At 31.5% G+C, this 43,467-nt stretch carries 38 protein-coding genes and 2 pseudogenes; 31 read left to right on the top strand and 9 right to left on the bottom strand.

Annotation, left to right across the window (positions count from 1 at the left end; translation table 11 throughout):
* The 4 genes from ACOMCU_RS24755 to ACOMCU_RS24740 form a co-directional block, all read left to right on the top strand.
* The coding region (locus ACOMCU_RS24755; protein WP_421051760.1) for a hypothetical protein at positions 1-836 on the top strand (836 nt) is incomplete at its 5' end.
* Complete coding sequence (locus ACOMCU_RS24750) at positions 837-3,521, top strand: hypothetical protein (RefSeq protein ID WP_421051759.1); 2,685 nt, start codon at positions 837-839, stop codon at positions 3,519-3,521.
* Positions 3,522-3,524: 3 nt separating this feature from the next.
* Positions 3,525-5,996: a hypothetical protein gene (locus ACOMCU_RS24745; RefSeq protein ID WP_421051758.1), complete on the top strand. Its 2,472-nt coding sequence runs from the start codon at positions 3,525-3,527 to the stop codon at positions 5,994-5,996.
* Complete coding sequence (locus ACOMCU_RS24740) at positions 5,989-6,822, top strand: hypothetical protein (RefSeq protein ID WP_421051757.1); 834 nt, start codon at positions 5,989-5,991, stop codon at positions 6,820-6,822. Before ACOMCU_RS24745 ends, ACOMCU_RS24740 begins: the two co-directional genes overlap by 8 nt.
* A gap of 653 nt (positions 6,823-7,475) precedes the next feature.
* Here the strand turns inward: ACOMCU_RS24740 and ACOMCU_RS24735 are convergent.
* A complete protein-coding gene (locus tag ACOMCU_RS24735) occupies positions 7,476-8,027 on the bottom strand; it encodes a DUF1643 domain-containing protein (protein ID WP_421051756.1) in 552 nt (183 codons plus the stop codon).
* A gap of 554 nt (positions 8,028-8,581) precedes the next feature.
* On the opposite strand from ACOMCU_RS24735, the gene ACOMCU_RS24730 reads away from it, so the two are divergent.
* The 3 genes from ACOMCU_RS24730 to ACOMCU_RS24720 all read left to right on the top strand — a co-directional run bounded on the left by ACOMCU_RS24730 (position 8,582) and on the right by ACOMCU_RS24720 (position 12,026).
* Complete coding sequence (locus ACOMCU_RS24730; protein ID WP_421051755.1) at positions 8,582-9,442, top strand: hypothetical protein; 861 nt, start codon at positions 8,582-8,584, stop codon at positions 9,440-9,442.
* Between the two features lie 49 nt (positions 9,443-9,491).
* Complete coding sequence (locus tag ACOMCU_RS24725) at positions 9,492-11,558, top strand: tetratricopeptide repeat protein (protein ID WP_421051753.1); 2,067 nt, start codon at positions 9,492-9,494, stop codon at positions 11,556-11,558.
* A gap of 183 nt (positions 11,559-11,741) precedes the next feature.
* Positions 11,742-12,026, top strand: a complete 285-nt coding sequence (locus ACOMCU_RS24720; protein WP_421051762.1) for a toll/interleukin-1 receptor domain-containing protein — start codon at positions 11,742-11,744, stop codon at positions 12,024-12,026.
* A gap of 146 nt (positions 12,027-12,172) precedes the next feature.
* On the opposite strand, the gene ACOMCU_RS24715 is transcribed toward ACOMCU_RS24720, so the two are convergent.
* Complete coding sequence (locus ACOMCU_RS24715; protein ID WP_421051752.1) at positions 12,173-12,391, bottom strand: hypothetical protein; 219 nt, start codon at positions 12,389-12,391, stop codon at positions 12,173-12,175.
* A gap of 649 nt (positions 12,392-13,040) precedes the next feature.
* Here ACOMCU_RS24715 and ACOMCU_RS24710 point away from each other — a divergent pair.
* A complete protein-coding gene (locus tag ACOMCU_RS24710; RefSeq protein ID WP_421051750.1) occupies positions 13,041-13,991 on the top strand; it encodes a hypothetical protein in 951 nt (316 codons plus the stop codon).
* Positions 13,992-14,475: 484 nt separating this feature from the next.
* Here ACOMCU_RS24710 and ACOMCU_RS24705 read toward each other — a convergent pair whose 3' ends face one another.
* Positions 14,476-14,832 (bottom strand): helix-turn-helix domain-containing protein, encoded by a 357-nt coding sequence (locus ACOMCU_RS24705; RefSeq protein WP_421051749.1) that lies wholly within the window; start codon positions 14,830-14,832, stop codon positions 14,476-14,478.
* 150 nt (positions 14,833-14,982) lie between these two features.
* Between ACOMCU_RS24705 and ACOMCU_RS24700 the strand changes: the two genes are divergently transcribed.
* The 4 genes and pseudogenes from ACOMCU_RS24700 (at position 14,983) to ACOMCU_RS24685 (ending at position 22,360) form a co-directional block, all read left to right on the top strand.
* A complete protein-coding gene (locus ACOMCU_RS24700; protein WP_421051748.1) occupies positions 14,983-15,978 on the top strand; it encodes a DGQHR domain-containing protein in 996 nt (331 codons plus the stop codon).
* A gap of 1,032 nt (positions 15,979-17,010) precedes the next feature.
* Positions 17,011-17,223 (top strand): annotated as a pseudogene (locus ACOMCU_RS24695) (DnaB-like helicase C-terminal domain-containing protein); the annotation flags it as partial.
* 25 nt (positions 17,224-17,248) lie between these two features.
* Positions 17,249-17,416, top strand: a complete 168-nt coding sequence (locus tag ACOMCU_RS24690; protein WP_421051761.1) for a DnaB-like helicase C-terminal domain-containing protein — start codon at positions 17,249-17,251, stop codon at positions 17,414-17,416.
* 414 nt (positions 17,417-17,830) lie between these two features.
* Positions 17,831-22,360 (top strand): hypothetical protein, encoded by a 4,530-nt coding sequence (locus tag ACOMCU_RS24685; protein ID WP_421051747.1) that lies wholly within the window; start codon positions 17,831-17,833, stop codon positions 22,358-22,360.
* A gap of 523 nt (positions 22,361-22,883) precedes the next feature.
* Here ACOMCU_RS24685 and ACOMCU_RS24680 read toward each other — a convergent pair.
* Positions 22,884-23,786, bottom strand: coding sequence for a hypothetical protein (locus tag ACOMCU_RS24680; RefSeq protein WP_421051746.1), 903 nt, complete (start codon positions 23,784-23,786; stop codon positions 22,884-22,886).
* 282 nt (positions 23,787-24,068) lie between these two features.
* Here ACOMCU_RS24680 and ACOMCU_RS24675 point away from each other — a divergent pair.
* The 4 genes and pseudogenes from ACOMCU_RS24675 (at position 24,069) to ACOMCU_RS24660 (ending at position 27,879) form a co-directional block, all read left to right on the top strand.
* Positions 24,069-24,243 (top strand): annotated as a pseudogene (locus ACOMCU_RS24675) (DUF1413 domain-containing protein).
* Positions 24,244-24,311: 68 nt separating this feature from the next.
* Complete coding sequence (locus ACOMCU_RS24670) at positions 24,312-25,148, top strand: hypothetical protein (RefSeq protein WP_421051745.1); 837 nt, start codon at positions 24,312-24,314, stop codon at positions 25,146-25,148.
* 53 nt (positions 25,149-25,201) lie between these two features.
* Positions 25,202-25,990 carry a DUF2971 domain-containing protein gene (locus ACOMCU_RS24665; protein ID WP_421051744.1) on the top strand — a complete coding sequence of 263 codons (789 nt, stop codon included), beginning with the start codon at positions 25,202-25,204 and terminating at the stop codon, positions 25,988-25,990.
* Between the two features lie 302 nt (positions 25,991-26,292).
* A complete protein-coding gene (locus tag ACOMCU_RS24660) occupies positions 26,293-27,879 on the top strand; it encodes a hypothetical protein (protein ID WP_421051743.1) in 1,587 nt (528 codons plus the stop codon).
* An 818-nt stretch (positions 27,880-28,697) separates the two neighbouring features.
* Here the strand turns inward: ACOMCU_RS24660 and ACOMCU_RS24655 are convergent.
* On the bottom strand, positions 28,698-29,276 hold the full coding sequence (locus tag ACOMCU_RS24655; protein WP_421051742.1) for a hypothetical protein: 579 nt from the start codon (positions 29,274-29,276) through the stop codon (positions 28,698-28,700).
* A gap of 672 nt (positions 29,277-29,948) precedes the next feature.
* Between ACOMCU_RS24655 and ACOMCU_RS24650 the strand changes: the two genes are divergently transcribed.
* From ACOMCU_RS24650 to ACOMCU_RS24630, 5 genes are read left to right on the top strand one after another with little or no spacing between them, the layout of a single operon-like run.
* Positions 29,949-30,281 (top strand): DUF4870 domain-containing protein, encoded by a 333-nt coding sequence (locus ACOMCU_RS24650; protein WP_010859542.1) that lies wholly within the window; start codon positions 29,949-29,951, stop codon positions 30,279-30,281.
* 50 nt (positions 30,282-30,331) lie between these two features.
* Positions 30,332-31,084 (top strand): MerR family transcriptional regulator, encoded by a 753-nt coding sequence (locus ACOMCU_RS24645; RefSeq protein ID WP_421051741.1) that lies wholly within the window; start codon positions 30,332-30,334, stop codon positions 31,082-31,084.
* Positions 31,085-31,100: 16 nt separating this feature from the next.
* Positions 31,101-31,235, top strand: coding sequence for a hypothetical protein (locus ACOMCU_RS24640; protein WP_268891034.1), 135 nt, complete (start codon positions 31,101-31,103; stop codon positions 31,233-31,235).
* Positions 31,236-31,278: 43 nt separating this feature from the next.
* The gene (locus ACOMCU_RS24635; RefSeq protein ID WP_421051740.1) at positions 31,279-31,632 is read left to right on the top strand and encodes a hypothetical protein; all 354 of its coding nucleotides are present in this window, start codon (positions 31,279-31,281) and stop codon (positions 31,630-31,632) included.
* A gap of 13 nt (positions 31,633-31,645) precedes the next feature.
* A complete protein-coding gene (locus ACOMCU_RS24630) occupies positions 31,646-32,188 on the top strand; it encodes a tape measure protein (protein WP_421051739.1) in 543 nt (180 codons plus the stop codon).
* 219 nt (positions 32,189-32,407) lie between these two features.
* Here the strand turns inward: ACOMCU_RS24630 and ACOMCU_RS24625 are convergent, their stop codons facing one another.
* Positions 32,408-32,950, bottom strand: a complete 543-nt coding sequence (locus ACOMCU_RS24625) for a TFIIB-type zinc ribbon-containing protein (RefSeq protein ID WP_421051737.1) — start codon at positions 32,948-32,950, stop codon at positions 32,408-32,410.
* A 115-nt stretch (positions 32,951-33,065) separates the two neighbouring features.
* Here ACOMCU_RS24625 and ACOMCU_RS24620 point away from each other — a divergent pair, with 115 nt between their 5' ends.
* Together ACOMCU_RS24620 and ACOMCU_RS24615 are read left to right on the top strand one after the other, a co-directional pair.
* A complete protein-coding gene (locus tag ACOMCU_RS24620) occupies positions 33,066-33,278 on the top strand; it encodes a hypothetical protein (protein ID WP_010859537.1) in 213 nt (70 codons plus the stop codon).
* On the top strand, positions 33,275-33,568 hold the full coding sequence (locus ACOMCU_RS24615; protein ID WP_421051735.1) for an aconitate hydratase: 294 nt from the start codon (positions 33,275-33,277) through the stop codon (positions 33,566-33,568). The genes ACOMCU_RS24620 and ACOMCU_RS24615 overlap by 4 nt, the downstream gene beginning before the upstream one ends.
* Before the next feature lie 199 nt (positions 33,569-33,767).
* Here ACOMCU_RS24615 and ACOMCU_RS24610 read toward each other — a convergent pair whose 3' ends face one another.
* Entirely contained in the window at positions 33,768-34,109 is a 342-nt protein-coding gene (locus tag ACOMCU_RS24610) for a winged helix-turn-helix transcriptional regulator (RefSeq protein ID WP_421051733.1), read from the bottom strand.
* A gap of 164 nt (positions 34,110-34,273) precedes the next feature.
* Between ACOMCU_RS24610 and ACOMCU_RS24605 the strand changes: the two genes are divergently transcribed.
* The 8 genes from ACOMCU_RS24605 to ACOMCU_RS24570 all read left to right on the top strand — a co-directional run bounded on the left by ACOMCU_RS24605 (position 34,274) and on the right by ACOMCU_RS24570 (position 41,354).
* On the top strand, positions 34,274-34,897 hold the full coding sequence (locus tag ACOMCU_RS24605) for a flavin reductase family protein (RefSeq protein WP_421051732.1): 624 nt from the start codon (positions 34,274-34,276) through the stop codon (positions 34,895-34,897).
* 45 nt (positions 34,898-34,942) lie between these two features.
* Positions 34,943-35,200, top strand: coding sequence for a hypothetical protein (locus tag ACOMCU_RS24600; RefSeq protein ID WP_421051731.1), 258 nt, complete (start codon positions 34,943-34,945; stop codon positions 35,198-35,200).
* Positions 35,201-35,411: 211 nt separating this feature from the next.
* Positions 35,412-35,843 (top strand): BrxA/BrxB family bacilliredoxin, encoded by a 432-nt coding sequence (locus tag ACOMCU_RS24595; protein WP_010859532.1) that lies wholly within the window; start codon positions 35,412-35,414, stop codon positions 35,841-35,843.
* Entirely contained in the window at positions 35,831-36,619 is a 789-nt protein-coding gene (locus ACOMCU_RS24590) for a class I SAM-dependent methyltransferase (RefSeq protein ID WP_421051730.1), read from the top strand. The genes ACOMCU_RS24595 and ACOMCU_RS24590 overlap by 13 nt, the downstream gene beginning before the upstream one ends.
* Positions 36,620-37,743: 1,124 nt before the next feature.
* On the top strand, positions 37,744-38,196 hold the full coding sequence (locus ACOMCU_RS24585; RefSeq protein WP_421051729.1) for a hypothetical protein: 453 nt from the start codon (positions 37,744-37,746) through the stop codon (positions 38,194-38,196).
* A 670-nt stretch (positions 38,197-38,866) separates the two neighbouring features.
* Complete coding sequence (locus tag ACOMCU_RS24580; protein WP_421051728.1) at positions 38,867-39,751, top strand: nucleotidyl transferase AbiEii/AbiGii toxin family protein; 885 nt, start codon at positions 38,867-38,869, stop codon at positions 39,749-39,751.
* Positions 39,752-40,019: 268 nt separating this feature from the next.
* Positions 40,020-40,628: a YpjP family protein gene (locus ACOMCU_RS24575; protein WP_219361834.1), complete on the top strand. Its 609-nt coding sequence runs from the start codon at positions 40,020-40,022 to the stop codon at positions 40,626-40,628.
* 381 nt (positions 40,629-41,009) lie between these two features.
* Positions 41,010-41,354, top strand: coding sequence for a hypothetical protein (locus ACOMCU_RS24570; protein WP_421051727.1), 345 nt, complete (start codon positions 41,010-41,012; stop codon positions 41,352-41,354).
* A 171-nt stretch (positions 41,355-41,525) separates the two neighbouring features.
* On the opposite strand, the gene ACOMCU_RS24565 is transcribed toward ACOMCU_RS24570, so the two are convergent.
* The gene (locus tag ACOMCU_RS24565) at positions 41,526-42,209 is read right to left on the bottom strand and encodes a hypothetical protein (RefSeq protein ID WP_421051725.1); all 684 of its coding nucleotides are present in this window, start codon (positions 42,207-42,209) and stop codon (positions 41,526-41,528) included.
* Between the two features lie 61 nt (positions 42,210-42,270).
* On the bottom strand, positions 42,271-42,924 hold the full coding sequence (locus tag ACOMCU_RS24560) for an S-layer homology domain-containing protein (protein WP_421051724.1): 654 nt from the start codon (positions 42,922-42,924) through the stop codon (positions 42,271-42,273).
* Positions 42,925-43,467 lie beyond the last annotated feature (543 nt).

Genomic DNA, 43,467 nt, shown 5'->3' with positions numbered 1-43,467 from the left:
AACTTGATATTTATATTCGAATAAAGAAAAGAAAAAGTTACGAATCTTCAAAACGAAAAAATAAAAAGAATCAAACGAGATACACAAGGCTTAGGGATTATTTTGACATTCTTCAAGTTTTGAATATTCAAGGTTATGAATCTATGTTTGTAAGTCAGAATGATTTTTATAGGATATTTAAAAATGAATTATTACTGCATACTGAAGAGCAGAACATCACAGAATTTTTAGAGCATGTAATCACATATTTTAAAGATATGAAGTTACGTAATATCTCTATTGAGGATTCAAGATTTGATTCACAGTATCGCACATGGTTATTTATGATACGAGAAGTCATTGAAAAAAGTTATTTTGGCAGTATTTTAAAAGAGTATCTCATCCAAAGATACGAGTTAAAAAAAGCTGGTTATTTTAGAAAAGAAGAAGATGCACATCACTTATTTCTTTCCGAAAGACAGTATCAAAAATTCCACAGTCCTATTGAACCGTATATTGTAAATGGTTGGTTAGAAAGAATCTTAGAACAATGTGAAATTGAACGGTATGATGGAACGCTTAACTTATTCACTAAACACAATATAAAAAGGACACTTTCGATTCATACATTTAGACATACGTATATTACATATCGTATTGGGTATGAATCTATGTACGAGTTATTTAACCAATCTTCACTAGCTCAACTAAAGAAAGAGGTGGGACACGTTATAGATTCAGAAGTTACCTTATCTCGTTATTATTTTTTAGATCAAAAAAGAAATGCACGTGCAAATACTGCTATATACAAATTTTTAGTAAAACATATAAAAAAAGACGACGCTGGGGGAGAATAAGTGTTATTACAATCTCAATTACTTCATAGATTGTCAAAAAAACAAAAGCAAAAATGGAATAATGAATTAATGGATGAAGTAGAATTGAAAATTTATAACTATCAAAAATATATACAAGATTATTTAAAAGGTATATGGAACAAGGATGAAAAAGTGTGGGTTTTCCAAGATTACTTATATAATGTTGAGATGCCTGCTAAAACAGTTTTTGAATTTTATACATGTAATCCTCAAGTACCTTCAAATAATTACGAATGGTCATGTGAAAAAGATTTGATACCTCGCGAGGATTTACCACAACTAATACTGAAATGCATGAAGAAAGATAAGAGGGGGAATGGGGTAGGTAGAGCAGAAAAAGTAGTTAGATATGTTTTTGATATTCTAAATCATCCTCTGGATATATTATTTGTAAATCGGCAAATGTTAAAGGAATCTACAAGCGTAAGTAATGATTACGTTTATCCTTTATTAGTAAATGTACAAACATTGTATCTCGCAGCTTGTTTGGAAAATCAAGTAAGAATACCACTTGAGATATCACTTGGTTGTATTAATAATTTCCCGGTATCTATAAATGGTATAAAGGGTTCTATAAAAGGACGTCTTTCTAAGAATTCGGAATATCTTTTGACCTTCATTTTAATGGATCAAGAAAAATTCATTTCGGAACTTCAATATAAACAAGATAATGAATTGAATTCACTACGTCAACCTCATAATTTAATATATTTTTTAACAGCTATACTTTTAGAAGTTGGAACAAATACTTGGGCAGAAATAAATATTAGGAATTTCCCAATAAAAAAGTGGAAGATTCTATTCAATGAAGCTTGGGCTACATTCCATGATAAATCAAAACGTTCTGATAAAAGTGCTAGAACACTCGCTCTGTCTTATTTGTTTGAATTAAAAACAGGGCTAAAATTGAATCAACATACTTTTGGCAATTTTGATGAAAAAAATGAAATTGAGACTATGTTAATTCAATTCAAATTGTATTTAATGCAGAAGAAAGTCTCTTTAATTGAATATAGTGCTTTAAAGTATATTTTAATAAAATGTGACCTCACCAAAATTGAAGAGTTAACGATAAACAATCTAAAAGAAACAGTTGATAAATATTTTGAGTTTTGCAACGGAAATAATCTTCAACGCAATACTACAGTTGCTCCGAGAATACGTAGTTTTTGTAACGGATTGAAAACAATAAAAGAATTGTTTGAACGTGAAAACAGTTTAGGAGTTCGTTATGATTTTCCTTATCATGAGCATGAAATTCAAATAGCTGGTGATACTGAGCATGATACGCTGTTCCGTTATGCCTTTGAAAAACTAGATACATATTCTTTGGCGACCGATGATGGTACTTTTAAGGAAGACATATTGAAAGTTGATGCTATTGCTAGAGCGATAAAGAATTCTAAAATGAAGAATAGAAAAGAAGAAAATATAATTGATTATTTTAATGAATTACAGAAAATTACCATGTTAAGAATTCTTGTTGAATCAGGTATTCGAATATCGGAAGTTATCAATATTCCATATCATTTTATTGGTCGGGTTGATGAAGAAGATATTGATATTCTTGTTTTATCTTTAAATAAATTAGGTGAAGAATTCGGTGTAGTTCCAATTAGTAAAGAAACTGCTGTTATGTTTTATGAATGTATAGAGATTCGTAAAACATATTTTTTAAACACAATACATGATATAGATTTATGGGATGAAAATCACGTGAAACCGGATTTGAAATATGCCCTCCAATTTTTCTATATTTACAATAAAAAAAATAATATTGGAAACTTTAAAGGGAATTATTTTTTACCTATAGTGCTAACTGATTTTCTCGATGAAATATGTGATGAAAATAAAATAGAGCGAACAAAAGGGAAAAGATTTCATATGTTTCGTCATCGGGCAGCAGAATATTTCTTTTTCTGTATGAGTTACTATGATGATTTTGATTTTAAAGATGATGAAGAATATAAAACTGAGGTGATTAAAAAATTGTTACGTCACCTAGATGTAGGAATGACTGAGCGTTATTCTTGGGGATCATTACTAAATAGAATAGCAGAAAAAAGACTTGTTTTTTTGAAAAGCCTTCCTAGTCTAGCTAGTTGGAATAGTCCAGATTCAGAAGTTCATAAACAAAGTGTTATAGATAAAATAAACCAAGATTTAAAGGGTATGTTGACACAAAATTCTATTGATAGAATTGGCAAATTACTTACTGCGCCTGCAGGATTACTTAAAGAATCTGTTATAAATGAACTAAGTAAAAATCAATCGTTTAAGATTATTTTAAATAACCTACGTAAAATAGATGGAAATAAAGGTGCGGTTCCAAATGGGTATGCTTATTTTGGTATGTGTACACAGTTCAACTGTCCAAAATTAAAAAACAGAGAAAAGGTGACTTGTGAATCTTGCGATGAATTACTTCTTGACACAAACCATATTATTCATTTAATTGGTACAATCGTACGATGTCAAGAATCTCTTTATTCATATGGAAAATCATATATTGACGATGTAAATCACTATAATCATGTGCATTCATTACGCGCACGTAGTATCAATGCACAAAACAAATTATTTAACGAATTTAATTTTAGTGTAGATGAATTATTGGAATTAATTGCTCAGTATTATGAAGGAGCATTGAAATTGGAGGTGTAATATATGTTATTAAATCGTCGTAAAGAAGAACTTTTTTTAGAATCTCTCATACGCAAATCAAATTTACTGACTAAAAAAGAATTCGAATTTTTATTAGAAAATGAATGCAACGTGACCTATTCAAAAAAATACTATGAAGAATTTACGACAGCCTATAACAGGTGGATTAACCATAGCAATGATCTAAATCCTACAGTTTTCAATAATCAAATTGAACATTTAGTTTTTGAAGAAAGCAGTAATAATTATGAATTAAAATTAAAATTGAAACTAAAAGATTATCTGGCCCTAAATATTTTGTGTAAAATTATCCCTTATAATGAAATACTTTTAAATGAGTTCATTTTAAAGGGAATTAATAATAAAATGCAATTTATTATTCCTTTCTACCGATCGCTTCAAAAGGATTTTTTGCCCAAATGGGACTCAATTAAGATGAAATCAAATAGGAAATTGGCTTGTATTCTTTTTTTAAAAACTGAGTATGGAAACCAATTTATAAGTGAAGAAAAAATACTAGATTTATTATTTATGTTAGTTAAAAATTCGGGAGATAATTATACTAAAGCTGTTATTGAGTTTTCGATGGAATTCTATCCGCTCTTAGAAAAATATAATTACTTTGGTTCTTATGAAAATATAATTGACTATATTAATCGTTATAAACGTAATTTTACAATAGATCCAGAACTTGAATTGAAAGAACATTTCGAAAAAACGTTGAGTGAATTTAGTGAATTCGAATTTTATTCAGTAGCCAAATCATACATAAATGATCGATGGGCTAAAAAAACTTTGAATTATAATGCTTTAAAAAGAAGTATATCTATATATAATTCATTTTTTAAGCTATGCGTTGAGAATCACCAAGTACCGATTACACATTTTAAAGAATTTACAGGGTTCCATAGAGATTTGTTTATAGAACATATTAAGAACCTTTCAAGGAAGGAATATCTAGCAGCAGTTAGTAATTTAATCCGTCACTATAATTCATTTTTTGTTACTGACGGAAAATTTATAGACCCGTCTTTTTTCTCTTTGCCCAAAAAAATCAAAATTGCTGATAAAACAGCACTAAAGGAAACTGGAATTGGTGCTTTTGCATCAAGTATTTATTTTGAAGTAATATTTAGCAGAAAGAATAGTTTAGAGACGAAATCGCAATACGAACTATATCAATATATAAAAATACGACTCCTCTGGTTAATTTTACTTACTGGAGGACGGTATAAAGAACTGAATAAACTGAAATTAATAGAAGTTCAAGACGCAATTAATTTTAAAAGTCCATATATTTTTTTGCAAACTGTGAAGGGTGGGAATAATAGAACCATTGAGTTTGATAGAGGGGAACTTAGAAATGATGTTTATGAATATGATTGGCTTTCATTAGATATTATTTTGGAGTTAATTGAAGCTGCAAAATATATATATAAGGATTTGCCAATAAAACCAGAACAGAAGTATTTATTTCCTAGTTTTCGAACGATCACAAATCCATGCGGATATCAGTCTATTAATAAATTAAGTAAAAAAATTCAAATTGAGAATAAGATTGTGTATGGCTCAGTATATGATATTTTAAACCGAGAAGCGTATATTTATAATAATAGAATTCGAGGAAGATTAGATAAACCTTTATTTAATATTCATGATTTTCGACATTTTTCAGTTGAAATTTTTAGAAAATATGCTCGATTAACACAAGTTGAAATTCAGAAATTCACAGGACATAGAAACAGAAAATCTGAGGAATATTATGGAGAGCATTTCATGATTGCTGTTGATACATTTAAAGTTATGGAGAAGTATGGTCATACTTATGGTGAAAATAAACTAGTAGTGAATCAACCGGGCTATATTAATCCAAATGTTCAAGATAAAAGTAATCTTGCGTTTATACAAGACATAGATAATTATTTCAATAATACTGATTATTTTAGCTCGAGAAATTTGTCGGCAGCTACAAAAGTCATTGATGAAGATACAGATTGTCAAACCCTAGTGGCTTGTGCTGAAACAGGTATTGGTTGTACAAGTTGTGAGTATTTTCGAGCAGGTGAGGAAACAATTGAGAAAAAAGATGCTATTAAATATCTGCTTGAGTATGAATATAATCAGATTGAATTACTGATTATTGAATTAATGGAAAGTAAAAAAGAATTATTAAAGAAAAATAGGGGTTCAAAAGTATTGTTAGTAAACAAGTTTATTGATATTTGTATAAGATTTGAAAAAATCAATCAAACAAAAAATTTAACTTTAATGTCAGTAAAACAAGGATTTGGTTGGAGTGAGTCTACGGCCAATCGATTTTTAAGTCCGATATACAAGAATATTCGAAAAAATGATTTAGATAAAGAGGTTGTTTCTCGTATCAAAGAAATAGTTAAAGAAGGATTGTTTGAAGAAGAAGTTAATATTTCTTTGTATCGAGATAGTAAAAATAGGGTGGTGTTTAAGAATGGATAAAAATAAGAACACCATAGTACAACAGAGAAAAATTGAAGGAATTAAGATTGCAATAAAACATTTACACGAAATGGGTGTAAAAGACTTAATGAATAAAAAGTTAATCTCCGATACAACTAAACAACTCTTTCCAAATAAACAGGATTACCAGGTTTCAAGAGTTACTTTGTCTAATGATTTTTATAAACAACAGCTGCCAAAACTCGTTAAAGATTTTCTTCACTACAATAATCTTAGTTCCAATAAGGATTTAGAAATGGCCAGACAAATTAAGGATAAAAATTTCCAAAAAAAGATGAAAGAACTCCAGCGTTTCAGTAAAGACTTAGCAATTAAAATTAAAAATGGTGAAGTGAATACAGAAAAAGAAATACCAACTAAATCATTCTTGAGCAATGAAATTAAAAAATATTTTGGTTATTCAATTAACCTGTCGATGAAACAATATAGTTCACTATACTCAGAATTTTTCTTGGAAGAATTACTGAGTGAAGAACTCCACGATGAAGAAAGCAAAAATCAGTCTAAATTTGTTGAAATGAGTAAATATAGAAAATTACTTAGAGAAAAGCAAATTGCAGAAAAAGAATTCAATCGCCTTATATACGAACAATTTCAGAATTACTATACAAAGCAGGAAGATAATTTATTTGCTAAAGGGGATGGATTCTTAGAGCTGCACGAAACAGAAATTGACTTAAATCTATTATTTGATTATATAGAAAAGGAATTAAAAAATATTTATAGCTCTCAGAAGTCAGTAAATGCATTTAAATTGGTCAGAACATTAATAGAGAACTGCTCTATTAATAATCCAAATAAATGAATAAACCACTACATAAATAATTTGGTCTTTATAAAAACGATGGAATCGAAATATCCAATCGTTTTTCATTGAGTTCCCACCAGTCTTATTTTTATTTTCATTTTTGACTGGCTGGGAATTTTTTATACTTTATTTCTCGATATCAAGTTAGCGGGTTTTATTTCTTCTATATCAAGTGATAGTTGATTACCATCAAATTCATTCAATAAATAGTTATTTCTGGTTCAATAATGATTCTTGTTTCACCAGTAATCTTAATTTCGTAATAAATATTTTGTTCCTAGTGGAAGAACAATTTATTAGTAGTTTGAGATATACCAAAGGCTTCATAATGTTCAATGCATTACTGATGCCATTTTGGGGATTGTGGTGTGAACGCTTGTTCCAGAGTTTTTGATTTATGATCAATTAGAAAATACGCATATTAATCAACTGGAAACAATAATAGATTTATCCAATCAAATAGATGGCCAATTAATATTCCCTATATTAAGAGAAAGAATTAGTGCTATAGATGAATAATTCAAGAATCTACTATATTTGAACTTTCACAGAATAGTAAGTTCTTCCACATATAAAAAACTTGAGAATATAGCTAGAAGAAAAAGAACGTCGAACAACGCATGAGATTGTTCGACGTTCTTTCACGGTTCTTATTTCCATTTATTTAGTTGAGGGTTTCTGTTCCACATACGACCATGACGAGGGTTACCATTCTCGGTTTTGTCTCCAACATGATAAACTTTATTTATATCTAGTATGCCCCAAAGCCAATTAGTACGACGTTGAACTAGATTAGGTAGAATTCCGTCACAATCGCCCCAAGCAACAATTACTTTACTTATACTACTGTTGTTACAAGTATCTGTTATTCTAGTATTACATCGTGCTTGATTTCCAATTAAGGTTGTGAATCCGAGAGTAGTTAATTGTAAGGGGTTTGGATCACGATAAGGAAATAAGTTTAAAATATGTACTGTATGATAATTTTGGCGTTCACACCAACAAAGAACTTTTCCTACAGTTGGATCAACTTTTTCAACGCCATTATAAATGCCAGCTTTCGAAGGGTTCATTAAAACAATTACTACTTCTTCACCCTTGTTTCTATTTCTTGATTCGAAGGACAACAAGTATCTATAATTACCGATTGAATCATCATAAGTAATCCGATAGTATCTTAAAGAAAGTGGGATTGATGGCATGGATAAGCTCCTTTCAGGAAGGGATTTCCTTTTTAACCTACTACAATAATAATTAATTCTGTGATTTTAAGTATATCTTTGCCGCGTCGGCAAAGATATACTTATTTTTATTTTAGGTAAGTTTGTAATCAAACCATTTTGACGTACTATAATGATTTTAGTATTATATTACCAAATCTACTAAAATCAATGTGTAAAGGGCTTAATTATATTGGAGGAAATACTTATGGGACTTTAATGCAAGAAAATAATTTATTTGTTAAAGGGGACGGGTTAACGGAACTCCATAATATGGATATTGACTTGAATCTCTTATTTGGATATATAGAAAAAGAGCTAAAAAATGTCTATAGCACTCAAAAGTCGGTTAATGCGTTTAAATTGGTCCAAAAGTTAATGGAAAATTGTTCTGTAAAATAAACCATAAATAATAAAAAATGCTAATAATATATTAGATATTAATAGTAAGCAAACCTAGTATACTAAATGTTATTCGATAATAGGAAAGAGTTACCTTAGCCAAATAATCGTTTAATTAAGAAAGGAAAAGCCAGATGTCAAAAAAAACTTTTGAAGAAGTTGCTAATTATGTTGAATTTCAGAGCCAACATAAATGTAAAGTTCTAAGTGCAAAACCGGAACAAACTTTTAATGACTTAGGTGTTAAGGTTACAGTATGGAATGTAAAAACTGATACTGATGGTTCATGGTGGGTTGTAGAGGGGGACACGGTTCCGATGAATCTGTATTCGCAAGATGCATTTTATTTCGGTACGGATGAAGTCTATTCCTTTCATATGGGAATAATAGAACGGATGAAGGCATCAGCATACAATCCAGAGGATTATGTAAATGCAGTGACGTTAGAAACAGATATTGCTCCTCAATTGTTTAGAAAGCTAAAAAGTATTGCCAAACTAATAGATTCTACAGTCGAAATTGAAGATTTTCAATCAGTTGGTGTACAGTGCAGAGAAGTATTAATAGATTTAGGCAATTCTATTTATTTTGCAGAAATGGCTGGAGAAAATGAGCAGCCACAAGCTTCAAATTTCAAAAGAAAGGCAGAGTTGTTTATACAATTTTACTTAGCTGGCTCAGATAATAGTGATTATCGTAGTATAATAAAAAAATTGACTGAATCAACATGGGATTACTCTAATAAACTTACTCATTCCCACAACGCAACTTTTTATGAAGCATCTACATGCGTTTCATTATGTACTTCATTGGTTGGAGCATATGAAAATATTAGACAAAAAGTTTTTGATCCAATTTCTCAATACAAATGTAAAACTTGTACTAGCAAGAAGTTAGAAATAGTTGATGATGAAGTAGGTGAAGATGGAATAGTCAAAAAACTTTTCTTGCAATGTGAAGAATGCAGTGATATTACAGAGATTATTTTCAAATAGAAAATAATAGCAAAGTTAAGTATAAGAATGTTTACAGTGAGGAGAAATTATGGACACATATTTTAGTAAGAAAAATACAGGTGGAAGTTACGCTTCAAAGGGCTTTGAATATCAGGATTACTGTTGTCTTTCAACGGTGTTTATGAATCTCTCAGAGAATGATTTTAAAAGCGTATCTGTGGAAACAATTAATGATTTTACTATAATGTTTGAAACATATGAAGTTTGTGTACAAGTTAAAAGGCAACATATAAATATCAGTTATGCTAAAACTTTATTAGAAGGTATAGAAATTAAAAAGGATAAAATGTACGAAATTATAGGTACCAGCATAAGCGAAGACCTAAGAAATTTAATGACAAACATTATGTGGCTGAAAAATATTAAAAATTCTAGTCGTAATGATAGTGAAAAAATTGATGCGGAGGAATCTCTGAAAAAGATTTTAGAAAAACAAAAATTAGAAAAGTACTATGAAAAGTTATTAATTACCAGTTTTGCACCTATCCCGGAAGATATGGCCCCAATGGCGTTATATGCCAACTATAGTTATTGGCTAGATACAAATAGCTATAGTTGTAATAAGGAAGACTTGCTAAATAATATGTTACTTAAAATCAGTAAGATGAGAAGTGACAGAGCTTATCTTAATAAGGAAGATTTGGAGGCAACTATAAATCAATATCGAATTGAAACTGCTGTAACCAAAGTTCTTGATGAGTTCTATGATCGCAAATTCAAAACTCCTTCTGAGATATTGAAAATATTAGGCGGAGATAAAGAAGAAATATTAAAGAAATTAGAAGTACATATTATTGAAGCTGATAAATATATTAAATCAAAAGATTTCTCTAAAGCATTAAAAATTTATTCTTCTCTGGCTGTTTTATATCAGGAAGAAGCTGTTTTAATTAATTGTGCGATGTTATATGAAGTTCTAGATAATTATTCTGAAGCAATTAGTTATTGTAATAAGATTTTGCAATTAAATCCAAGAAGTTATGAAGCCTATTTTATATTGGGAACTTCCTCAGGACAATTAAATCAAATTGATAATGCATTGGAATATTTAAATAAAGCAAAAGAATTAAAGGAGACTGCAGAAATATATTATAATCTAGGATTTATATATTATCTTAGAAAAGATAATGATAAAGCTTATTCTTGTTATAGAAAATGCTTAGAATTAGATGATACTTTTGCAGATGCACATTTAAATATTAGTGATTTTACAGAGAAAGAAAATGCGATTTTTCATCTAGACAGAGCAATTGAGTTAAATAGTCATATGTATCAAGCATATGGGAAAAAAGGAGAACTTTTAAGGGATATAGGGCTACATAATCATGCCATAAGATATTTTAAAAAATGTCTAGACTATGATAAAACTAATTTTCAAGCATTAAAGGGTATATCTTTATGTTTGCTAGATTTAGGAAAACCAGAAGAAGCGGCTATTTATTTTGCAGACTGGATAAGTGAATACAAGGAACAATTACTACCTTCTAAAATGAATAATGGTCAGTCAAATATGATTGTTGATATAACTTGGCATAGAACAAGATTTCTGCATTATAAAAAAATAGATGAAAATATAATAAGAGTGGATATGCCATATGGTAGTGTAGAAATTAATATATCAGAAGGTAAATGTTTTATTTTTATAGGCTGTCTTATGAATCTTGATAAAAGTGAGGCTGTTTTACCTATAGTAGGAAAATTGTATGAAAATGAAAAAGAATTTCTTAAGTGCGTTACCAGTATAAAAAATAATTCAATTTTACCAAATGATAATGCAACAATGGCTAAATCAATAAAAGTTCTAGTCCGTGAATATAACGACCGTATTTTTATATCAATAGATGTTGGAAATTATCAGATGTCAGGTTTCACAGATATGATAAGCGATGGTTATAGGAATTTTCTAAATGGTTATAATTCAAAGAAGGAAATAGGAGTTTTAATTAGCTGCCTAGATAGTAAAAAAGATTTCTTAATAGAAGGCATTATTAATGTTACTCTGGAAAAGTTTGAGGAGGAACCATTGAAAAAGTTAAAGAATGATATAACAAAGGAAATGCTTAATAAAGCTATGGAATCAGATAGTAATAATTAATCTTTAATGGTATTAGTCTTGTAACTAGGTTTTATCCAAATACCAACACACTGTAAACGTAAAACTGTTGGTTAGAACTATCCTCTGACTTTCTCACAAGATTAAGTTTTTCCAGCATTATATATTTCGGTATTAAAGGGTAAAAGGAGTAGGTACTATGAGTGAAAATAGTTTTGATTTTTTATTAGCTACAATTACAAAGATGAAGCATACGCAAGTTGGATTGCTTTCCTTTTAGAAGAGGCAGGTTATAAAACATTTTATCAACCTTGGGATTTTAAAGTTGGAAACAACTTTGTCCTTGAAATGCAAAAAGGAGCAAAATTTGCTACCCATACCCTAGCTCTTATTTTCGAAAATTATCTTGCATCTTTGTATATTCAACCTGAATGGGCAGCAGCTTTTGGAGCGGATCCAACAGGGACACAACGAAAGCTAATCCCATTTAGGATTCAAGATATATACTAAAACTAAAAGCTCCCTTTTGTAACATTCCTTTTACCTTGAAAGAGGAAGTTAATAAGACTGAAGACTTTATACTGAAATCTATTGGATAAAACCAGTTCAACTTTTTTGCAAAATGGATTCTCTTTAAATCTAGTTATGAGATAGTGTTAGTCTGTTTTAAAAGTATTTTTAATCATAATAAAGCTAAAAAAAAGAATAATCTTTAATATAAGTATTAAAAAGAAAACAGCCTCCAGGAATGAAAGGGGGGCTTCTTTTATAGAATTGAAACTGTTAAGTGCAACCTCAAAAGTAGCATATTTAGCAGGATAGGCTCTTCTTGCATCTTTCTCTCCAGATGAATGCCCAAGAGCATATGTAGCCAATAATCCCCCTATAACAGTTATAAGCGCAACGATTGCATTTCATTGCTACTTGATTAATTTGCATGGAAATTCATTTGTTTTATTATTTTTTTCAGAAGTTTCCTTCCCTTCCTTCGGTTTAAGTCTAGGATGTATAGCAGTCAATTTAGTTCTTATCGGTTAGAAATCTCTTTTGAAATCTTTATTATTCATATATTTTAAACATATCTCGTCGATAGTGTTAATATTGTAATTATCCACCTACCAATATTTATTAATTACATTAACCATTACAATTTATTTATTGGTAAAAAATGGAACAACAGAGGATGGTGGAGCTAATGAAGAAGGGTGTATTTCATTGAATATATATATTTGGATAAAACCTTATTTGAGAGTAGTTGGGGTCATGTTACGTTATTTTCCCCATGGCTATATACCATCAATAAAGCTGCCAAAGCTTTATTAGATGCCTCCACTTGTGTAGAATCTAATTTAGATACGTTACCAACTGGAAATGAATTAATTAATCTCTATTTAAAACCTTTAGGCTGAGCTAGTAAAAATAAAGCCTAACATGCATCCACACGTCGCATTTTTTTAACTTTTTAAGTTACGTATGCTATCCTAATTAAGGATTGGAGAATAACACGAAAGTAAGGTGTATCTAGTGCAATTAAATGAGGATAATAGAAAGCTTACAATTGAAATCATTGCTAATTTAGTTAATATAAAAAATCAAATGTTTGAACAAATATTAAAGCCTGCTGGAATTAATAAAGAACAATTTGTAAGGCTGAGAGGTTCTAAAAATGCTGTTGGAAAGCTATGGACTAAAAGAGAAATTGGTGCGCAGTTATTAGAAGAATTTGATAATCCAACCGAAGAAAAGAAGTTTATTAAATCTATTATTGAAATTGCTTCTAATTGGAGTAAATTTCATTTAGCTGATAATGAATATACTGCAAGAGCGACAGTTCAAAAAGCAAGGGAAGTTCTAAATACGATTGAAATAAATGAAGCTATTGAATCCGAATTGCTTGAAGAGCAAAAGAAACAGGAGAAGTTAAGGATCGAAGAATTAAAACAAAAAGCAAGAAATGAAAAGAAGTCAGAAATCTTGGAACGTTCCAAGTTATTATTAATGATGTTTGATGAGATGGCTACTATGAAAAATAATCCTCAAAAAAAGGGATATATGTTAGAAGAGTTAGTAAATATGTTATTTCAATTATATGATATTGCGTTATTGGAAAGTTTCAGAAGAAACAATGGGGGAGAACAGATTGATGGGGCATTCAAACTAGATGGATGGCACTATATTGTAGAAATGAAATGGACAAATCAATTAACAGACATGAAGCAATTAGATTCATTAAATGGGAAAATTTCACGTTCGGGAAAACAAACTATGGGGTTATTCATATCAATAAACGGATGGTCATCCAATGTAATTCCACTAATGAAACAACATCCAGATAAAGCAGTTTTTTTACTCGATGGTTATGATCTAAGAGTTGTGTTAACTGGGGAAATAGACTTAATTGAATTGTTACAAAAGAAAATAGCAAAATTAAATTTAATGGCTGAACCTTATGTTGGTGCTACTGCTTTTATATAAGTTGTATTCAAACTGAATAAAGAAAATTTAACCTTTATTTTATTGCCCATGGTATTTAATTGTTCAACATTCGGATTAAAACTTTAGTACACTAATGAAGATTGTGAAGAAGTACACTTAAACTAATGTTAACTATTTTTCGGGTAAATTTTATCGCAGTCGTATTCAAAAGTAGAGGATGAACAATTAAAGAAATTATTGAAAACAATTGCTATGATTTTAATGCTAAGTTTGATAAAAGACATATGAAAAATTTAAAATTAAAAATAATACATTCGATTGGCTAATTAGTGCAGTTTAGAAAAGGAAATATAATTAAATAAGACGGAGATACTACTTGTGATTGAAATGGTATCTCCGTTAATGCAAAAAGCCCATTAAGCCATCAAAGCACTAATGGCATTATAAAGAAGAGAAGCCTTAATTGACTACTTTTTCATTTTAAAAATTTAAGCAGCCTGTGATTATATTCACAAGCTGCTTTTTATTTATTTTTCAAGCGCCCAAAGATTTCATTCGAGATATTTAATAACATCCGTATATCATCCTCATCTTTATCTTCAAGAGTATTGATTAATATTTGTAAAATTTCTTCTTTTATATTTTCTTGTTCTTCCCCTCCCCCTGAATTACTTTCTGGAATAAGTACACTTCCGGCTTCAACTTGTAGAGCATCTAATATTTTAGTTAAAGTCTGTAACGTAATATTTCTCTCTCCACGTTCTACATCGGATAAATATGGAGATTGAAAATCACATTTCTCGGCCAATTCATCAATTGTTAAGTTTTGAGATTTTCTTATAGCTCTAATATTCATTCCTACTCTTTTTGTTAAATCCATAATAAATCACCTCACTTTTAGACTAGGTGAGGTTCAACAAACATCACATACCATTAAAATATAAAAAAAATAACTTTAAAGTTATTTTTAATTGATTTATATTATCTTTTAGTATTAAAATGATATTACTTTTAATGAAAGGAGAAAAAAATGAGTAATAATTTACCATCTAATATTGCAATTGAAAATGTAATCCAATCCAAAATGCGTGGTAGAGTAACCTATCAAGGATTTGTATCATCACAGGTAGCGGTTACTTTTTCGTATTCTAAGTTATATAATGATCCTTCTGGAAAGGGGTATCAACGACCGATTAATAAAAAGCGTTGCTCGGATTTTGCAAATTACTTATCTAAAGGCGAGGATTCACTATATACGCCTATATTATTAAATGCCGCGGGTAATTGGGAATTTCATGCTTATGATAAACATCGCCCAAATCTAGGAAGACTAATTTGCAAGAAGAAGGCTACCTTAATGGATGGTCAACATCGTCTTGGAGGTATAAAAGATTATATTAGCGAGACTGACAGTACGTTAAACGTTCCTTTTCTTGCATTTCATTATTTAGATGACGATGAAGAAATAAAATTATTTGATGTAATTAATACAAAAGCCAAAGGCATAGGGACGTCATTAAGCCGTTATTTAAATCGTGATAATGATGATATTAGTTGGGTTGCAACTAATTTGATTTTAAGTCCTGAAAGCCCATTTTTTAGTAAAGGTACACTCACTGGGAAACGAAGCAAAGAAAAGAATATTACATTGCAAAATTTATATAACATAGTCAAACTATTAACAAAAAAATCACCACTTGAAAAACTTTCAAAAGAGAAAAAGCTCAATTTATGTCTATCTTATTTTAATACAATTAAAGAATTGTTTTCAGATGAGTGGGAAGACAATTCACTTTATCGTATGACACATGTAACTTGTTTAAATGCACTTGCAATAGTAGGTAATCAAGTTGTAAATGACAATTATTTAGTCAAATCTCAACAGCCTGATTCAGTAAAAATAGCTCAGATACTAATGAATTTAAAAGAAGTTGATTGGTTTTCGAACGGAGATTTAAAATATTTAAAAGGTGCTGCTGGATCTAAGGTTTTAGCTAGTGATATCTTTAATTGCATAAAAAATTAGCATTATTGTAACGTTAAACTATAAACAAAAAGAATAGAATACTTCTTAACAGAATCTAATTTCAAATATATTGAATACTATATTTGTTCTTATTTGGAATTGGGTTTTGTTTTTAAAAGTTTAGATTATCTAATCTAATTTAAAATTTAGGATATATGTAATTAGAACTTTTTTTTAATAAGGATATATCTGTTTTGTATAAAAAGACTAATGTATAAATTAGTATAAAAATTTAAAAAGTATTCATTTTAGCAATTGAATAGTGACAATTACTTCGATTAATCTTTACTTAAAACTTTAGTAGACTTTCGTTTGGGGCCAAATAAGATATGGGCAACTGGAGTAGAAAGCTTTATATTTGATTACATTAAAGGACAAGTAGTAGTCTGCCTGGATGTGAAAATTGTACAATGGTTACTAAAGAAGAATTATCTTTGAGAATTCCTCAGAAATCGCAGATATAGATGAGTTAGTTTGATTATCTTGTTTTTGGGAAGCTCCAATAGGTACAGCATTAACTTTAAGTGAATGTAGTGACTGTAAGGAAGAATCTTTATTTATATATATTCTAAATCTTCAAGATGAACAAGGTTATGTGGGTTATTGTAGTGATTGTAAAGAGCGAAAAAGAGTTAGAATGTGCAAAGAATGCGAAACTTATTGTTTTAAGATAGAAAGTCGTAAATTTAGTATTAATAATACTTACTTTTGTTCAGACAATTGTTTAGAAATATATAAAGAGAGTCGCATATTGGTAACAATTAGATGAAAACTACTACTCTACTTTAATATTTTTACCATTATCATCACTCATCAGATTGCGAAGCTTGTGTATGGCTCGAATTATCTTAATAAACCATATTTCAACGCAATCTTTGTTTGCGCGGGTTCATTTATTATAGGAAAAGCAGACGGTTTAGAAGTGCATTATTGCACTTCTAAACCGTCTGCTTTTTATGTTTTAACAAATAATAATTTTGATATATCAAAAACAATCCCTAATAAATCATGCGTTGAAAAGTACTTGCAGGACGCCCTTCCACTGGTAAAACGGCCTTAGCATTAAGTTCATTAATGAGTGCTTGTATGAAAAACACTAAAGTATTATTATATTCACTCGAAATGTCTAAAAGACAATTATTAACAAGGTCAATTTGTGCTGAAGCAAAAGCTAATATGAGCTTTAAGGGTGAAAAGTTTTTAACTCAGCAAGAACTTGCAGCAATTACACGCGCCGAGGGGTAAGTTTCGAAAGGGGTTTTAGTAATTTCTGAAGATACTAGTAAGTCAGTTAAATCGTAGCGTTGAAAGCCGAAATGATAAACGCCCAATGATGAGTAACCTACGTGATACAGGCTACATAGAACAAATGCAGACATCATTATGCTCCTTCACCGTGAAGATTTATGACTGCAAAACAAAATCAAAATATAATTAAAGTCGATGTCGCAAAACATCGTACCGGTACTGTTGGTACAGTTCAACATGCGTTCGAAAAGGAAAATGGCAGTTTTTTTGGAGGATTAATTTCCATAAGATAGGCATCATTATTGGTTACTAATAGTGGTGCCTATTAGAAATTATAGAAGTTGAGATTAATTATCTATAATAGCTTGAAACGTTGTAATATCAAAGGTTTGGAATATTTGTTTGAGAGATTACTTAAAGATGCTGAAAAAGTAGTAGTATCAATGGTTTTGCAGTTTGCACTATTTAAAAGCCACTATTTTCAAAAACATTAATTAGATTTTTAGGTAACTAAAATGTTTTAAGTTACAGAAAAAAACTTAGTTTCAAGTTATAATTACTTAAAAATGGTAATTTATCTGATGGAGATTGCGAGGGTGAATTAATGGTTGAACTTGATTTTACACGTATTAGATCTTTTGACGGTAGTAAAGATGGCGGATTTGAAGAGTTAGTTTGTCAATTAGCCCATTTAAATAAACCTGAGATTGGTAAGCGTTTTGTTAGAAAGGATGGAGCTGGGGGAGATGCCGGTGTTGAATGCTATTGGTTATTAGAAGATGGTTCAGAACATGCCTGGCAAGCAAAGTATTTTACTGAAAGACTTGAAAGTAGCGAGTGGAGCCAAATAGATTATTCAGTTAAAACTGCACTAAATAAACATCCCAATTTAACTAAATACTATATTAGTGTACCTAGAGATTTTAATGATAGTAGAAAGTTAGGCCGTGGTAAAAAGCCTGTTACATCTTCATTAGATATATGGAACCAGTATGTTAAAGCGTGGACAGAAATAGCAAATTCTAAGGGAATGAATGTAGAGTTTATTTATTGGGGACGTCATGAGTTAAGTATGATGTTGCAAACTGATGACAGTAAGTATGCCGGGAGAGCTTTTTATTGGTTTAATGAACTTTTACTTAATATGGAAAAATTCAAACATACTACAAATAAATCTAAAGAGGGGATAGGAGAGAGATTCTCTGAAGAATATCATGTGGAATTACCTATCTCTAAAAAATTGGATGGATTAGGGGTTACCGCTTATTGGAAATCAGAGATTGATAAACAAAAAGCATCTATAGATAGTTTATTAAAACAAATTAATAGATTAGATAATTTTAAAAAGGATTTAATAGTTAAAGAAAAACTATGGCAAAACTTTTTAGCAAAATGTATATCTTTTAACGAAATATATTTAGAAGCTTTGAAGGGGAAATATAGTTCAAATCAATTTGAAATAGCTAGATTAAGAATTGAAGATATAGATGAATTAGCAGTAAAGTTCAATAGTTTCTGTTGGGACAAAGTTGAAAGTAAAGAAGAAGGTTGGAAAGAAGTAAGAGATAAGTTTAGAAAGATATTAGATGAAATCAATACAATTAAATCCTTTGTTTTCAGCATACAAGTAAAATCTTTTGAGCTAAAAAGTGCAATTATTTTGGGGGAGGCTGGTATAGGGAAATCTCATTTATTATGTGATATAGCTTTAAAGCGTTTAGAGGAGAATTTACCGACAATATTTTTACTAGGACAGAAATATTCAGGTGGAAATCCGTTAAATTTTTTAGCAGAAGAATTGGATTTGAAACAGGTCCCATTTAAAAAAATGTTAGGCGCTTTAGATGCTGCAGGAGAATCTAGAAATACTCGTACGTTAATAATAATAGATGCACTAAATGAAGGTAATTATAGATTTGAGTGGATAGATCATTTAGCTTCATTTATAGCTGAGTTAAAAGAATATCCGCATATATCTTTACTTTTAAGCTGTAGAGAAACCTATAAAGATGGAATACTTCCAAATACAATAGAAAAGAATATAGTCAGAATTCAACATACAGGCTTCAGAGGTTATGAACATCGTGCAGCTATGAAATATTTAGCAAAGCAAGGAATAGACAAGCCATCAATGCCAATATTGTCACCTGAATTTAGTAACCCATTATTTTTAAAAACATGTTGTAAGGCTATAAAATCAAAAAAATTAACCTCATTCCCAAAGGGATTAGAAGGACAAACAGCTATTTTTAATTTTTATCTAAATAGTATTGATGAGATAATTAGAATAAAAAAAGATTACTTTAAAGGTCAAAAAATAATTCTTAATGTTACGAATTCCATTGTAGAAAAGCTCTATCCCCATAATATGTTTGGTATTGATATTAGTGTGGCATATGAAATTATTCAAAATATTGATCCCAATCCTCATAGTGGTGAACCTTTAATAAAATTATTAATTTCAGAAGGACTATTGGCGTTGGATATGATTTCTGACAAAGATGGTGATTTGACTGAAGTAGTACGTTTCACGTATGAGAGATTTAGTGATTATTTTATAGCAGAAAACATTGTAAATCTTTTAAATCCTGAGGAGTTGGAATTAGAATTTGAAAATAACGGAAATTTAGAAGCAATATTAAATGAGCCATATATGTTTTCAGGTGTTATAGAAGCTCTAGGTATAACATTCCCAGAGAAATTTAAGATAGAATTTATAGATTTTATTCCTGAAAGTTCACCTTATTATAGATCTATATTTAATACTTCTTTTGTAAATATCTTTTTATTACGTAGCAAGGATTCCATTACCGATAGAACGATTGAGTTGTTAAACCAAATTCCTAGTTACGGTTATTTTAAAGATTCGTTAGATAAAATTTTAGCTTTATCTACAGAACCTGATCATCCTTTAAATGCTGAATTTTTGCATAGGAATTTAAAAAAGCTAGATATGGAAAAAAGAGACTGTTTTTGGTCTGCACATTTAGCAGTAAGTGATTATGAAGAAGATGAGGAACAACCTGAATCGATAACTCGAACATTAATTAATTGGGCATTGTTTACGGATTTAAGTGACATAGAAGATGAGCGAATAAGGTTGTTAAGTTATACACTTTTATGGATGACAACGACTTCAAATAGAAAAGTAAGAGATCAAGCTACTAAATCTTTAGTAAGGATTCTATCTTCACGCCCATCTATCGTTAAAGAATTACTGTTTGAATTTAATGATGTCGATGATTTATATTTAAAAGAAAGATTATATGCGGCAACTTATGGCGTAGTATGTAATATTAACAATCTTGGAGAGATAAAAGAAATTGCAGAAAGGGTCTATTATTTACAATTCGCTGATAACATGCCAGATCCACATCTTCTTTTAAGAGATTATGCAAGAGGTGTATTGGAATATGCTTTATATAAAAACGTAATTAATGAAGAAATGAAGGTTAATTTTAGACCACCTTATAAAAGTGAATGGCCTATTGAAAATCCTACGGCATCAGAAATAGAAGATAAAGAATACTCTTCAATTAAAAGTTCTGTTATAGGCTTTATTGGGGATTTTGGGAAATATACAATGAGTTGTGTTCATAGTTGGTCACCTACGGAAATTACAGAAAGTACTTTAGAAAATTCTTATGAATTACATTTGAAATTTGCAGAAAAGATACCTGCAGAATTAAGAAGCGAATATTTAAACGAGATTAATGAACGAATCCAAAATTATAGTACAGAAAGAACAATAACCATTATAGATTTACCAGATGAACCAAACGTATTCGATGATTTTAAAAATGAGTGTGATAGGGTAAATTTAGTAGAAGAAGGTGAAGAAAAAGAGAGAAGGGAGTTTTCATTTGTTACTAGAAATATAGACAAACCTAGTGATAACTGGCAAACATTAAAAGAAAAAGTTAGCAATCTATTAAATGAATCAGATAAAGAAACATTTAGATGGATAACTGGTTTGGGAGTTACAAATAGACCAGCAAATTTTAGTAGGAAATGGGCGCAAAGGTGGGTTTGTAAGAGAGCATTTGAATTGGGTTGGAAAAAAGAACTCTTTGAAGATTTTGAACGAATGTATTGTGGTAGCTATGATAGAGAACCTAGAAACATTGAAAGAATAGGTAAAAAATATCAATGGATAGCGTTTTATGAGCTTTTAGCAAAGATGTCAGATAACTTATATTGGATTAATAAATATGATGATGCTAGTGAATATGAAGGTCCTTGGCAAGTAGGAAAACGCGATATTGATCCAACAATTTGGCTAAGATCTACAAATGATTCAGGATGGGATGAATTTGGCGATGTCTGGTGGTCACCATGTATTCCTACCTTCAGTGCAAATAATTCAGAGGAATGGGTCTTTGATGAAAAAACAATTCCAAATTTCGGGGATTTATTAAAAGTAACAAACCCTAATGATAATAAACAATTGTATAAATTAAGAGGTTTTAGAAAATGGACTAAAAAAACGGAAGATAATAAATCTAAAGAAGAGATATGGTATAGAGTAAATTCGTGTATTGTTAAAAAAGAAAATGTAATTAATATGATCGAAAAAATGCAAAATAACCCGTTATTTGACCCTTCTGTTTTTTCTCCTCAAAGTTCCTCATCACAAGGATTTTTAAAGGAGTATCCATGGCATCCATACTATACGTTTTTAAAAGAATGGTGTAATGATGACGGTAATCAAACTCTAAACATAGAACATTTAGTTCCAACAAATGAATATGAACAGAGAACTGGTGAAGATGATAAATCTATAGATCAAAACATATCAATATATTTACCTAATCCGTTATTAATAAGGGAATTAGAGTTAATTTCTTCTTCTGAAAATTTTAGTGAATGGATGAATTCTAAAAATGAAATAGTATTTTTAGACCCAAGTGAGAAAGAAAAGGGTCCATCAGCAGCGATGATTAATGCAGCTATTTTAGATGAGTGGCTTGAAAAAAATAATTTACAAATAATATGGTTTATTGGTGGAGAAAAGCAAATTTTCAACTCTAACGGTGAAGTTACAAAGTGGTTTGAGTTTAGTAATATTATTACGATTGAAGATAAAAATATAGAAGAGAAAAAATTTTTTAATGAAGGAATTAGGTATAACTGAAAATAAATAAAGTAATAGATATAATAGTTAAAATCTATTATTGTGGAAAATTAATAGCTAAATTGGATGAACCACTAATAAAATGATTTTTAAATTATATAGTATGAATGTGATTCTTCTAAATTTAATTATTTAAAATGTCCACCTTCAGTACCTATTAGAAGCAGTTGCTGGTTGGAATTAGTGTAATGAGAGAAGGACGAATTTCCTTTGGTGGAATTCGTTCTTTTTTATAGTTCAAAAAAGGATTAAAGGTTTTTTAATCGTGGATAATCTAGGGCATTGTAGGTTAGAATAAATCTACAAATATCCTATATATTAACATCTGAAATAACGAACATCGGTTTACAATATTTATTCAAAAAAGTAAACTTCAATATTGAATAATAGACAACACTCATTATAACTAAGAATTATGTTACGAAATTATATTTAGACACAAAAATGGCATAAAGTTAATTTAATATCCAGACTGTATGATTATCATGCAGTCTGGGTATAAGGCTTTTCAACACCATTAAGTCTATTGAGACTTTAAGTCGATATACAAACTTTCTAACGATTCTTTATTGCAATTAGAACAGATGGAATTCCATTTTATATAATCAGATGGCGTTTCACATGTACACCATTCTTTTTGAAATATGATGTAGTAGATTTGTACATTGAATTCTTGGAAATTATGAATTATACCTAATTTTCCCACCCTTTTGTTACTGTAAGGATATTTGAGTTTTGGACTATTCATGTCTTCACCAAAAGCTTTATCCTGCATGATTTTTAACAAACTACTATTCATTTGTTTTTTTTTGAAAGAGGTCATTTCTTTGTACAATCCATTACTATCAGGACCATAATCAAATAAATGCCTGATAACACCACTATATTTCTTATTGGCTTCCCCTGGTGTTAATCTTGAATCAATTTCAAAATCTACTATAAACATTATTTGAAAAAATTTTAGTTCGCATTTTCGTGCCTTTTTCCTTATTTTTTCATTTTCTATAACTAAAGCAGGTATATTCTTACCAAAGTCATTAATAATCTTGTTTCGAATCTGCTGAGATCTCCATAAATACTCTGTTGAATAGTGCCAACCAAATTCAATAAATACCCTCTTTTCCAACTCGAATGTGTATTCTGAAATCAATAAATCCACGAAAGTTTTTGAATAAAATCTTTGAGGTTTTATTGAAGAATTTTTGAATTTATCATAAAACGATAATTGTTTGATTGGAGTGTCGTATTTTATTTTACTTTCTCTTGAAACGAGTATTTGGTTTTCTGCAAAAGTATTTTGCATATGTTCAGCAAATAAATCGCGAAATGTATTTTCACTTCTACTAGTAAGTGCTAAGTAAGACATATCTTTATCTTTAAAAGTTTCGAGTAAGTGTTTTTCAATTAAATCAATAGTAAATTCCATTCCCATCCCCCTTAGGTAAATAGTATAACGTGAGTCGATATATTCCACAAAAGGTAAGGCAGCTTATTGAAAATTGAAAAAGTAACTGTACTTGATAATAAACTCATCGTTAAATTCAAATCGGATTTTGAAATAGGGGTCTTAAACCTTGCATTTGCGACCGACCATCAATTAGGAGATATATTTTTCTTGGTTGATGGTGCTTCATTTTAAGGATTAACTAAATATGGTAATGTATGTATTGATGATTGTTGATGATAATTTCGATAAGAAGTGGACAACATGTTAGATGTTCACGAGTTTTTCAAGGGTTATATATGGAACAGAATACCAAGAAGGATCGGCTTCTCTTGGAACTTAATTTCTTAACCATGTAAATAAGCTTGATGGTCATTTTAAAGCTATCGAAAAGACTCCATCAAATCTGCAGAGCTACAACAATAAGATTAATCTTTAATGCTGTAATGAGTTTTTGAAAATCTTACTAATTAAATAGCAAAATCAAATATGAGGGGTGGGGCTTGAATGCTGAGTATAGAGGATTATATCTCCCGAAGGAAAAAAGAAGATAAGCTTAATGAATTTGATATTGATGCACGTACTCAAAATATGAAAATTTGTGTTGATTATGTATTCGAGTATTTTAACAACTATCTGAATATTACGGAGGCTGAAGAAAAAACAACACTGAATAATAAAAAGCTAGAGAAGTATCGTAATCAGCTTAAGGAGTATGAGCCTGAAGTTAGAGAATGGATTGTTGGTATTTATAATGAATATGGGAAACAAATACACAAACATGTTGGGAAAATTACTAAGGAGAATGAGTTTTTCTTTCTTTATAATGCTGAAAGTGAATTTAGAAATACTTCATATGATTGCTACTCACAACTCATTAAAAGGTTGCCGTTTCTTAAGGATCAGACCGAAATGCTTTTTCTATTAATAAGGGACTATCACAGAGTGGAGAGCGAGCAAAAGTTTAAATTTGGAATTCCATCAATATCAGAAGAAATTACTGATTGGATTGATAAAACATGGGCAAAACATCAGGTTAATCTTCTAGCATTTGCTTATGGTTGGATAAACCGCTTTTTTGAAAATGAAGACGTCTGGCCTACAACTCATAGAAAGAAAAGTAATAAAACTTGGAAAAAGTATGATTATGATTACAAGCAAAAAAGTAATCTTTTTAATCTGGATTCTTTGTATAGAAAGATGCCTAAAAAATCCTTTACTAAAGGAAGAAAGCAAGAATTTGAAATACTGTTAATGTACTATTGGATTCATGACATGGAAGGCGATAACGATTATTGGCCGAAGTATTTGGAGATGGTGTTGCCTGATTTAAAAAAAGAATAGCCCAGAGATGTTCCGATTATTTAGAGTCTGACAGTAAAAGGAGTTTAATGATTATGGAAGTATTATATAAATACTATTCGAACGAGAGCCTATATGCGTATAAAAATATTGAGGACGGCAATATTTGTTTTAGTCCGTTAGAATTTTTGAACGACCCTCTAGAGGGGGTTGGGGCGTATTTGTACCAAGTGAATAATGAAGAACAAAAGTATTGGAAATCCATAGGTTCCGACTTACCCGAAATGTTATCAAAGAGATTTTCCAAGGACTTTCGAGAAGTTGCTAATTTCAAATATCGTGTTTTCTGTACTTCAAAGGAATATGACAATCCTTTATTATGGGCGTATTATGCGAATTCTCACAAAGGTTTCTGCGTCGGTTACGAAAAGAGAGGTATTGTAGAAGCGTCAGACAAAGTGTTCGATATTGATTACAAAAGTGAAATGTATCCCCTTAACGAATATGATGAGAAAATATTTGAAAAGTTACTATCAGTCAAATCCACTGAATGGAGCAACGAAAATGAATGTAGGGCATTATATGAATTGAAAAATAACGACGTATTACATTTGAATCCTGAAGTGTATTTTGATAAAGAGAAACAATCCGATACAAACTTCTATAAACTTCACGGACATGTCCAATCAAACAATCTAGAGACATTATGTGCAGAAAAGTTTATCTGCAAAAAATGTAGCCCTGTCGCTATATATTTAGGTTTAAGAATGGAATGGAGCGATAAGCAACGGCTCATTGATATTGCTCGCAAGTTGCAAATTAATGTATACCAAATGTCACAAGAGCAAAATACTTTTAAGTTTATTTCCGATGATATTATATAGAGTATGAGTATATATTCTGAGAAGCCGGCAAATATTTATGGGATTTCTAGATAGTATCTATGGTAATGTAGCTAGATACATAGATTGCGCTTTGACAAATCAGCCCCTAAGACGGAAAAGGGAAATGCGAGACCAGATGTTCCGAGGCATTGCTGTAATAAGGTGGCTAAATATTTAGTGTATTGGGATAATCTGTGGAATTACGCATTAGAGAATTCTATAATCCCTTCGACTACAACTTGAAAGAAATCGATAAGTAACTTCCAAAGCAATATAATTAGTCAAAGATTGGGGTATTAAAAATGGAGTTAAGGAATGTAGATTTAGAGCAATTCTTAAAAAAATATAATACAGAAGATGTTTTATCAGGTATTTTAGAGATGCAGATGTCTAGTCATGGTCAATTGGTAGATGAAAGGATTCCAGCAGCAGAATATTTAGCCTCAAATGTCATCCGTTATTATATATCTGATTCAAAAAAGTTATTTACATGGAATGATTTCTTGGAATTAGAAGAGTTTTCAAAAAATATTTATAACGAAGATATATTACAACTTTTTGAAGAAGCACTCGCTCTTATAGAGGCAACAGATGAAAAAAAGAATGAATTTTTAAAGTCTGAGCATATGAAATTAAAAAGCATGGCATTTCGGGGTGATGGGTATATATACCAATTATTATCCGTGTCGGAAATGTTATATAGACCTTTTGATAAAGAATTTAAAAAAAATTTAGGATTTACTTTTACTTGCTGTGAAGAATTATTTATTTATATTTTTAAATTGTATGTTAAAAAAACTTTAGAAGCACACAGTAAGAAATATAAACTTACTAATATGATTAAAACCCTGTATCAATTAATACGTGGAAAAGCAGTATTAATGTTGCCAAGTATTAAAGAAGGTTATATTTTTAGAGTTTATAAAGAAGACTTGTATAGTAAATTCAATAAATTTGAGGTTGACTCTATTGTAAAATATCTAAGTGTTTGTCCAGGAGAATCAAGATTAAAGCCCACTGAGGTATCAGATTTTAAAATTTTAACATCAAAACCATTAGTTGACTTTGGAGATTATATATACTTGCCATTATTAGAATCCACATTAATGAACTTACCGAAGCTATTTCATTATACTTTTATAGCAGAGAAAAAATTTAACAAAGATGTAATTGGTAGATATACTAAAAATAGAGGAGATGTAGTTGAAGATTTAACCGTAAAATACTTACAACGCCTAATTGACAAAAGGTATATATATAGTTCTTTAGAATACAAAAATGAAGATGGAGAAGCAGACGTCACTATTCAGTATGAAAATATAACAATATTTTGCGAATGCAAGAGTAAAATATTGACCTTGAATACTTTAAAAGGTATCACAGAAAGTATTCAAACTGATATTTATAAAGCTATAGGAATTGCATATAAACAAGCGGTTCGATCTATAAACTATATAACGCAAGGAAAATGCTTTCATAAAACTATAAATGGACAAGAGAAAGAAATAAAGTTAGGTAATACAGAGGAAAAATATATCATTTGTGTTACAGCAGAGAACTTTGGCGTAATACCATCAAAGATACATGAATATGTAGAATTTGATAAGACTATTCATATTACCCCATATGTAGTCAACATATATGACTTAGATATTATAACGCAGGAGTGTGTGGATTTTATAGAGTTCATAAAATATTTGGATTTTAGGAAAGAAAATAACGATATCATTTCTTCAGTCGATGAGTTAGATATATTTGGTTATTTTAAAGCGAACGGTGGACAGAAGATAAGTATTAATGCAGATGAACTTGCGATAACTGATTATACAAGTGAATTTGATAAGAAGTATAAAAAAAGGAATCATGATTTCTTTAACCAGTTTGTTTAAAAAATGTATAGAACTTTTGAGTAACAAAAAAATGTTCGATGGTTTCTCTATTGCGAAGCCCCAAAAAACATTGATATGTTCTCCGGCCGACACAGCCCAAAATGTTATGAATATGTTTCCGAGAACAGGCAGTTCGAAAGACATTTCTCGAGTCATTGCGAGGCTGTCGCTTGGTTAGAATTAGGTTAAATTTCACATTCAGTAAGAAAAAAATAGTGAAATAACTCGAAATCAAGAGTATTTCACTATTTTTCATTAATTAATATAATAATGGAAAACTCGAAATGGGTAATTATTCAAGGCGCGCCAATAAATAGGTGCTGCTAGTTATTTTAATCAACATAAACATAATGATTTCCAGAATAAAGAGAATTTATTAACTGGTGCATCGAGGGCATTTCAAGCACTTAATATAAAAAATGAAAACAATGTATCTGTTTGATGTTGGAAAATATACAAAAAATCCTTTTCCTTTAGATATAAATTTAAATACATAAATCATTACAAACTAAAACCTACTCTTTTACTCATGGAAAAAGTGGGTTTTAGTTTGAAGTGAACATTTTTGAATTATTTGGAATTATTATTAAAAATAAATATAAATTTAGTTTGAACTTTAGGTCTTTCAATCGAATATCTAAAACAACAATTTTTCACCTTATTTCCGTTATTATTTTTATTGATGTTTATTATACTATTTTTTGAAATAAAAACCGTTGTGCCATATAATATTTTATTTTTCTCGAATCAATATCCTTATGTGAAAAAACTGTTAGATTGAAGATGTTTTATTATTTTTTCACCAATAATAACTTACTTTATATCTTCACTACCTCTATCACATGGTCAATAAATTTCTCTTTATCTTTTATATTAAAAACAATACAATAATCTTCCAAAAGTTCTTTAGCTATTTCAACTGTCATTTTATCGAATTGACTGGCGAAAAATGCAATTTGTTCAGATGTTGGATACCCGAATCTGTATGCTGATTTTTTATCCGCCAATAATTTTGGCACTTTAAATTTTTTCTCAGTTTCCATTATTGACAATTCAGATTTCATGCCTATATATGTATACCCACCAATAGATGCTCTCATTTCACAGACCAAACTATAAGCTAGTACCCTTTTTGAAAAAATTTTGAAAAGATTTTTTTGGCGAGTTTTGGTATCACCATTTTTAGAATGAGTTAGTTCGTGGGCAATCATGCATTTCACTAAATCAGTATCCATATAAACTAGTTTTGCAAGACTTTTATTTATCGTAATAATTACATTATGATCACTTGCATTTAACGACTTACTATTTCCAATAATTATTAGAGGGGGTGCTTTGACCCCCATTTGAAGAGCAATATTTTTATACATTTTTCTAACCTCTTTTTTATATGACATGTGTCTCTCCTCCTAAAGATAAAGTACATATAGTCATCCCTATTCTGATATCTAGTCAATACTAATTCCTTTTTTATCACACTTAACTAAATCTGTGTAGATGTTCACACCTTGTTCAGCCCATATCTTGTAACTGTTCATCATTGTTAAAGGTTTTAGTAAACTCATTCTATAGCTGTTTACAAAAAATTAAACAGTTTTAAGCCCTTATAATTATTTTAAATAAGCTTCTATCAAGTATTATTAAAGTTTACTCTACACAAAAATTTTCACTCCCTCTTATCAACTCTTTTTCAAAATAGATATAAAGGAAGAAAAACAAAAAATCAAAATTGGATTTGATTAGATTAAATTTTAGAAAAAGGGGTTTAATTTTTAGAATTATATTTAAGGTTTAATTATTTTAATCATAAAGCTATGAATATTACTAATACTTAAAGCTTTATAACAATATTTAAATTATTAATGTTATGAAACTCTCGGGAAGTGATCTTCGGAGTCTTTTTATTGGCACATCTAACTTCTAACCACAAAGAAGTGATTAAATAAAGATTAATTGGATTAAATTAATTTTGTACTTGAATCTCTAGTAGCGTCACCTTTTATGATGAATTTAGTTACTTAATTAAAAGGTAACAACTAAATAATTTACGCTATTGGAGGCACAGTATTATGAAAAAAGAGAGTCTATTAAATAGGGGATTGGCAAGTTTAATGCATTTGTTCTCGCTATTACTAACTTTTGTTTTACCTATATTAGTATACTTGGTATCAAAGAATAGAAATAAATATTTTTCCGACCATGCAAAAGAAGGAATGAACCTTCATTTTACTTTCTTCCCAGTCTTTTTGTTACTAACTTTTATTTCTAAAAAATGGAGCGCGGCTGCCGTTCTTTCTTTTGCACTTATTATACTTGAAACAATATTAATTATAATTGCAGCAATTTATACTTTAAGAGGAAAAAAGTTTTCTTACCCAGTTATACGTTACTTTAAAGTCTGAAAAATCAAGGGTTTTTAAGTTTCAATATAGGAACAAGAGGAGAGGGTAATATGTCGGGAAAAGGTATATTTACTATTGGGGAACTTGTGCAAAAGTCTGGTGTTAGCATTAGAACACTTAGATATTATGACAGTATAGGCCTACTTAAACCAAGTGATTATACAGAGGGTGGACATAGACTATATTCAAACGAGGATTTAACTATTCTACAAAACATTAAATCCTTGCAGTTTCTTGGATTATCCCTAAAAGATATTAAAATCATGCTTCAAAAAAACACTGTTAAAGGCGAGGCGATATTAAAATCTTTAAAATACCAAAAGCAGTTATTTGAAGCAAAAAAACTTGAGATTATTAATATATTATCAGATTTAAACCATCTTATTGAAACAATAGAAGATGAGGAAATCATCAATATTGAAATATTTTGTGCTATGCTTCAAAAATTAATGTTTGAAGAAGATACAGAAAAATGGTTTAAAGAGCACTTTTCTAAAGATATAACTGATGAATTATTTAATATAAATAAATCCGAAGAAATCGATTTAGATAAAAAATGGACTAAAGTTTTATCTGAAATCAAACATTTAAAGTTTACTGATGCTGTACCGTCTTCGAAAGAAACGCAAGAAACTATTGAAACACTGCTATTGCTTATGGATGAAACCTTGAAGGGAAATTTGGATTTGGTTGAAGAAAAGCTACCATCCACAGAATCATTTTCATTTCCTAATCCTTTTACAGAAAAGGAGCAAGAATTTTTAAAAGAAGCCATGGAGTTTTATAAAAAAAATTCAAACTAAATAGAGAGACTACATAATGTCTGATACATATGTTACAAATGTTCTAGATGTTCCAAAGCTTCTATTTTCTGCATACGGTAATGTAAACTTGGAGGTAGGAACGGGCGGTAAAGGTTTCCTCCCTTGGTATTTATCAAATCCTAATTATTAGGGCAAGACGAGAGTTAGCAAGTGCAGCAGATGAATTTAATCGAATGGAAGATGAAGTTCGAAATGCAGGTGATGCTCAACGAGGTTTTAATAATAATATCAGGGATGGAACAACCGCCGCTGATGGATTACTAAGCAAAATAATAGGTATTGCTGCAGCTTACTTATCATTTCAAACTGAAAAAAATATTGTAGCTTTATCTGATGAAATGATTAATACACAAGCTCGATTAGAGCTAATGAATGGTACTTATCATAAAAATGCAGAAGCCGCTGGTAGCATTAATAATATGTTAATGACAACAGCAGAGTTACAAGATATGATTTTCGATTCCGCGCAACGTACTTTTACATCCTATCAATCAACAGCAGATATGGTAGGTAAATTAGGGATGTAAGCATCAGGAGCATTTGCTAACACTACGGAGAGAGCAGATTAACAAAACATTTTCGATTGCTGGTACTTTAGTTGAAGGTGTTAATTCAGTCATGCTTCAATTGACTCAAGCAATGGCAGCAGGGAGATTGCAAGGTGAAGAACTAAATGCCATTTTAGATAATGCCCAACCATTTGTAGCAAATATTCAACGCTATTTAGAAGAAGCTATGAATATTGATGCTTCTAGAGGGTCGGGAAATAAGAAGTCAATCGGTGTTGAAATTTGCTACAGCAAAAGTGACGGAGCCCGATATGAGATAGCTGAAGAAAATGCAGTGCAGTATATTGCAAAATTACTCAAGGAGTATGGTTGGGGAATTGACCGAGTAAAACAACACTACGATTGGTTTAAAAAGAATTGTCCTCACCGCATCAGAGCCGAGGGCCGCTGGAATAGCTTCTTGAAACGAATTGAACAGGCTATGGAGCCAACAATGCCAACACAACCAAAGGAGGAACCACAAGTGACAAACACACTAACTTCGACAGCTAAAGAGGATTTAAGAGGTTATTAAAAGAGACTTATAAGCAAGGGATTTTAAAAGTAAATCACAGTGATAGAGTAGGCTCAATGACAGATGTCGAAGCGTTAGGATTGCTGATTTCGGTGGTTAAACGAACATTATAAAAAAGACCAAGAAAAAGACCAAGATAGCTTAATTGCCGTCTTGGTCCAAATTTTAAAAAAGTTTTTTTTAGAGTATTGTATTGTAAAAAATGATTTATGTATAACCCTATTCATACTTCTTTTTTGTAATCAATCCGAATTCATATTTAGCTTTTAACTTTCCATAATAAAATTCTAAAAGTACCCTGGAATTTTCTTCTACACCGTTTTCTCCTTTATAATTACGTTTGTCTCTATCCGAGTTCAATGGAGCACCTCCTACGATATTTATTACGGTTTCTTCACTCATTCCTATTTTAAGCTTTTGAAATTCTTCTGGCGTAATGGTTGAGATCTGTTTTGTCGGCTTCTCTTCTTCTGAAAAAATCAATACCATAGATTGTCCAAATATCCATACTCCTAACATACTAATCAAAATTAATGCTAATTTTTTTGGCCATTTTGATGGGGTAACCTCTCTATAATAATAGGGTTTTTTTTCTGTTTCTAACATTGTTTCTACAGGAACATATTCCTTAATAATTTTTTCTGTCCTTATCGTGTAATCTTCCGATACTGACCCACAATATTCACATACGTATATATTCTTGTCTTCCTTATAAACTTTTTTATATGAATTTGTGGCAAAACAGTTAGGGCAATTTTTCATAATTTCCCCTCCTTAACTTTTGATGAACTATTTTCCATTTTAAGAAATTTAATCATGTATGTACATAACAAAAATGCCCAAGTACTCAATTAATTTTGTTAAGGGAGTGTAGAGGTTGAAAGAACAACTAATGCAACGTAATCAATTAGTTAACATGATGTATGTATCAAAATGTGGCGAAATCACAAAAAGACGAGTCAAAATAATAAAAGTCGTCGGTGATTCGTTTCAAGCGTTCTGTTTTACAAGACATGCAAAGCGTACATTTACTATCAATAATGTTTTAGCGGTTGTTCCAGTCCTTCATAAAAAGCGTAAAGTAGTATGATTAGCTTTGAACAAAGGCGACTACTTCATAAATTTGTGGTTTATGATATGGCCGTTCAATCTTTACAGCGAGACTATAAGGTGATTGAAAACCTTAAAATGAGCAAAGTATATTTGCCTATACTTGATAAGCTTTTAGACGACATATCACAAGAATGTTACAACGCTAAGACATTGTTGGCCAAAGATAAAATTAGAGTAGTGCGTTGGGAAAAGACTGATGAATACTTTAGCGATTTCGTTGTTGCCACAGCTGGCGATGATCAAGTGTTTACTTATTTATGGCATTGAAAACGCAGGTGGAAAAATTATTATTAAGTTACCAAAATAAATAACCAAGATAGTTTAATTGCCCCTTTAGATATGTTTTGTCTAAAGGGGTTTCTGCTACAATATCTTTTTTAATCAACATGTTCAGTTTAATAATTACTTTACGATCTATCACTAAAAATTATTTACATAGCACTTTTTACTCCTTATAAAATTAAGTTCATATTTGATTTGCCACGCCCCATTTGCACATTTCCTCTAATATTGGCATTAAACTCTTTCCTTTTGGCGTTAAGGAGTATTCCACTTTTGGAGGGATTTGAGGGTATTCTTTTCTGTGAACAATTCCAGAGTTCTCTAGTTCGCTTAACTGAGAACTTAACATTTTGTGAGTGATAGCAGGAATTTTCCGCTTTAACTCTCCATAACGTAAAATCGTATCGGAAGATAATTCATACATTATTTTCATTTTCCACTTGCCACCTATTAACGATAATGTGAAGTCAAATGGTCTTTGTTTGTTGCGCCTCATAAAATTATTACTTGATTCCGGCAATAACATCACTCTCCTTTAAGTAAGTATCTAACAAAAAAGTGCATACTAGTTTTATTTGTATTCGAGTTTATAATTTAGGATGGGTTCATGAGTATTTCAGAATTCTATAATAATTCTATTATAGATTCGACATATTACTTAATCAAATATAGTTGAAGGAGAATGAATAGATGTCTAAAGAACAGAAACTCATATTTAATACAAATGATTTGAGCGAGGATGAGATGTATAAATTGTTAATTGGCTCTGTGATACCAAGACCGATTGCATGGGTTTCATCAATAAGTAAGGATGGCATTTTAAATTTAGCGCCATTCAGTTTTTTTACTGTAGCTTCTCGAAATCCACCAACACTTTTGATCTCAATAGGACCGGGCGTTAATGAACGAAAGGGAAGCATTAAGGATACGTTAACGAACATTCGCGAAGTGAAAGAATATATAATTAATATGGTACCTGAGCCGCTTGGGGAAGCGATGCATCGTTCATCGGCTAGTGTAGAGCCAGAGAAAAATGAGTTTGAGCTTGCAGGAGTGACTGTTCGGAATGGTAAACTTTTGAATGTACCAGCAGTGCTAGAAGCGCCAATCTCAATAGAACTTAAGTTAGACCAAATTATTCCTGTCGGTGGAGATTATCTAGTGCTTGGAAAAGTTGAATGTGTCCAAATAGATGAAGCAATCTATGCAGGAAACTATAAAATAGCTATCGATAAGTGGAAGCCGCTTGCTAGTTTGGCAGGAGACTTTGCCGGACTAATGCCTTCATTTTCATATGGGCAGAAAGGTACATAAATCATTTTGTAAGAAAATCCTATTACAATGCTGGTAGGAAAACAATTGAGCAAAGGTAAATACAAGCCACTCGCTAATGTCGAGTTTGGATTCAAACCTGAAGAAAAGGAAGCTTTTCGTCAATTAGCCAAACAAATTACAACAAAGGTTGACCGCAATACGACTTGGTTGGAACCAAATTTAAATTGTAAGGTTCAACATCTAGAGAAAACTAACACAGGCTCTCTAAGAACAGTATCGTTTAAAGGGTTTAGTTTTGAAAAGACTAAGATAATATTGGAACACTTAAAAAGTCACTCATAAAAAAATGAGTGATTTTCTTCTATCTATTATATTTGTTGTCTGTGAAGGTTATTTATAATGCATTTCACTAAGAATTAAAAGCAACCAAAGCAACAAAAAAGCAACCAAAAATCTGAATGCAAGTGAATTTCGGTGAAATCGAAACATTATACAACCACATAAAACCTTGCTATAATAGGCTTTGCGAATACATATGAAAGAGGGTAAAAAGATGAACGCTTACGATGAATATATGAAGCAAGTGGTAAAACCGATGCGTGAGGAATTAGTGGGGGCAGGGTTTAGTGAGCTTACGACTGCAGATGCAGTGAATGAATTTATGGCGGAGGCTAAGGGCACGTCATTAGTGGTTATTAATTCAGTGTGTGGTTGTGCAGCTGGATTAGCACGACCAGCAGCGCGTGAAGCAGTTGCGGCAGTGAAGCCAGATAATTTAGTAACGGTGTTTGCAGGACAAGATCCTGAAGCAACTGCAACAATGCGTGGTTTCTTTGAGGATGTACCGCCTAGCTCACCATCGATGGCGATTTTAAAAGATGGCGAATTAGCTTACTTTATTGCACGTGAGCAAATTGAAGGCTTCCCAGTGGAGCAAATTACAGCGCATTTGACGGGTGTTTTAGAGCAAACATGCGAGAAATAACAACAATTGTCACTACAGCGGGCAGACCAGACGACGTGTCGATGGCGCTCGCTGCTTTTGCGTGCAAAAATTTAAATATCTCTTTTGAACCTCGCAAAAAGCGCTCTGTGCGAAAAATTTCGCACGAAATACAGGCCAATGTGATCGTCGCTGGGAAAAATCGTTATGACTATTATGCGTTTGAAGCGAGTGAGCCGTTTTTCTTTCATCCGAATTCCGCAGCTTTTCGTTTAAAGCGTGTGGCTCGTGGAGAGACTGACCCGTTTTTAGAGGCAATGCAGCTTATAACAGGGGATTCGGTGCTAGATTGTACGCTTGGTCTTGCGGCTGATGCAATGCTTGCGGCTTACACGGTGGGAGGTGCGGGCCGTGTAATTGGGACTGAAGCAAATCCGAACATAGCCTTTATTGTGGAACAGGGCATGCAGACCTATGATACGTCTGAGTTACCATTAACAGCTTGTATGCGACAAATAGAAGTCGTACAGGCGGAAGCGGTAACCTATTTGAGATCATTACCAGATAATGCATTCGATGTTGTATATATGGATCCGATGTTTGAAGAAATCATTGAAGAGGCTAATAATTTTCAAGCATTACGATCGGCTGGAGAGCATTTAACATTAACCGAAGAGTGGGTAAGTGAAGCAAGACGTGTGGCTAAAAAGCGTGTAGTGCTAAAAGCGCATTTTCGTTCGGAATGGTTTGAAACATATGGTTTTCAACAGTTAACGAGGATAACCGCGAAATTCCATTATGGGGTTCTTGAGGCCTGAAAGTTTTAGACAATAGGAACGGTGGTTTACATATAAAAAATCAATTGATGCTTCGTCAATCTCTTAATGTAGATGTTGAAGTAATTGCAGAATTAAGGGCAGAGGTACTGAGATGATTAAACAAGATTGTGCACACATGATGAAGTGAAGATAAGGCAACGTTCGCTATGCTTTCGATTTGTCCTATAAGTGGATTATAGAAATAGACACTTCATTCGCTGAATATGTGGCATTTAAACCAACGACTGAGCTTGATTATTGAGCATTTTTATCTAAAGCCCTGATTTTCACAAAATGAAGTCCATGGCAAATGTGTATCTTTTAATGTCTTACAAGGAAGTTCTGCTAGACGTCTGTATGAGCGATTAGGATTTTATATATAATTTTTTATAGGAATGATAAGGGGGGAGGTTCTTTGCAACTAACCCTCTTTTAATTATGAAAAATATGAATTATGGTAATATAAAACAATTTTAACCTTGAATAAAAATCTTTTGTCCTCTCTCGTTGAATAGTATTGCAATAAAATCCTTACCTGAGAGCTATTGGAGTTGGGATTAGAAAGGTAAGTGGCAAAATGATCTACGATTATTACCAAGAAAATAGCGGATATGTATCGATTTGGCTTGGCAATTTTAGCGATAATGAACAGTTAAATCAATGATTATCTCGAAACAGTATATCAAGTTGAGGGAGAGCATGATGAGGATTTCGCGAAAAAGTTAGCACAACTCTTCGTGGTCAGAAATCAAAAACGACCTTATGAACGAGAATTTAGAGAGCTCTATGATGAATTTTACAATCAGTTTGCCTAAGATTTTGGCTTAACCTTTGAAGAGGATTTTCGTGAGGCAGTCTGTTATGCAATAGCTTCAAATAAACTTGATCAATTAATACATGATGATTTTTCCTATGCAGAACAGTTTAAAAAGCTAATGATAAGCAAGGTAGGAATGACCTGCCAACAGCCTATAATACAATCATTTTACTATATGATGAGTATTATGAGGGACTTTCAGTTTAGAATTTTTAGGTTTGATACAACTGGAAGAAGAATGAGTAAGGAGTTACTAATAATTTATTAGATCCAAAAAACTAATTCTCAAATGGAAGGGTCGATTTTGATGGCATATGATAAAGCAAAATGGCATTTCGATGCAGAGGATTTTCCGAGTAATCTGGCTATTACGCAGGGAGGGGTTCATATCGCCTTTTTTTATCGCTGGATGCTAGAGAATGATTTTGCTAGTGATGAATTATTCGAGGATGCAAAGGAAGAGAAAAACCTGATAAAAGCAGGGCAATATAGTGTTTTGAATTTCCTATTTGAGTTTTTAGACGGAGTATTGTTAGATGAGGATTTGAATGATTCGGGTGCGGATTTTGCGAATCATTATTATGAGGACAAAAATAACTTTGGCCATTATTTAAGTGACTATAGTCACCTCGATTTTGAGCATTTACCAGACATGGATGATAGGCTTTATGGTGTAATGTATTCAGAGGCGAATTACAAAAAAGTCAAAGAAGTGATGGATAGACGCTATAAGGAATTTTTAACATGGAAAATAACGTGATGGATAGAGCGAAAGTACAGTAGTCACAAAGAGTTTTAAAAGTTCTTTGCAGTATTTTAAATATAATTTTACTTTTCTTAAATGTTATGATATAATGATTTGGTGCTATTTTAGGTAGCGAATTTCTGTAATCTGGCATTCTGCTTTTTGTTTTTTAGGATACTTATTCACACTGGCGCATGCTTTGGGGCTGCAAGGACGCAAAAGAAGGTTGGGTTTGCGTTGCTTAAGTTAGAAGGCACACAGTGGAATTTTACCGCGGTAAGGAAACAATGACGTTTCTAGATATTATTCCCCAGATGATTGGGTTGAGACTTTATAATTTACAAAAATGTTACCTATTAAATACTAAAGGGGTGGCTTCGCTTATAGCGGGGGCTGCCCCTTGCCTAATTTATCTTGCAATAATACAATTCATGGGTTCATCAAATAAGCTCAGTAAAGAAGAATTTAATATGAGGTATTGATCAAGCATCTCTAAGTTGATTTTTGACTAAAAGATGCTTTTTTGCATTGTCAATCATATGTCGACGCTATCATTAAGAATAGATGATAATTACCATAAAGCGATTGGATTATATTACCGTTTACGCCATTTAAAATTTACGTAATAATAAAATATAGAATGTTAGAAAAAATCAAATTTTTGCTATAAAGGTGGGGCTGGAATATGGAAAATGTGAAGACTACATCAAGTAAGGTATTACAGCATTTGGAAACATTGGCTACAGAAAAAGGCGAGAGTCTTGATGCACTGCTAGGACTTTATGTTCAAGAAAGATTGTTATATAGATTATCTGTATCCCCATATCAAGAACGATTTTTGCTAAAAGATGATGTGTTGTTATTTGCATTAACAAATGGCGCAGTAAAAACATCCCGAGAGATGGCTCTGGCAGCAAAACAAATGCCTAAGGATATGACGATTATCAAGCAAGCGATTATTGAAATTTGTTCGATTCACTCCCACGAAGACGGTATTCACTTTCTTGAAGATAAATTCGAGTTTACCTGGGAAAATGAAGAGATTCAAGTTAATATGCCGGTTACACTCGCTCAAACCAAAACATACATAGAAGTAAGCATTAGCTTTGGAGACAGTCTTCCACTGACACCAAAAATAATGGCGTTTCCATCATTATTGGATATGCCATCACCAATGATTTTAGTGTATCCAACAGCCTTCATGATTGCAGAAAAGTTTGAAAAAATGACTAGTTTGCCAGCTTCAGATTGTCGAATGAAAGATTTTTATGATATTTATATGCTGTCAACTACGCAAAAAATTGAGGGACGTGTATTGCAGGAAGCTATTGCAGAAACATTTGATAACCATAGAACAACTTTAGAAAAAGATCATCCGGTATTTTCCAAGCATTTTTATCTAGATACCCAACGAAATAAAGCCTGGCTAGCTTTTATTGGACAACAGCCATTAAAGTTTGAAGAAGTTATGAAACGTATCCAAACACTTCTATGGCCAATTTATAATGAAATGGTGAAGGAAGATGAATTTTTCAAAAATTGGGATAATACACCACAACATTGGACATAAAAATGAAAAGACCGCGAGCTCTGTGAAGATCGCGGTCTTTTAGTGAAAATGAATTAGTCCGTGAAGCATAAAGATGATAAATAACCTAACATTATTAAAAGTCCAATACCCATTGCGATTGACATGCTTTGTACCTCCTTTAAAAAACGACACATTTATACATAAATATTGTACAATGAATTATAGAAATATGAAACCTTTTATTGGGCTAAACGTATATATAGATAGAATAATTACCAAATTGTACATAAAGAGAAGGTGTTAATTAATGAAAAAGTGGGTTCAAAAAAGTATCGTAATCATGGTTGCGTTTTTAACATTTGGATTAATTACGCCAACACATGAAATATGGGATGCATTCGACCAAAATTCGTCAAATCGTGCCGCTATCGGGCCGTCATCTGGGACAAGCACTGCTGTAGCTGCTGAACCAGATTCAAATCAAGAAGAAGATACCGAATTATATCAAGAAGCGATTGACTACGGTGCATTACTAATTGATGCAGCAAAAGAGCAATCGTACATAAAGTTTGGCACAAAGATTGGGCCGAAAATTAGCAATGAATTTGATGCCATTATCTTTCCGAAAATGGAAGAAGCGATAGCTATGACAGTGGCAAGCTTAGACGATGGATCATTGGCGTCTCTATCAATCACAGAAAGACCAAGTGGCAACTATGGTGAAAAAATTTTCAATATTACTAACAGTCAAACAGGATCGGATTTAATCCGCTTCCATGTACGTACGGAGAAACGACCTCAAGAAGGTTATTATTATAATTTTCACTACCACAGTGCCGAAGACGACTTTATGGCACATAATAACTTAGGCGATATTTACTGGGAAAAGAACACACCACCGAAATGGTTATCATAAAAATCACGAAACACTCGTTTAAAATACGAGTGTTTTTTTATTCGTAAACACCGGTATATCAACGTTTATACTGATTTTCTAAGTGATTATATTTATATCTTATATGGGTAGGAGAGAGAGAAAAAAGGCGAGTGCCCCAAAAAGTGCCCCAATATCATCGTTTTTTGATTTCCTCAGATTCTTCAAATGAACTCAAATTAATAATTTCATCCATTAAATTAGATGCGTGTACTTCATCTTTTTCAAATGAATGTGCATACACTTTATAAATCGTTTCAGGAGTATCACCTACTAAAGCTGCAACTGTGGATATAGGGATATTATTGGATAACTGTATCGTAACAAATGTGTACTGTAAGTAGTGAGGTGTAAAGTGAGTGGATGGTTAACACAGTAAAGGAACTTCGTAACGGGTTGATTGTCGGAGCAAAAACAGCGCAGTACGGGATTGTAGCGACTTTACCAAAGGCAGCAGGAGGCATAAGAGATCTGATTATGTCTGAGGTCGCTAGACGCTTGAAACATATCAAACGAATTAAAGAGTATGAGCATAAGATAACAGTGGTGCAAGAACGTATTGATAAGGTGCATACGCCGCGTGAAATCGAAGTACTGTTTTGGTTGTTGGAAGGCAGTTCAATGCGCTGGATAGGTCAGCATATGGCTTTATCAGCAACAAGCATTGGACGTATTAAGAATAACATTGTAAATCAGATGATGGCATGATGTAGGGGCCTTGTGCTATGGAATATATTGTGAAAAATTACAGAATGATTCAAAAGAAAGGGATTGAAGTGGTAAGACAGGGGAGTTTTTTTGATTAAATCTTAAATAGATGCTAACTGACATAGAGAAGGAAGGTACATTCTAGTTATATTAGAATGTACCTTCCTTCTCTTATTTTGGTATCTGTATTTCGATTATTCCTAAAGGTATACCAAACGCAGTAGTTCGCACTCCTAATCTTATGAACCAACCTTCTGGTAATGTATCTATCCCGTATTTTTTATATACAGATATTGGAGTTATCCCGATATCTTTGTCCTCAGAGTCATGAAGGAAAGTTATAGTATTAGCTAGATCAGATTTCCAAAGGTAGCAGTCACCTTTACTACCAGAATCTAACCAATCTTGGATTATAGGTAATATTTCATCTGAATTGGATCTTATTTGTTCAACTTGGTCTTTCAGTACATTATCTATCTCTATTTGCGGTAACATCGTATGTATGACATCTAAAGAATCTTCAAGTGATTTATCATTTAGATAATCAAAGCTAATATTAAACCATTCATAGTTATCTTTTGGGAAAGTACTTAAAGACATTTTCATACTATACCCTAGATAATCTCCAATTATTGTAGAAGATGTTGTATCGTCTGATAACATTACACTAGACGCACTCAATGTTTCAAATACAGGATTATAATTAAGTCCATATCCCTTTTGTAACAAAGAAGTTAGAATGTCATTAGCATAAAAATCTCTAAATAGTTGTGATCTACTCCAATACTCAGGAAATTGTCTAGAAAAATTTTTCTCGTTTCTATCCAAAAAACCCTTATCAGCTAACCATTTCATGTACTCCTTATTTTTAATGATATTAATAGCCTCTACACCTGTCATATCCTTCGTAGGAACTTCATCCGTGTAAAATTTCTTCGCCTGTAACCTGTTGCGCTTCAGTTTTCTGTAATGCGCGATAAAGGAACGATGCGAATTGTTGACGTGTTACATTTTCATATGGAGAGAAAGTAGTGGGTGTCGTCCCTGTCGTAATTTCCAATTCATATAATACTGTCGCATATTTCTCGAACCATTGATCTGTAGTATCATGGAAAGGACTTTTTCCTACCTTAGTTACATCTAGCCCTAATGCTTCAATTAAGATTTTTGCCATTTGTCCACGAGAAATATTATTTCCGCCCGAGAAATTTCCTTGTGAACCGTCAATCACTCCTGCTTCATAAGCAGATACGATATCCTCATAATACTTATTAGACTTGTCTACATCCTTAAAGCCACTGTAAGAACGTATTTTTTCTAATTTAAATGTTCGATTTAACCATACAACCGCTTGTTCACGAGTAAGTGCTTGTGTTGGTTTAAATGTCCCATCACTTGAATCTATAACACCTTGTGACGCCAATGTTAAAATGGCTGTTACATGTGTATTTTTTGAATCAACATCTGCGAGTGACGTATTTACTTGAGTTGTAGAAGATACTTTTGGTGTCGCAGTGAAACTATAGTTATACACCGCTTTAACTGGTTCTATTGTAACGAATATTGCCATAATAGCTATAAAAAATACAGTAAATATAAATCTTCCCTTGTTCGTTTTGAGCCTACTAAAGAATAAAAAATGATTATCTATAGGTATTTTATATTAATATGTTTGCCAAGTATATGAGGAATGAGGATTTATAAGGGTAATATGGTTATTTTATGAATAATTAATACATAAAAGAGGTTGTTTTGTTCTGTTTTTTACAGTATTTTGCATAACTTCCCACGTTTATGAAAGACAGTGATATAACATTACCTATTAAGGTATAACGAACAATGTAATGCTTGTTAAAAATGTGATAGACATTACAAACGTTACATATGTTATATTCGTTCACTTAGTGCATTAAGTATCCATATGCGAAATAATTGGAGGCAGGACGGCGCGGGTAAGTTCTTTTCCCAGTATTTTTAAAAATAATTAATTACCAGGAAAGACAGACCGACGAACGACCAGCGCTTGACAGGCTAGTCCGGAGCGTGACAAACATGGCCGGCCCATATTTTTTAAAAGATTAGGTATCTGAATCAATTTCATAATACGTATTTT

The organism is Lysinibacillus sp. UGB7, assembly GCF_049058285.1.
Lineage (GTDB): Bacteria > Bacillota > Bacilli > Bacillales_A > Planococcaceae > Lysinibacillus > Lysinibacillus sphaericus_B.
The sequence above is the reverse complement of the archived record's forward strand: the minus strand, read 5'-3'. Positions and strand labels throughout refer to the sequence as shown.

Excerpts from the sequence above, each read along its gene's own strand:
- ACOMCU_RS24680 (WP_421051746.1), bottom strand. The coding sequence starts at position 23,786 with ATGGAATTTACTATTGATTTAATTGAAAAACACTTACTCGAAACTTTT.
- ACOMCU_RS24635 (WP_421051740.1), top strand. The coding sequence starts at position 31,279 with ATGGAAGATGAAGTTCGAAATGCAGGTGATGCTCAACGAGGTTTTAAT.
- ACOMCU_RS24685 (WP_421051747.1), top strand. The coding sequence starts at position 17,831 with ATGGTTGAACTTGATTTTACACGTATTAGATCTTTTGACGGTAGTAAA.
- ACOMCU_RS24640 (WP_268891034.1), top strand. The coding sequence starts at position 31,101 with ATGTCTGATACATATGTTACAAATGTTCTAGATGTTCCAAAGCTTCTA.
- ACOMCU_RS24565 (WP_421051725.1), bottom strand. The coding sequence starts at position 42,209 with ATGAAATGGTTAGCTGATAAGGGTTTTTTGGATAGAAACGAGAAAAAT.
- ACOMCU_RS24650 (WP_010859542.1), top strand. The coding sequence starts at position 29,949 with ATGAAAAAAGAGAGTCTATTAAATAGGGGATTGGCAAGTTTAATGCAT.
- ACOMCU_RS24670 (WP_421051745.1), top strand. The coding sequence starts at position 24,312 with ATGCTGAGTATAGAGGATTATATCTCCCGAAGGAAAAAAGAAGATAAG.
- ACOMCU_RS24610 (WP_421051733.1), bottom strand. The coding sequence starts at position 34,109 with ATGTTATTGCCGGAATCAAGTAATAATTTTATGAGGCGCAACAAACAA.
- ACOMCU_RS24585 (WP_421051729.1), top strand. The coding sequence starts at position 37,744 with ATGGCATATGATAAAGCAAAATGGCATTTCGATGCAGAGGATTTTCCG.
- ACOMCU_RS24645 (WP_421051741.1), top strand. The coding sequence starts at position 30,332 with ATGTCGGGAAAAGGTATATTTACTATTGGGGAACTTGTGCAAAAGTCT.
- ACOMCU_RS24735 (WP_421051756.1), bottom strand. The coding sequence starts at position 8,027 with ATGCCATCAATCCCACTTTCTTTAAGATACTATCGGATTACTTATGAT.
- ACOMCU_RS24575 (WP_219361834.1), top strand. The coding sequence starts at position 40,020 with ATGAAAAAGTGGGTTCAAAAAAGTATCGTAATCATGGTTGCGTTTTTA.
- ACOMCU_RS24615 (WP_421051735.1), top strand. The coding sequence starts at position 33,275 with ATGATTAGCTTTGAACAAAGGCGACTACTTCATAAATTTGTGGTTTAT.
- ACOMCU_RS24725 (WP_421051753.1), top strand. The coding sequence starts at position 9,492 with ATGGACACATATTTTAGTAAGAAAAATACAGGTGGAAGTTACGCTTCA.
- ACOMCU_RS24605 (WP_421051732.1), top strand. The coding sequence starts at position 34,274 with ATGTCTAAAGAACAGAAACTCATATTTAATACAAATGATTTGAGCGAG.
- ACOMCU_RS24660 (WP_421051743.1), top strand. The coding sequence starts at position 26,293 with ATGGAGTTAAGGAATGTAGATTTAGAGCAATTCTTAAAAAAATATAAT.
- ACOMCU_RS24625 (WP_421051737.1), bottom strand. The coding sequence starts at position 32,950 with ATGAAAAATTGCCCTAACTGTTTTGCCACAAATTCATATAAAAAAGTT.
- ACOMCU_RS24580 (WP_421051728.1), top strand. The coding sequence starts at position 38,867 with ATGGAAAATGTGAAGACTACATCAAGTAAGGTATTACAGCATTTGGAA.
- ACOMCU_RS24740 (WP_421051757.1), top strand. The coding sequence starts at position 5,989 with ATGGATAAAAATAAGAACACCATAGTACAACAGAGAAAAATTGAAGGA.
- ACOMCU_RS24745 (WP_421051758.1), top strand. The coding sequence starts at position 3,525 with ATGTTATTAAATCGTCGTAAAGAAGAACTTTTTTTAGAATCTCTCATA.
- ACOMCU_RS24705 (WP_421051749.1), bottom strand. The coding sequence starts at position 14,832 with ATGGATTTAACAAAAAGAGTAGGAATGAATATTAGAGCTATAAGAAAA.
- ACOMCU_RS24730 (WP_421051755.1), top strand. The coding sequence starts at position 8,582 with ATGTCAAAAAAAACTTTTGAAGAAGTTGCTAATTATGTTGAATTTCAG.
- ACOMCU_RS24665 (WP_421051744.1), top strand. The coding sequence starts at position 25,202 with ATGGAAGTATTATATAAATACTATTCGAACGAGAGCCTATATGCGTAT.
- ACOMCU_RS24570 (WP_421051727.1), top strand. The coding sequence starts at position 41,010 with ATGGTTAACACAGTAAAGGAACTTCGTAACGGGTTGATTGTCGGAGCA.
- ACOMCU_RS24655 (WP_421051742.1), bottom strand. The coding sequence starts at position 29,276 with ATGTCATATAAAAAAGAGGTTAGAAAAATGTATAAAAATATTGCTCTT.
- ACOMCU_RS24590 (WP_421051730.1), top strand. The coding sequence starts at position 35,831 with ATGCGAGAAATAACAACAATTGTCACTACAGCGGGCAGACCAGACGAC.
- ACOMCU_RS24700 (WP_421051748.1), top strand. The coding sequence starts at position 14,983 with ATGAGTAATAATTTACCATCTAATATTGCAATTGAAAATGTAATCCAA.
- ACOMCU_RS24560 (WP_421051724.1), bottom strand. The coding sequence starts at position 42,924 with ATGGCAATATTCGTTACAATAGAACCAGTTAAAGCGGTGTATAACTAT.
- ACOMCU_RS24595 (WP_010859532.1), top strand. The coding sequence starts at position 35,412 with ATGAACGCTTACGATGAATATATGAAGCAAGTGGTAAAACCGATGCGT.